Source organism: Autumnicola edwardsiae (assembly GCF_031846505.1).
Taxonomy (GTDB): domain Bacteria; phylum Bacteroidota; class Bacteroidia; order Flavobacteriales; family Flavobacteriaceae; genus Autumnicola; species Autumnicola edwardsiae.
Map to the genome: position 1 here is coordinate 1 of NZ_JAVRHP010000012.1, position 54,344 is coordinate 54,344.

The window sequence follows — 54,344 nt, forward strand, 5'->3', positions numbered from 1 at the left end:
AATCCGTTCGGGAGCGATAGACATAATAGTAATTGACTCTGTTGCAGCCTTAACTCCAAAAAGTGAAATTGAAGGGGAAATGGGAGATTCCAAAATGGGACTTCATGCCCGATTAATGTCCCAGGCACTTAGAAAACTTACTGCTTCCATTAGCAAAACCAACTGTACAGTGATGTTTATTAATCAGTTACGGGAGAAAATTGGGGTAATGTTCGGGAATCCTGAAACTACCACCGGTGGAAATGCGCTTAAATTTTATGCTTCGGTAAGGCTGGATATTAGAAGGTCGACACAAATAAAAGACAGTAACAGCAATGTGATGGGTAATAAAACCCGCGTAAAAGTGGTGAAAAACAAAGTTGCCCCGCCTTTTAAAACTGCAGAATTTGATATCATGTACGGCGAAGGTGTTTCCAAGATTGGTGAAATCATTGATATTGGCGTAGATTACGAAATTATCAAGAAAAGTGGCTCCTGGTTTAGTTACGAAGATACTAAACTTGGCCAGGGAAGGGATGCCGTAAAAACCATTCTAAAGGACAATCCGGATCTTATGGACGAGCTGGAAACCAAAATAAAACAAGCGATAAAAGTCGCTAACGAATAATCAAATTTAAAAATCCCTTTCCGAAGGGATTTTTTTTGATCTCAACGCAACCTTTTCAGCATTTCTGCATCTAAGGAGTATAAACTTTAAATGAAAAATAGAAATGAAAAAATTAACTTTATTATTAGTTTGTGCTGTTACTTTATGGAGTTGTGATACTGATGATGATGGGCCAAATATTCTTTTTGAGCATGCTCAAATTACGGATTACGACTTTCCTGAATTCTTTGAGGCGGGTGAGACTTACGATATTGAACTCACTTACGAACTTCCTTCCGCATGCCATTCCTATTACACAGTAAATGTCAGCGAGGAGCAGGTATCAGATGGTTTAAACATATATCTTGGGGTGTACACCTCTTTTGATCCTGATCTGGCAGTATGTGACGAAGAAGATGAGGATCTTACCAGGGATAGGACTATTGAAGACCTTCGTATCCCCACTACGGCAGATGAAGGTGATATCTACACATTCTTCCTTTTAAGCGGTATAGATGAAGACGGCGAGGCAGAATATATTGAGGTGGAAATCCCTGTTGGTGCTCCTGAAGATGAAGACGATGACACCGAGGATGATACCGATGGCGAAGACTCAAGCGACGAAAGCAGCAACTAAACCTTATTTTGGTGAGTCTAAAGAAGCTCATAAAAAACTGTAAGAAACAGGATATTAAGGCACAGGAGGAGCTTTACAGGCTATATGCCGGTAAGCTCTTTGGCCTGTGCCTTAAATATTCTTCCGGTTATCAAGAAGCTGAAGATAACCTTCAGGACGGCTTCCTTACCATTTTTGACAAAATCTCCCAATACAAAGATCAGGGTTCCTTTGAAGGCTGGATGAAGCGTATAATGATTAATACCGCCCTTCAAAAGCACAGGAAACACAGGTTCTTCGAAATTATAAACGAAGACCGTATGGAAGAACCCGAAGTTGAAGTAGAAGAAAACGAGATCCAAGCAGATTTTTTGCTGAAAACCGTACAGGAATTACCGGACAGGTATCGGCAGGTTTTTAACCTCTATGCGCTGGACGGACATTCTCACCAGGAAATTTCCGAATTGTTGGGAATTTCTGTAGGAACTTCAAAATCAAACCTGGCGCGGGCCAGGAATATTCTAAAGGATAAAATTGTAAGCCATCAAAATGGCAGTCAGGCGCAGTCATTATAGCTGAAGTTGATTAGCCTCTAAATTGATGAAGATGAAAGAAAGAAAAAACATAGACCGGCTTTACCAGGAGAAATTCAAAGATTTTGAAGCCTCTCCAAAGGAAGAAGTCTGGAAAAATATAGCAGCCAGGCTGGAAGAGAAGCAGCGCAAAAGGCCGCTTGTTATTCCGTTATGGTATAAGGTAGGCGGAATTGCTGCCGCTTTTGCCGTTATCCTGGGACTAGCCTGTTTTCTGAATTTTGCACCGGGAACAGTACCGGAAACACAGTTTATTCTTGAAGACGAAGGATTTTATCGTCCCGAAATTAAAATTGAAATCTCTGAGAACAATGCAACTTTTGAAAACGCTTCAGAATTGCTGAATAATCTTATTTCGGGAAGTACCGGCCGTTCTTCAAATTCCGGATTGGTTGATAATTCCGGCAATGCTGAAGGGAACAGCACAAATCCTTCCGAAAATAAAGAGAAAGCGCCGACTGAAGAATATAAGGCCGATAATTGGCAAAATAAGGCACTCGCTCAAAATACTTCAGATAAAGAAGAAGCTTCTTCTGAAGAAAATAGAAATTCAGAAGCAATAAGTAATCAAAATGAAGCTTCTGAGGTTGCAGAAAGCCAAATTGCAACAAAAAATGATAAAAATTCCGAAGAAAATGAGTTTCAGAAGGAAAATTCCGAAGAAATTGCTAAAAATGAGCCTGAAGAAGCCATAATTGAAGAAAAAAACGCCCTTACCGAGCTTGCCGAAGAAAAAAGAAATCCAACAACCGAAATAGCAGAGACCGAAAAAAGCAAAATCAGGTTAAGCACCTATGCGGCACCCATTTTTTATGACAATATGGGCAGCGGCAATGCAATTTCCCCAAATTTTAGCAACAATAACACCAATTCTCAGGTCACATTAGCCTATGGGGTGAATGTTGCCTACACCTTATCTGATAAACTGAAAATTAGAACAGGCGTGAGCAAGGTAAATCTGAGTTATGATATTGAGCAAATTTCCTATACCACCACGACCTTTGCCCAAAATATAGCGAGCATAGATTACCGCAACAATTCTAACGTGGTGGAAATTAGTGACGCCCCAACTATAGCTATGCCCAATTCTGATTTATCCTATAACGAATTTAGTTCCATTAATTCCGGTTCTGCACCCGGCGAAATTAATCAGCAATACGGTTTTATAGAAGTCCCGGTGGAGATAGAATATGCTTTAATCGATAAAAAATTCGATTTGAACCTTATTGGAGGTGGTAGTAGTTTTTTTCTGGATAACAACAGCGTGAGTCTTATTTCCAACAACCAGCGTACAGAGCTGGGGGAAGCCAATAATATTAACAATGTTAGTTTTAGTGCTAATATTGGTATGGGAATGGGCTATGAGATTGTTCCTGATTTTGAAATAAACCTTGAACCGATTTTTAAATACCAGCTCAATACTTTTAAGGATACCCAAAACGTACAGCCGTTCTTCTTCGGAATTTATTCCGGGTTCAGCTTTAAATTTTAGTTGAAAGAAGGGTTTTTAAGTTCTTGTAGAATTACCTCATGCGTTTTCTCTTTGAGGGCTCTCTTATCTGCCACGACCATACCTTTAGTCGGAATAAAGCGGTGCACTTTTGCCCGAAGTTTTCCGGGCCCACCGGAAAAGAAGTCGTAAGAAAAGCGCTTTTTAGTATCATAAAAAGTGAAAGGTACAACAGGAATCTGATGTTCTACTGCCAGGCGAAAAGCACCATCTTTAAACTCGTCCAACAACAATTTTTGATGCCCGGGAACGCCGCCTTCAGGAAAAATGCAGATGCTGTTTCCTTGTTTAAGCCTTCGCTGTGCCTCATTAAAAGCTTCCTGCCTGCTACGTTGGCTCTTCCTGTCTACAAGAATGCACGTTTGCCGGTAAAAATATCCAAAAAGCGGAATTTTTGCCAGCTCCATCTTTCCAACAAAAATAAACGGATGCTTATTTACAGCCAGCATCAGCATAATATCCACCATAGAAGTATGATTGGCCACGAGCATATAGCTCTTGTCCTTTTCCATGTGTTGCTCGTGCCTCACTTTTGGAAATAAACCCATTCCGTATAAAATACACTTGGCCCAGATCCTGGCACAAATAAAGTATTGGGGATAAAATTTTTCTGAAGAGGCTACCACCAGCAAAACGGGCAACATTATTATAATGGGAAGTCCCAGCAATATATAAAACCAGAGACGCCATATAGCTAATGCGAACTTCTTGAGTACCCCCATAGAAACCAAAAGTACTAAAATGAGACGACTGATTTCGCTAAAAAAGATAACTTTGTAAAAAATTGAAAAAGAACAATGTCTAGAATACTTACAGGAGTACAAAGTACCGGAACACCGCATTTGGGAAATCTACTGGGCGCGATTATGCCGGCAATAAATATGGCAAATCAGCCGGGAAATGAGTCCTTTATTTTTATTGCAGACATGCATTCTTTAACCCAGATTAAAGATGCGGAAACTCTAAGGAACAACACCTATTCTGTAGCGGCCACCTGGCTCGCCTGCGGCCTGGACATTGAAAAAAGCGTTTTTTACAGGCAAAGCGACATCCCGCAGGTAACGGAACTTTCCTGGTACCTTAGCTGTTTTTTTCCATTTCAACGTTTAACGCTGGCCCACTCGTTTAAAGATAAATCTGACAGGCTGGAAGATGTAAATGCGGGACTATTTAATTACCCAATGCTTATGGCGGCAGATATCCTTCTTTATGATGCCGAAGTGGTGCCGGTGGGAAAAGACCAGTTACAGCACCTGGAAATTACACGTGATGTCGCCTCCAGGTTCCATACCAAAGTAGGAGAGGCTTTTGTTATTCCTGAAGCAAAAGTTAAGAGAAACACCATGTATGTGCCGGGCACAGATGGTGAGAAAATGAGTAAATCCAAAGGCAACACCATCAACCTTTTTCAGACAGATAAGAAACTGAGAAAACAGGTTATGGGCATCCAAACAGATAGTACTCCGCTAGAAGAACCTAAAAACCCTGATACCTGCCACGTTTTTGCCTTATATCAACTTGTTGCAACAGAGGCACAAATTGCGGAAATGAGAGGAAATTACGAAGGCGGAAATTATGGCTATGGCCATGCAAAACAAGCACTTTTTGAAGTGTTGAAAGAAAAATTTAAAGAGCCAAGGGAGAAATATGATTACTACATGAACAACCTGCCGGAGTTAGATAAGGCGCTAAAATTAGGAGCCGAAAAAGCTACAGCAGTAGCCAACGACGTTTTACAACGGGTGAGGGAGAAAGTTGGATATTGAAATGTTTAAGGTTTAAAGTTTAAGGTTGACCAAAGTAGAATACTTTCTTGCAGAACAATATGAAACTTCAAATTGAATATAAATCTGTAAATGTTGATTTTTCTACAGCTCAGGCTGATAAGGGTCAAACCGGACAGAAATACCACTGGACAAAATCTTTGGAAATTGAAGATGTAGAGGAAGTACAGTTGTTAGAAGACGGAACTTTTTTGCTGAATGCAGAATTGGAAGATGGAACCGAGCTTCAGAAAAAAATAAAGGATGTATTTATTCTAAGGGTCATAACTACTCATAATCAGAAGGATTATGTAGTTTCCAAAGCAGTACTTTATGACATTGATGAAATTCCTGGGAAAAAAGGCGGACTTGAAAAATTCTGTTTCTATTTAAATGAAGTGACTCAAACTGTAGAAATTTTAGAAGGAGTCTTTTTAACTGAAGAAGAAGCCTACGGAGATGGCTTTGAAGTTGTGTAATTCAATTTTTTAAATTGCTTCAAATAATTTGCCGGGAAGGGGCCTTATAATTCCCTTTAATTCCAGGTTAAGCAGAAGTGACGCAGCTTTATATGTAGGGAAGTTACAGTTTAAAGCAATGGTATCCAGCTGTGACTTGCCATGATTCCGCAGAAATTCAAAGATGTTTTCTTCATCTGGCTCCAACTCTACAAATAATTGCTTTTGAACGGCTTCATTTTTCTTCTTGATTTCCCAATTTAAAATATAAACCAAATCTGCAGCAGAAGTCAGCACATGGGCATTTTGGGATTTTATAAGATTATTGCAGCCTTTGCTGTAAGTATCACCGGGGCGGCCAGGCACGGCAAAAACTTCCCGGTTATACGAATTTGCAATATCTGCCGTAACTAAAGAACCTCCTTTTTCAGCACTTTCAATAACTATTGTGGCTTCGCTTAATCCGGCAATAATCCTGTTTCTTTTCAGGAAATTATTCCGGTCAAAATTGTCAGTACTCCAAAAATCAGTAAAAAACCCACCGTTTTCTTCAACCTGAGGCATATACCTTTTATGGACCTTTGGGTAAATCTGGTTGAGTCCGTGCGCAAGGCAGCCAATTGTCTGCAGTCCATGCTTAACTGCAGCCTTTTGTGCTGTAATATCTACCCCATAAGCAAAACCGGAAACAATCACAGGATCAAGTGGGCTAAGCTCTTCGATTAACTCTTCACAAAAAGCCATGCCGTGACTGCTAATCCTTCTCGTGCCAACAATACTTATGATCTTCTTTTGTTGCAGATCCATATTTCCTCTCTTAAAAAGCAGGATTGGACCATCAAAGCAATGTTTCAGTTTTTCGGGATAATCTTTATCCTGAAAGTAAGAGTAGCCAATGTTGTTCTTTTCAATAAACTTCAGTTCATTTTCTGCAGCTTTAAAATTATCAGCTTTATACAAATCCTGGATACGGGCTTCTCCAATTCCGTTTATCTTCAGTAAATTATGTTTCTTCTCTTTAAAAATTGCTTCCGCAGAACCAAAATGCCTGATTAGCTTTTTTGCGGTATTATCCCCAAGATTGGGGATATGCTGTAAAGCAAGGATATTAATAAGTTCAGAGGAATCCATTGAGGTAATTTGGCTAAAAATACAGAAAAAAACATTTGTTAATAAAATTTCTTTAGGTAACTTTATCCTACTGCTGGAACTCTTATTTTTGTACCGATGAACATAGCTAAGCACATTCAGGATTTACTCTATCGTTACGAATGCGTGATACTTCCGGGTTTTGGAGCTTTCCTTTCTCAGAAGCAGTCCGCTTATATAGATGAAGAAACAGAATCTTTCTATCCTCCAAAAAAGACCGTTTCCTTTAACAGGCAATTGCAGAAGAACGATGGTCTTCTTGCCAATTATACTGCGGAGGCTGAAAAGGTTTCTTACAGCAATGCGGTTTATGCAATTAGTGAATTTGCAGCTTCGCTTGAAAAGTCTCTCGAGGAAGATAAGCAGGCAGATTTGCCAAATATCGGCAAGTTTGTGTTTTCTTCAGAAAATATTATAGCATTTGAACCGTACAACAGCATAAATTATTTTACAGATTCCTTTGGACTGGATTCTTTCCAGGCAGGAGTGGTAAATAGAGAAGTTTATAAGGAACAAGTTGAAGAAATTGAAGAGAAAGCGCCTTTCCTTTTTACTCCGGAAAGACGTAAATCCTCATATTTAAAGTATGCAGCAGTAGGAATACTGGCACTGGGACTCTCCGGTCTTGCAGGTTTAAATATTTACAGCGACCAGGTTTCCAAACATAACATTGCAGAACAACAGGAAGCCGAAGGTCAGCTTCAGCAACAAATCCAGCAGGCAACCTTTATAATTGACAATCCTTTACCGGCAGTAACTTTTAATGTTGAAAAGCAATCTGGAAACTACCATATCGTGGCCGGAGCTTTTAGGGTTGAAGAAAACGCCGGAAAAAAAGTGGATGAGCTTCGTGCTGAAGGTTATAAAGCACGCCTAATTGGCGCCAATAAATACGGACTTCACCAGGTTGTGTATGCGAGCCACCAAACCAGGAGGGATGCAATAAATATGCTTCGTGAGGTTAAAAAGACTAACGAATCTGCCTGGTTGCTCGTTCAGGAACTTTAATACTTCTTTAGGGCATAAATCGCCTTATGCGCCTTATTTTTGCCGAAAATTCCAATGAATATAATGGACGCAAAAACGCCTGCAGAATCACGTACAACATTAACAGATCTGGTACTTCCCAGTGAAACGAATCCGCTAAACAATTTATTTGGTGGAGAATTGCTGGCGCGTATGGACCGCGCTGCAAGTATTGCCGCCCGCAGGCACAGCCGCAGGATTGTGGTAACGGCTTCAGTAAACCACGTGGCATTTAATAAAGCTGTTCCTTTAGGAAGCGTTGTTACAGTGGAAGCTGCTGTTTCCCGCGCTTTTAAATCTTCTATGGAAATTTTTATAGACGTCTGGGTTGAGGATCGTGAAAGCGGACAGCGATCTAAGGCCAATGAAGCTATTTATACGTTTGTGGCAGTAGATGAAACCGGCGCCCCAATAAAAGTTCCGCCTCTTCAACCTGAAACAGATCTTGAAAAAGAACGTTTTGCTGCTGCCCTTAGGCGTAAACAATTGAGTTTGGTTCTCGCCGGGAAATTAAAACCCAATGAAGCTACAGAGCTTAAGGCTCTGTTTGAATAAAAGATCAATTAGTTGTGACTCTTACGCCAAAGGATAAAGTAAGGATGGTAGATTGTTCAAAATAATCTTCCAGTTCGGGGGAAGTATCTATATTCATAAAATCCTTCCGCAGCCTGCCTGCTGCAAAAATTCCCAGGTTATTGGTAATGCGGTAGCCTACTTTTGGCTGAAACCACAGCACCAAGGCACTGTCATGAAATTTAGTGTGAAAAAAGGATTCATGCTTATAGGAAGCACGCCCAATGGCCGCAAGAAGACTAATGTCTATTTGGGGAAGTACCTCATAAACATATCCTCCATTAAGAGCAATAGTTCTTATCCTGGTGGATTCAAGATTTCCCAGCTTTTCCGGTTTTTCCACATTGCTACCAATGTGGTCAAAACGAATGCCAACCAGCCAATTTGGACTTACAAAAACATCCATGCCATATTCCCCGCCCAATTTGAGCCTGTAGGCATCACCCAGGAAATTTTCTCCCAACGCAAAATTGTGGTGTATCCCCAGATCAATTTGAAGCCTGCCCGCATAATGTGGCGTATAAATCGAATCCCGTTCCTGTGCGCTGGAATTAAAAACTCCAAAAATCAGGAGAAGTGCTAAAATTTTAAGGCGTAAATTCATAAGGGCTTTCTTCTTCACCAGAGATGAGAATTGTAGATTCAGTAGTTATGCCATCGACTCCGTAAGTGAGGATAATTTCAGAATTTTCCAGGGTTTCCAGCCTTAACCTGTATAATCCATCGTCATCTGCCTCTACCAACGTATACATATCCCGAAAACGGGAATATTCCAGTTCTTCGGGAAGTTCTTCTAATTCGTTCCAGTTATTAATTGTAATTACTGGATAAGGATTGGGATAAAGCAGTTGCACTCCAAAAGGTTCTTCTATGTTAAAGACCACTGTAATATTAACCCTCCGCTTCAATACAATAGTTCCCAGATCCAGTAAGGTTTCTTCCCGGCCAGACCTGTTATCGAGGAAAGTAAGGCTTTGAAAATTATCCTGAAGACTATCAGAATTTGGATTTATCTGAACGATAAGCTCGTCTGAATCAACATCGAGTGAAGTGAACGAGAATTTCCCGTCAGCATTTGTTGTGGTTCCATTTATCTTTTTAAGGTCGGGAGACCCAAGAAAAAAGCCTGTGCCCACATAAGTTCTGGTCTCCACATCAAAACCATCCAGCGCCTGCCCTTCAGAGTTAACTATAGTGCCGGTCACCTGAAGCCTCTTATTATCTACAATAGAAACAGGAGTACAACTATAGACGAAAAGGTATGCTGCAACCAGAAAGAAGATTTTTTTCATCAAAAAAACAGGTTATATATTTAATAGATGCTGATTTCCTGAAAAGGTTGCGTAGTACCAGTCTACATTTGATAAACCCAATCTGCCGGATTCATTTTTTGTGTATTTTTAAAAATTAAGAAGTGTAGCGTGGTCTTTCCTGTAGTACGGTTAGTGGCAACTTCACCTATCTCCTGCTCTGTACTCACCACGTCACCTTTTTTAACGTAAACCTTGTCCAGGTTATCGTAGATCGTGATATAGTCCCCATGCCTTACCATTACAGCCTTATTCGCTCCTTTTAGAAGCTGCACCTCACTTACGGTTCCACTAAATACTGCTCTTGCTTTTCCTCCGGGATCGGTATCTATATTAACGCCATTATTATTAATTCTGGCTGTTTTCACAACAGGATGTGCATGTTCGCCAAATTGCATGGTCACCACTCCAGATTTTACCGGCCATGGCAGTTGGCCCTTGTTTTTCGCAAAATCTGCAGCCAGGGCTCTTGCGGCAGGAGTAAGTTCGTAGACATCACGGGATGTGGAACCGGTTCCCTCATTGGCTTTTGCAATAGATGCCCGTATCATCTCTTCAATTTGCTGGTCAATTTTGTTAATTTCCTGCTGCCGCTGTCTTATTTGAGATGCAAATTGTCCTTCTTTTTTGTTGATAGTGGCCATTAAAGCCTGTTGCGACTTTCTGTTTTCTTCCAATTGCTGCCGTGTTTTCCTGTTTTCGACAATTAACTTTTCCTTTTCATCTTTCTGATTTGCCAGACTGGAATTTAGACGCTGTAAATCTTGAGAGCGACCCTTTATTTGCTCTCCCTGCTGTTGCCTGTAGTTTGTGTACTGCTTCATATATTGAAGTCGCTTATAAGCCTGTAAAAAGCTTTCAGAAGATAAAAGAAACATTACCCTGCTTTGTTGGGATTTACTTTTATAAGACTTCTCAATCATTCTCGCGTAATCCTCTTTCAATTTTTCCAGCTCTTTACGCAGTGCACCAATTTTTCGTGTATTTGAATTGATTTCCTGCGTGAGCAGATTAGCTTGTTGATTTGTAACTTTTATAAGATTTTCTGTACTCCTTATTTGCTGGTTAAGATCTTCAACCTGTGTTAAAACAGATTTTTCCTTTTGTTTGTTTGTAGATCTGAGTTCATTAATCCGCCGGATTTCATTCCTTAGTTCCAGCCGCTTTTTCTCCAGTTCTTCCCGGTTCGTCTGTGAATAACTACTAAAGCCTACGCCCACCACGATTAGAAACAAAGCGATATTTACAATCTTCTTCAGTCTCATTTTACGCTAATTTCATCATATCCTGAAGGAATATCAAACGGAAAGCTCACTTCTTCATCAAATTCTACCGAGCGATAGGTAATTTCAATGTTTGTTGGCCGGCCGCCTTCATTGGCAATTATCTTTATATTCTCCGGAAATAAATTTCCATCTATTGTCTGATAATCCGAATAAGTTATAGTAACGCTCCTACTCTCGGCTTCCTGTGCAAGCTGCTGTGCAGATGCTTTTAAATGAGAAGGATCCAGTAAAAACATTCTTTTTATGCTCCCTGTTTCTTCAGGTAAGAATTGGTAGCCACGTGGGCTCTGCTCCATTTCGTAAGCTTCTTCCCGAAGATCATAAATAGCCTGCCCAATCAACAGGTTTTGGAGTTTATTGAAATCCAAAGGAGTTCCCAGCCATTCACTAATCAAGCTGAAATCACCATCAAAATAGCTTTTACTGATTTTTTCATAATAACTTACCGAGTTGGGCGTGATATAAACTTTCGCCACGGGAAATCCCAAAACCGTCGCACTCATCCAGATGGCTTTATCTTTTTCCATCCTGAAGCTTAGATTTACCGATTGCGTTCTATCTTCGTCCTGATAAACGGCCCTCAGTTTTCCCGATACGGTGTTATACTGAATTTCGTTATCGTAGTGCCTGGCTATAATATTGGCTGCTTCGGCATTTTTAGTTGCTATTCTTTTAGCCCCACGTCCACCTCCACAGGAAACCATTGTCACGGTTAATACTAGTAATACTATTATTCTGCTGTACATTTAATTTATTTCTTTCATTAACATTTCAGCTTTCCTGCTGAATTCTTCTGCCTTTTCTACCTTGTTTAATCCGGCGTTTGCTATTGCAAGCTGGCCATACAGGTCGGCCTCCATTCGCCTGTCGTCTATAACATAATCCAGGCCAAAAGTAAGAATTTCTTCGGCTTGCTGATAGTTCTCCAAAGCATTTAAGGTTAACCCGCGTAGCAAATAAAACACAGGCTGTGCCGGAAAAATTTCAAGCGCAGTTGCACTCAGTTTATTTGCTGATTCCATTTCCCGAAACTCCAACTGAAGCAAAAGCGTATTTTTAGTAAGCTCAAAATTGTTTGGATCCTGACTCAAGCCTTTCTGAAAATATTCAAGTGCTTCTTTCTTCCTGTTATTCCGAAGAAAATATTGTCCAAGTTCCTGGTAGAGTTCAGGTTTTTCTTCAAGTTCTGAAAGTAATTCTGCCACTTCCATTAATTCTTCTCCGTAGTCTGGATTTTGACGGGAAAAAAGTAAAAAATCATTGAGCACCTTGTACTTAGAATCCGCGTCAATTTCTTCACTTCTAAAAACAATTTTCATGGAATTAACAGCCTCTTTAGGCTTTTCCCTGTCCAGATAAAATTTGTATAACGCCAAATGTACCAACGTGGAACCGGGATTTGTTTCCAGGAGTTCCTGAGCTATTTTATAAGCCTCCTCCTCATTACCTTCTTGGCTATGGACGTAAATAAGGTTAAGGTAATTTTGCTCATTTTCGGGATCGGCAGCGATTCCTTCTTCCAAATTGCCAATTTGTGCCACGGTATTATTAGTAAGTGCATAAATCTGCCTCCGGATCCGTTCGCGATAGCTACTGTTTCCAAAAGTTGAATCAAGCTCGTCAAGAACAGCTAAAGCCTCATCATACTGCTGGTTAAGCATATAGACATTGGCAAGATCTTCAGTATAAGAATTGTCAATTTTCACGAGCTTCTTAATTGCTGAAGCGGCGGCAGCATAATCCTGTACTTCCATGAATGTGCTATAGAGCTCTGCAAGGATTGCTTCTCTTCCCGGTTCAAGCTCATGTGCAATACTGAAGTTTTCCACCGCCTTTTCGTACTGCTCCATCGCTCTGTAATTCTTCCCGATCTCGAAAAAGACCACAGCGTTGTCCGGTTGCAGCTTTTTGCAGGTTTCCAGGGCACTTATCGCTTTTTCGTAGTTCTCAATGCCCTTTTGCTTAAGTGCCTCAAAGAAATTCTCCTGAAACTGGTCTGAAACATTCCCAAGATCGTCCCTGTTCACCTCCTGAAGCATTTGCTCCTCCTCCTGGGCCTGTACCTCCTGAAAGAGTGCAGTCCCTAAAATGGCAAATATCAGGATGGTTCTTCTCATTTTTAACACCTTTGAGGCCCCTGAAGACCGTGTTCTTTAAAAACCTCACAGGTTTTGAAAACCTGGAGGTTTACTTCTTAGTTACTCCAAAACCGAATAATCCCCAATACTTATTTCAGAAAAATCGCCGTCGAACCTGGCGAAGTTCCCAATCATGGCATTATCCAGCTTTGCGTTCTTTACTTCAGCAAAAGTCTGTATCAAACTATTTTTGATTGTGGAATCAGTAATTTTTGTACCGTTTCCAATAGAAACATTAGGACCTATTTTTGCATTGATCAATTCTACATTTTCACCAATGTAACAAGGTTCTGTAATTTCGGAATCTTTAATTTTCACCGAATCGGATATTAGCTTTTCGCCGTCCTGATGCAAAAAGTTGAGCATTCTGCCGTTAGTTTCTACAGTAACGTTTTTATTTCCGCAGTCCATCCATTCGTCAACTTTCCCAGGTACAAATCTCAGTCCGTTTTGCTTCATGGCTTCAATACCATCATTAATTTGGTACTCTCCGCCCCTGATGATGTTTTTATCAAGAACTCCCTGCAACTCTTTCTTTAATAAAGCGACATCTTTAAAATAGTATATGCCGATAATTGCCAAATCTGAGACATAATCTTCCGGCTTTTCCACAAGATCTGTAATCTCCCGTTTATCATTAAGTTGAACTACACCATAAGCACTTGGATTATCCACCTGTTTCACCCAAATCACACTATCGGCATCTTTATCTAACGTAAAGTCGGCCTTAAAAAGTGTGTCGGCATAGGCGATAACCGCCGGGCCGCTAAGAGAATCCTTCGCACACATAATTGCATGGCCGGTTCCCAAAGGTTTGTCCTGATAATAAATACTACATGCCGCACCTAAACTTTCAGCAATTTTCTTAAGATCGGTCTCCACTTTTTCGCCAAAATCTTCCCCAATTATAAAGGCCACTTCATCGATCTTTTCATCCAGAACTTTCGCTATATCTTCCACCAAACGATGTACTATAGGTTTTCCTGCAATAGGAATTAATGGTTTTGGAACAGTTAAAGTATGAGGACGTAATCTTGATCCACGTCCTGCCATTGGTACTATAATCTTCATTCTATAATTCTTTATTAATTATTTTTATTTTAAAAATCCTTTACTTCTAAGATCTTTTTGAATTGCTACAATATCCTCTGGAATTTCAGCTCCCAGTAACCAGTTCACATCCAGGCCATTATTAATCGCTGCTTTCATCATGTATTTATTGCTCCCCAATAATTGTCCCAGTTTTTTAAAGTCATCTTCAAAATCCAGTAATACATCCGGATGCATTTTATTAATGAGCAGCATAATTTTAAAAACCCTTGCAACTACCGCCACACAAAATTTTCTCGCTTTTCCAGGTGTGGCTGCCAGGATATTGTCATTGTTTTGTTTTAAAACTTCAATAAGCATTAACAAATTAAGGCTTGCTTCCCCAAATTTATCTTTAGTGACTTTAACGTATTCTGTAATCTCTCCACTGAGAAACCGAACATCCATATTCAGATAACCAACCGAATAAAATGTATTGGTGATATGCCTAACCTGCTTTACAATCCTGCTTTCCATTTCTGTGCGCTGCTCATCTACAGAGTTTGGGTTTACCAATTGAAAGTGCAACCGGTTGGCCAGGGTAACGTCCTTTTTTAAGAGTCGTAAAATCAGCTTATCTTTCTCTTTGTCGGGAAGATGGCTAATTGCTTCTTTAAATTCGTTGTCGAATTTCATTCTATGGTAATATTTATTAGTCTCTTAGTTACTTCCCGTACTTCCAAAACCTCCGACACCACGGGAAGTTTCTCCCAGGATGTCCACTTCTTCCCAAGCAATATGTTCATGTTTTGAAATCACCATCTGTGCAATTCTCTCCCCATTTTCTACAGTAAAATCTTCATTAGAAAGGTTTACAAGAATCACACCTATCTCTCCGCGATAATCGGCGTCTATAGTCCCGGGAGCATTGAGAACGGTTATTCCCTTTTTTGCAGCAAGACCACTTCTTGGCCGTACCTGGGCTTCATAACCTTCCGGAAGTTCTATAAAAAGTCCGGTTTTAATTATAGCCCTCTCCAAGGGTTTTAAAAGAACTTTTTCTGAAATACTGGCCCGCAAATCCATTCCTGCCGAAGCTTCGGTTTCATAATTTGGTAAATTATGTGCGGACTTGTTTATTATTTTAATTTTCATTGATTCAATATTTGTTTAAAACCCTTACGTTCATTAAAAAAAGTTATGAGCAGGAACAAAATTACAAAAGACGATCCTGCCAGATAATTTTCCCTGAAGAATTTAAAGGAAATTACACAAAGCCCAATAGAAATAAGTAAATACATCCCTATCTTTTTTAAATTATAGGGAACAGGATAATACCTGCGGCCCAGGAAAAAGGAAATGAGCATCATACTCCCATATGCCGCCAACGTTGCCCATGCTGCAGCCATAAAACCTATAACCGGGATTAAAAGCACATTAAAAAGAACAGTAACTACAGCACCAAAAAGTGATATGTACATGCCCATTCTTGTTTTATCTGTTAATTTATACCATACCGCCAGATTATGGTAAATCCCCATAAACAAATTTGCAAGGAGGATAACGGGAACAATGGCGATCGTGAACCAATATTCCTCATCCCTTATAACAAGCTGTTTAAAGAAGTCTATGTACACCACCAGCACCACCAGGATCAGGCTACCGGCAATGACAAAATATTCCAGGATGGTGGCGTAGGTTTCTTTTGCATTGTCCTGCTTTGAGTGATTGAAGAAAAAAGGCTCTGCCCCCATTCTAAAAGCCTGAATAAAGATCATCATAAAAACAGCCAATTTATAGCAGCCTGCATAGGCTCCCATAACTTCGTCTGAGATCATTTCCTTTAGCAACAGCTTGTCCAGGTTTTCATTAATTACAAAAGCAAGGCCTGCGACCATAACCGGCCAGCCATATTTCCACATTTGTTTTAAAATGGTCATGCTGAAGTCCACTCTGGTTCTAAAGAAGTAGGGAACCAAAATCAAAAATGTTACTGCACTGGCAGCGAGGTTTGCTATGAATATATATCCTACTTTATCTACCTCAGAATAGTTTGACAGTATTAAATCGGGAGCAAGTTGAGGAAACTCTGATACAAACCAGAAAAAATAAAAATTCAGAATAACCACCACAAGAATATTCAGAACTTTTACCAAAGCAAACTTTAGAGGACGATTGGTAGCACGCAAATAAGCAAAAGGAATTACAACTAAAGTATCCAGTGCCAATATTCCCAGCAGATAATTGAAATATACGGGCTGTAAATCTACCAATGTAGTAATCGAACCCCTAAAAATAAAGACCAGAACAAAGAAAATGACCGTGGTACAACTTAGCGTAAGAAATGAAGTCGAAAAGACTTTCCCTTTTTCTTCGGAATGGCTAAAAAACCGGAAAAAGGCGGTCTCCATACCATAGGTAAGAATCACATTAAAAAATGTGGCCCAAACATAAAATGTGGTATTAACAGAATATCCTGCCGGTCCCAGATATTCTGTATGCAGCGGGACAAGAATAAAATTCATGAGCCGTGGTAAAACCGTAGCAAAACCGTAAATAATAGTGTCTTGAAAAAAGCGTTTTAACGTACTCAAGCGGTGGGTTAGTTTTTACAAATATCTTAATAAATAAGAAACTAAACGCCTAATTCCAGTCGGTTATGTCTGATAGTTTATAATATTTTTTTTGATTATTCTGACTAAACACCAGGATCGCTTCATCACTTTCAATATCAAACGGACTTTTCTCCGGTTTCTGAGGCGCTTTGTTGCCGTACTCTTCTCTTGGATCACTACTCATTACCATTTCTGAATCCTTAATGTTGAATTCTGCAACATACTTATTTGGAAGTTCCTCATTTTGTACAAGTGCAGATTTCATTCCGCGGAAATAAACACTGTCCAGAGAAATACGGCTATCCTGAATGACAGTAACAGGGATGTGCAAATTAAGCCTGGAATTTTCCGTAGTGGTATAAACAGCCTGAAACTTTGCCGGTGCACGGTCCTGCAAACCTTTATTGCCGCCACAATTTGTAAAAAAACTGAAAATTAAAATACTGCTGAAAATAAGGTATATATGTTTCATACTAGATGTTTATTAAAGATAACGAAACAAAATAGATGCCAAAGAAAAAACCCGTAACGTTCTGCTACGGGTTTATATAAACTGTTTTGCTCTTCTTTAGTTGTTAATTGGGACTAAGTATTGCTCAGAGCCTCCGCTCCTGAAGCATTTGCTCCTTTCCAGTCGCTAATTGCTCAGAGCCTCCGCTCCTGTAAGAATTTGCTCCTTTCCAGTCGCTAATTGCTCAGAGCCTCCGCTCCTGTAAGAATTTGCTCCTTTCAGTCGCTAATTGCTCAGAGCCTCCGCTCCACCGACAATTTCTAAAATCTCGTTGGTAATGGAAGCCTGACGTGCTTTGTTATAAGATAATTTAAGATCATCCCTAAGCTCTGTCGCATTTTCAGTTGCTTTGTGCATTGCCGTCATACGTGCCCCATGTTCTGAAGCAAAAGAATCACGCAGCGCTTTGTAAAGCTGCATTTTAAGAGATTTAGGAATGAGTTCTTTTACAATTTCTATCTTCGAAGGTTCAAAAATATAATCCAGTTGCTTGTTTTCTTCGGTATCAAATTTCTCAATAGGAAGAAACTGCTCTTCTGTTACTATTTGCGTAGCGGCATTCTTAAACTGGTTATAAACGATTTTAATCTTGTCGTAACGTTCCTCCAGGAATAACTGCATTAGATCTTCGGCAATTTCAGCGACTTTATCGTATGTCAGTTCATCATAAATTTCATTATTGTTCTTGTAGATAGTGAAATTTCTTGATAAGATATCATCAGCTTTTTTTCCGATGGTATAAATTTCGACGTTCTTTCCGGGATAATCAGTATTCGCTTTATTCCTTACTGCTTTTATAATATTTGTGTTAAAAGCACCTGCCAAACCTCTGTTGGAAGAAATAGCAACAATCAAAATGTTTTCCACTTCCCGTTCTTCTGCAAATTTGCTACTAGCATCATCATCCAGGGTCGCACTTAAATCCTGCAATAATTGGGTTAACTTTTCAGAATAAGGACGCATAGCGGTTATGGCGTCCTGCGCCTTACTCAACTTTGCAGCAGAAACCATTTTCATGGCACTGGTAATCTGCATCGTTGATGATACCGAAGTTATCCTGTTACGTAAATCTTTTAAGTTTGCCATTCTTGTTAATTATGAATTCTGAGTTTTAAGTTATGAGTTCTTAATAATAGCTACTAAAATTTTTATTAACTCCTCACATTTCATTCTTAAACCATCTGGAATAGGCTTTATAGTTACTTCAATTAGCTCCAACCAATATTGAGTTTCTTCAGCTTCCTTTAATGCTATTCCAAATTTATTTTTAAAATCTTTAAGACTAACGCCTCTTTGCGCCTCCCTTACATTAGCTCCATACTCGTTCCGGAGCGTAAGAGTTGAGATGCCAATTCATATTCTTTATCAGCTTTAAGAGTTTTAGTAAAGTTGACAATATCTACAGCAAAAGAAAAACTTTTAACTCGAATTGGACTCTCACTCATCTTTGACATTAGACATCATTTCTTCAAGAACTCTTAACTCCTAACTTATGACTCTTAACTATTCTTATATTTCGAAGAAAGCTCTTTTGCTACAGAAGTCAAAGTATCTGTAACCTCATCTGTTAGTTTACCTGCTTTTAATGTATCTAAAATGTCTCTGTGTTTAGCATCCAGGTACTCAAGATAATCTTTTTCGAACTCTCTGATCTTATCTACAGGAACGTCCCTAAGAAGGTTCTTGGAACCTGCGAAGATGATCGCTATCTGGTTCTCTACGGGGTAAGGATCGTTTTGCCCTTGTTTAAGGATTTCCACGTTCCTCTTACCTTTCTCAATAACACTTAGCGTAGCAGGGTCAAGATCTGATCCAAACTTGGCAAAAGCTTCCAGTTCACGGAACTGGGCCTGGTCAAGTTTTAAGGTACCGGCAACCTTTTTCATGGATTTAATCTGTGCGTTACCACCAACACGCGATACCGAGATACCTACGTTAATTGCGGGACGTACACCAGAGTTAAATAAATCTGAAGTCAGGAATATCTGTCCATCAGTAATCGAAATTACGTTAGTTGGAATATATGCTGAAACGTCTCCTGCCTGTGTTTCAATTAAAGGAAGTGCAGTTAAAGATCCGCCACCTTTTACTTTATCTTTTAAAACATCCGGAAGGTCATTCATTTCCCCGGCAATTTTATCATTGCCTATAATTTTCGCAGCACGTTCAAGTAATCTTGAATGCAGGAAGAATACATCCCCTGGATATGCTTCACGCCCCGGTGGACGACGGAGTAAAAGTGATACTTCACGGTAAGCAACCGCCTGCTTGGATAAATCATCAAATACAATTAATGCAGGACGACCTGTATCTCTAAAGAACTCACCTATTGCAGCACCGGCAAATGGTGCATAAACCTGCATTGGAGCAGGATCTGAAGCGTTTGCTGCAACAATAGTGGTATAAGCCAAAGCACCTTTATCTTCCAACACCTTCGCAATACCAGCAACTGTAGAAGCTTTTTGTCCAATAGCAACATATATACAATAAACCGGCTCACCGGCATCGTAAAATTCCTTCTGATTCAAAATGGTATCAATACAAACAGTTGTTTTACCGGTCTGGCGGTCACCAATTACAAGCTCACGCTGCCCTCTACCCACAGGAACCATCGCATCAATAGATTTAATACCTGTTTGTAGTGGTTCGGTTACCGGCTCACGGTAAATAACACCGGGAGCTTTTCGCTCCAGTGGCATCTCAAAAGTTTCACCTTCTATAGCTCCTTTCCCGTCTATAGGATTTCCTAAAGTATCCACAACACGGCCAACAATACCTTCACCAACCTTTATAGATGCAATACGTTGCGTCCTCTTTACTACAGAACCCTCTTTAACCTGCCTGTATGATCCAAGGAGCACAACCCCAACATTATCTTCTTCCAGATTTAGTACAATTCCTTCAACACCACCTTCAAACTGGACCAATTCCCCATATTGTACATTAGCCAGACCGTAGACGTTGGCGATACCATCACCAATGGTGAGGACAGTTCCAACTTCGTCTAAAGAAGCCTCTGCTTCAAAACCTGATAATTGCCTTTTTAATATTGCTGATACTTCAGCAGGATTTACTTCTGCCATAATTATTTGTTATATAATAACACGCCTAATTGCGCAAATTTCTAAATTTTTGAAACGTATGTATTGTCCTTAAATTCTCTTTTCAGGTTATTAAGGTTTCTGGCGATACTTGCATCGTATTGCAAATCGCCAACTCTTAAAATAAAACCACCAATCACGCTCTCATCTATAACATTTTTAATGATCGCACCGTTACCTGTTAAGTCCTTTATTTTATTCTGAATTTTCTCCTCAAGTTCTGCATTTAGAGGTACTGCACTAGTAACAATTGCCTCCTGCATACCACTTGTGCCATGGTATAATTTAAGATATTGCTTTGCCACAGCATCAAGGCTATTGATCCTTCCATTCTCAATCAAGATATCAAAAGCACCCAGTGTAACTCCGTTGGAATTTTTAAATATTTCTTTTAGAGCACTTTTTTTGATACGATCTTTAACCACCGGACTGCTTAGCAAATTTTTTAAATCGTCACTTCCGGCAATGGTTTTCACTATGGAGTCCATATCCTCCTTAACCTCTTTGGTGGCATTGTTATCACCTGCCAAAGAAATGATTGCCTTCGCATAACGTTGTGCTGCCCTTGTTCCCTTCATAGCAAACTAGTTTAAAGTAACATCACCCAGCATATCGTCAATCATCTGGTGCTGTTTTTCTTTACTTGAAAGTTCTTTACGAACTACTTTTTCGGCAATTTGTATAGAAAGACTTGCAACCTGATTTTTGATATCAGCCATTGCTGCACGTTTTTCCATTTCTATACTTGTTTTAGCCTGAGCCACAATACTGTCAGCTTTTTCCTGAGCTTCTTCAGTAGCATCTGCGACTATTTTTTCTTTTAGCTCCCGCGCTTCCCTTAGAACTGCATCTCTTTCTGCCCGGGCTTCCTGCATCAGTTTTTCATTATCGGCCTTAAGGTTTTGCATTTCCTTTCTTGCATTCTCTGCAGAGGCCAGCGAGTCGTTAATAGTTTCTTCTCTTTGCCTAAGGCCATTTAAAACGGGTTTCCAGGCAAACCTGGCCATTAAAAATATCAATATCAAAAAAACAATGGTTTGCCAGAAAAACAAGCCAAATTCAGGAGTAATTAAATCCATAGTTTATTTAGAAAATAGTTAAAACATCATTTAAAAAAAGCCACTTCGCAACCAACCGTTGCGAAGGGACCTTAGTACTTCAATTATCTTAGCACACCTAGTAAAGCGGCAACCACTCCAAAAAGAGCAACACCTTCTACAAGTGCAGCAGCAATAATCATAGCCGTCTGGATTTTACCAGAAGCTTCTGGCTGACGAGCGATAGCATCCATGGCTGAGCCACCAATTCTACCAACTCCAATAGCTGCTCCCACAACTGCCAAACCAGCACCTAAAGCTGCAAGACCTACATACAATAATTCCATAGTTGAAAAATTTAAAAATTAAAAATTAATGATGTTCATGTTCCTCAACCGCCATCCCGATAAATAAGGCCGACAGAATCGTAAAAATAAACGCTTGAAGGAATGCTACCAGCAATTCCAGTACTGTTATAAATAAAGCAAAAGGAACAGATATTCCCGCAACCCCCGCATTTTCTAATAAAAATATTAACCCGATTAAACTCAGGATGATGATATGTCCTGCAGTAATATTGGCAAACAAACGAATCATAAGAGCGAGTGGCTTAATAATAACTCCCATCACCTCTACTACAGCTAAAATTGGCTTTACAAAGGTAGGGATACCCGGCATCCAAAATACGTGCTTCCAGTAATCTTTACTTCCATTCATAATAATTAGAGCCAAAGTAAACAATCCCAAAGAAACCGTTACTGCAATATTTCCGGTTACGTTGGCCGCTCCGGGCAATAAACCTAAAAGGTTCGTGATCCAGATAAAGAAAAATACCGTTAATAAAAAAGGCATAAACTTCATATATTTCTTTTCCCCAATTTGAGGTCTTGCAATCTCATCCCTTACAAAAAGGACAAGTGCCTCAAGTGCATTGTTAAATCCTTTTGGAGCGTGTTTGTTTTTTTTATGGTGGCCGGCCAGGCTCCGGAAGAAGATTAGCATTAAAATCACCGTAATAAACATTGCCGCCACATTCTTGGTTATAGAAAGATCCAGGGGTTTACTGGCGTTTACAGGGTGGTGTTCCTCATCTAACGCAAGGGTTTGCTCACCGTCTTCAAGCCGGTAAATCTTCTCATGGTAGTTCACAAAACGCATCCCATCTTCCTCAACAACGTACTGACCCTCGATGTCATGATGAAATTCACTCGACATAAAAGTTACAAGCCCATTATCTGTATATAGAATAATAGGAAGCGGAATGGTAAAAGCATCCTCACCCTCTCCAAAAAAATGCCACCCGTGGGAATCCCCAATATGATGCATAATCATATCTGTGGGATTAAAAGTCTCCTCTGCTTCTTCAACAGTTTCGTGCTCCTGTGCAAAAGAAAATAACGGAAGTACGGCAAAAGCTAGTGTTAAGTACACTTTTATCATAAAAGACTTATATGCTGTCATGTTACCTGTTCTACTTAAAAAATTATGGGCTCTCTAAATTTCCGTGCAAAGGTATACTTTTAATTTTTATCTGAAAGTCCGCTCTTTAATTTTTTAACCTAAATCAACTTTTAACTGATATTATTGATTGTCAGGTAATTATTTAGCGTTGATTAGTTTCACAACAGAGACCGTTTCGTAAATCAAAAAGAAGAAATAAGGAACAAAAAATGAAACTAAACTGCCAAATGGCCTCTCAACGCCAGCCAACATCATGGGCAGTAAAAAAACAATGGCTGCAAGCATTTTAAAAAGGCTTAGCCCCATAAAGGCAAAACCTGTTTTTTCTTCAAAATTCTGATGTATAAAAACCAAAACAAAATAGATTAGAAACGTAACAATAATATGAAAAGCGTATATAGATAAAATGCTATAGTACAACTGTACCTTAACCAGATAAGTAATAACTAGATACTGAATAAACCCCAGGATAAAAGCAAAAGGAATTAAAATCTTTAAAAATTTAAGTAATTTTTGCTTCATTATTCCTCGTCCTTATTCATATCACTAATCCCGCGGTAGACCTGATATAAAGCAACAAAAACCCCCAGCAGGGAAACCCCTATCGTAAAACCTGAATATTTATTCGGAAATTTTCCATCCAGCCAGATGCCAAGAAAAACCCCTGCAGCAATGATAATTCCCATTTGAAACGCAATATTTATGAGGTGCAGGTATTTTCGCTGATCGTCTTTCATTATTATCACCGCTTTATCAAAAGCTTTTAATCAAATTTATTGAGGTAAGACTGAAGGTTTTTCTGAATCTGGATTATCCTGTAATTTTCCTGCGAGATTGTGATTGGTTCCCGAAGCACCTGGTAATCTTTATTTATCTGAAGCAATTCTGCAAAACCAAGAGAAACTTCTCTGCTTCTAAGCCCATGAACTGCAACAAAGCTGATATCAGGGTTATAAATATCTGTTGAAGTTGAAAGATCGTAGTCCAAATCTGTCAGTGCCTGGTCTATTTTTTCTTTCAGTTTAGCCATTTCCTCTTCTTCATTCGCACCAAAAGCATATAAAAGCTTAAACCTGCTTTGCTTATTTTCATCAGCAAAAGTAAGACTTTCCAACTGCGGAATGGCCCTGTTATAGATATCCTGCGCTTTTTTCCCTTCTTCGGTCTGTGGATAAGTTAATGCAAGTTGATTAAGCGCTTTTTTGTAGTCTGCCAAACCATGCAGCCTTCCAATTGCCATAGCTTTTAGCAGTTCCAGTTTTGGTACGATTTCATCACCTGTGAACTGAGTTGCTAAAGCAGTAGTTTTGTCAATCACTTCAGCATATTCTTCAGCTTCAAACATTTTATAAACCTCATCATAAACAGCATCGGGAGAATTGCCATTTTCGACACTGCTCTCCAGATTTTGAAGATAAGCAGCGTAACGGGATTCAGGATAATTCTGAAGGATATCCTGCTTTATAATTTCCATTTCCTGAGACCTGTTAGATGCCTGGTAAGCTTTGTATAGATTATATTTTGCCGGAAGTATGAGCCGCTCTTCAGGTGTGTTCTCCAAAAGTGCCTCCAGCCTTGCGGAAGCCAGATCGTATTCCCCATATTTCTCATTGTAGATAATCCCCAGTTGATAATAGGCAAAATCCCTATCCCTTGTTAAACTATCCAGCGTATATGGGTCACTGGGAATCTGACTCACATAAGACATCGCATCAAACCGCGGATCTGTTGCTATGTCTATTTCCAGAAATTGATTTTGTACCTGCTCTGCACCGGTAGAAATAGTATTATCGCCCCAGCGCCAGTTATCTGAAAGTTCCCTTCTTCCCCAGTTTCTTAAAAACTCACGTGCACCATTGGCCACTCTGGATTCATTATAAAAATAGAAATTACTAACGGGACCTGCAGTATTTACTGCCATTGGAACTGAAGGACCAAAATTATTTCGGGATAATGCCAGGTCATTTCTTCCGGCAAGTACTTCTTCTGTATACGCGGCTTTGAGATCATTGGTGTAAGTGGTAAAATAGGCGATTTGATCTTCTTCAGAAAGATTGGCAATTCTAAGAATACTATCATTTTCTTCCGCAATTTCTTCATACTGAATAATGTCCTCCAGGTTATCCCTTTTCTTCTTTATGCTCCTGAATTCCCTGAGCTGTGGAGACATTGTCGCCAAAGTACTGTCAAAGTAAAGGCTGGCCTCGCGGTATTCCCCGTTGTCAAAGTTGATATTTGCCAAAATTTCGTAGTTGATGGATTTTAGGTAAATATCACTACGGGGGGAGCTTAGGGATTTATTATAATATTCTACCGCAAGATCTGTAGAGTCCAGACGACTGTAATATTCCCCAATCTGGAAGTAGATTTTATCCAGGAAAGGCCGGTTTTCCCGATCTTCCTCAAGCTCTGTAAGCAATTCCCGTAACGCCGCACTATTTTCTGAATCATAGTCGAAGTTCCGTGCCTTCTGTACATAGGAATTGATCATGTAAATCCTTGGGGACTTCCTGTTAAGTGCAATTACTTCGTCAAAAGCAGCATTTGCCCTACCCGTTTGATCCAGAAAGTTATGAAGCTGTCCTAAAATAAAATAATACCTCCCTTTTTCTTCATTTTTCTTAGTGTATTCTGCAGCAGTCTGCAAAGGAGCAATTGCACTGTCCTGATGCTCCAATTTTATATAGGCTTGCGCAAGCGTGGCATTCGCATCTGCCAGGTCCTGCTCTTCAAGGTTATAATTCTCAATTATTCGCTTTAAATTCTTTATGGCTAACCGATTATTGTCTAACCGCATGTTGGTCTTTTCCCTCCATATTTGCGCGTAATTGATATTATCGCTTGCAGGATATTTATGAAGAATATAATTGAAGGCTTCCAGCGCAGGAACAAAACGCTGATCGAAATAACGCGCTTTGCCCAACAACAGGTAAGCTTCATCTACTTGCGGATTATGCTCCTTACCTTCAATTAACATCGAGTGACGCTGTATAGCCTTTACCGCCTTCTCCTCTGCCCTTCCAAAATTCTGATTTCTAATACTGTCTGGCAGGATAATATTTTGATCGATTTGCATTCTTTCAACAGGAAGAATATCCCAGTAATTATCGGCGTAATTCTGGTTTAATTCCTGGCGGCCCTGGTCCAACGCAAGATCTCCATTGTAAAGCGTATTATATTCTGTAGTTACCGCGTGCCAGTTGCGGCTAAGGAAAGTATCCTTTTTTCGGGAACAGCTAAAAATGATGCTCACGATTATAATAAGAAAAGGAATTCGGATAAATCTGTTCAAATCAGCGATTTCTTAGTACCATGAATAACTCAAAAACAGGTACTTTAGTGTGCAAAAATACGCTTCTTTTTACAAAAACAAAGTTCAGTAACTTAGATTTCCTCCTTTGGCTCCTCCTCTACTTCAACCTGCTCTCCTGCAAAATAAGCTTCCAGTTCTTTTCTTGTAGCTTCTGAAGTTTTAATATCCTTCACAATTGTTCCTTTATCCAAAACCACAATCCGCTCGCACACTTCGGTGACATGAATAAGATCGTGGCTGGAAATCAAGACAGTTGTTCCTGAAACTTCAGATAAATCCTTCAGGATTTTCTTTAAACGGAATTGCGTCGTGGGATCTAGGTTTGCAAAAGGTTCATCCAGGATGACCACTTCAGGATTACCTATAAGCGCGGCAATTATCCCTACTTTCTTCTGATTCCCCTTGGAAAGATCCCGCAGGTATTTTTTTCTTCCAATAATTTCACCATTGAAAAAATCTTCAAACTGCGCCACAAAAGTATCGATGTCTGCCCGATTTTGATTCCGCAGCTCTCCCACAAAATAGAAATACTCTTCTGGAGTAAGATATCCTATAAGGAAACTTTCATCTATAAAAGAAGAAGTAAAAGGTTTCCACTCTTCGCTCTGGCTTACCGTAATATCATTATTAAAAATATTTCCCGAACTGGGCTGGATCAAATCAAGAAGAAGGCTGAAAAAGGTGGTTTTCCCGGCTCCGTTATTTCCTACAAGTCCAAAGTTTTGTCCTGAGGGGATATCAAGATGTTCAATGTCCAGAACCTTTGTTCCGCCGTAAACCTTGGAAAGATTTGTTGCTGTTATCATAATCAAAATTTTTTATTCGCCGCTTTGTTTGAAACCCTGTATCATTACGTATTTTCTCTTCTTGTAAACCCCTGCAAGAAAATTCAGCAGCTTTGGCCTTAGAAATAAACCAATAATTCCAAGTAAAGCCAATAAGCCTATAGCCGCATTAAAATTTAAAAATTTATTGGTAATCCAGAAGATAAGAGATGGTAATACCATTAGAGGAAGGGCTACCAGCCATTGGGCGGCGCCCGTGCCCTGGTAATTCATAAACGGACTTTTGTCCAGGTCGATTCGCTTTTTGTTAAAGGAACCGGCATAAAGTAAAACCGGCACGTTAACACCAATATTGTAAACCGCACATACCATATTCAGCAATAAAATATTCCAGCCAAAATAAATATATGGAGTAGATAAAATCGCCATTACCACCACGCTAAACGTAATTAACCCTGCCTTTGATGCTAAATATTGCCGTAATGGGATATTTTGTGCCATGATCATTGGATAGTACGAAGAATCCCATCCCGGAATAAACTGCCCAAAATTCATCATAAACATTCCGGTAATTAAGATTCCAATAAGAACAAGGAATGCCGACATTTCCTGATAAGAATCATTTGTATAGAAAATAAGCCCGTAAAACACAAAGAAAAGTGAGAGGTAGATGGTTGTTTTTGGCCTCTTATTTCGCCAGATCAATTTTAAATCCTGCTGAAGAAAAGGGGCTATGCTTCCAAATTTCCTGGTCCATACAAAATCGCTGGTATCTGCAGCTTTGGACTTGGCCTTCAGGTTTGCATCCAGGTAAAATTTCTTCTCCAGATTTAACTGGTTCCATTTATAGAGTAAAACAAGAAGAATCGCAGGAACAATAGCCAGGTAAGGCTGGGCCACCATAAAATCTATAGCTTCTCCAAATAGGGCTGTAATCTGAAAAATTCCGAAGTAATCCAGTGCAGCAAGAACCGCCAAAACAACTATAAAAGGAACAAGCGCCTTCAGGTTATCTGTAAAACGCTTCTTAATAATGAAATTGGTAAAATTTACGCACAGGCTTAACGAAAACACAGCAAGCATCCACGCAAGGATTTGAACCGTAGCATAATCGCTTTTAACTATACAAAAGATCCCAAACGGGATAATAATAAACAGCGGAAGAATATTATAAAATGAATACAGAGATTTTGCAAGAACAAAATTCACTACTTTCCGTTTTGGTATGGGCTGGTTAAGCAACGGTTTTATATCCATCACCGGCAAAGTCTGTAACAAAAACCTAAAAAGCAATTCGCATACCAACCACAGCAGTACATAACTGTTTACCACTTCTAAAGTATCCTGATCTGGATAAAACTTCTGGAGCATTGGATAAAGGCCAATTCCTACTACCAGGAACATACCGGCAAAATAGAGTGCCATAAAAATAAGGAAAATTTTTAGCCCTATACTTTTTCCAAAACTGGCAGATCTAAAAAACGCCTTCCATTCCAGCGAGAAAAACAGTTTAAACATATTTTAAAGGTCTTTATATTACTAGTACAGAATTTTAGCTGTTTGTTACACTTTAAAAACAGGTATACTTTGTATTTTTGCAAATAAATTTTTTTTGATGAGTCAATTTTATCCGTTAAAAATAAAAGAAATTATTCGGGAAACCCCTCAGGCGGTAAGTATATCTTTTGAAATTCCGCAGGATTTAAAAGGAGAATTTTACTTTAAATCTGGCCAATATATTACCATTAAAACTGCTGTGGGGCAAGAGGAAGTGAGAAGAGCATATTCTATTTGTTCAGCTCCCGGTAGCGAAGATTTTAAAGTCACTGTAAAGGAAGTTGAAGGAGGAAAATTTTCGGTTATTGCCAACAATAAACTTCAGGCAGGAGATGTTTTGGAAGTACATCCTCCCGAAGGAAAATTTGTGTTGACTCCCGGTGATGATGTTAATACTTATGCTGCCTTTGCCGCCGGCAGTGGTATTACTCCCGTACTTTCTATGATCAAAACCGTTCTATTTGAAGAACCAAAGAGCAGGTTTATCCTTACCTACGGAAATAAATCTCCCGGCGAAACTATATTTTTCAAGGAACTTCTGGAACTCCAGGCTAAATATCCCGACCGGCTTTTTATTGAATTTGTCTACAGCCGGACACGTGAAGAAAATGCCCATTTTGGCCGTATAGAAAAAAGCACCGTCAATTTTATCGTGAAGAACAGGTTTAAAGATCAGCCAATTAAAACCTTCTTCTTGTGCGGACCAGAAGAAATGATCAACCAGGTAAGCGAAATTCTGCTTGAAAACAGCGTTTCTAAAGAAAAAATTCTGTTTGAATTGTTCTCCAGTAAAGATACCGGAGAAGTAAAAGCAGATGTTGAAGGCCAGACCGAACTAACGATCCTTGTAGACGACGAAGAAACAACCCTTACCATGGATATGAAGGGAACCGTGCTGGATGCAGCGCTGGAAAACGATCTTGATGTCCCCTACTCCTGCCAGGGCGGTATTTGCAGCAGCTGTATTGCCAGGATTACTGAAGGAAAAGCAGAAATGAGAAAAAATCAGATCCTGACTGATGAGGAATTGGAAGAAGGACTAATTTTAACCTGCCAGGCGCAGCCTACCACGCCTACTTTAAAGGTGGATTATGACGATGTCTAAAGCTGAAGTTCACTGTAGGTCGAAAATTGCCAATTTTCGACCTACAGTTTGAATGTGCATAAAAACTTCAGAATTACTTCAGAATAATAAGCACTTTTTCCACAATAGCTTGCGGCGGAATGCTTCGCATTGCGTTTTCATAGCCTTCGGGCACCTTTTTTCCGTAAATAGAAGTGGGAATTAAAGGAAATTTTTCCAAATCGGGTAAGATTGAATGATCAGGCGGCTGATTAAAAGGTACAAAGCCCGCATAAGGATGGGTTAACCCCCAAATTGTAATTACCGGCACATTATCCATTGCCGCTAAATGCCCATTGCCGCTATCCATAGAAAGCATAGCGTCTAAGTTGGCAATTAAAGCCAGTTCCTCTTCAAAAGAAAAATTTCCCGCTATACATTTTACTTCTGAAAATTGCTCTTCCCACTCTTTAAGCTTCGGAAGTTCTGCAGCGCCACCACCAAACAGGAAAATCTTCACATTTTCGACCTGCTGAAGTTCACTCAGCACTTTTTCCATTAAATCTGAAGGATAGGATTTGGAAGCATGTTGTGCAAAAGGGGCAATTCCCAGCCATTTTTTACTGTGATCGCCGGTAATCGCTTTTACTTCTTCAGAAAGGGCAAATTTTGTTTTAAACTGGTGGTCCTTCAGTGAAATTGGATAACCCAATTCTTCAAAAACATCGGCATAACGTTGATGCGCGGATTTTAGCTGTTTAAAAACTTTATCTTCAGCACGGGTAAGGGCTTTTTTATCACTTCGGCCTTTATCTATTTGCTTCACCGGAATTCCGAAGAGATAAAAAACTGAATTGAGCACATTACTCCGCAGCACATCGTGAAGATCGGCGACCATATCGATCTCTTCATCCCGCAGCTCTTTCGCCAGGCGGCCCAGTCCAATCACGCCGCTGTGCACGCCATTTACATCTGCTTCATAAACAGAAACATTGGGAATATCCTTAAACATTGGAGCAAAAAATCCGCGGGTCAAAACGGTTATTTTTAACTGCGGATAAGTATTAATCAACGTGCGGATCACCGGCACCGTCATCGCCACATCGCCCATGGCAGATAACCGAATTACCAGAATATGAACCTTCTTTTTTACAGCACGGGCGCCGCCGGAGGAATTCCTGGAAGGTTCTTTCTTCATCATCAATTACTTTTTGCCGCGAAGAACAGGGTTAAGTTCTTCGTCGTTGTACATCTTCATTTGCTTGTAAACCTTCATATATTTGTCCCCGTTAGCGATATCTTCCAGCAATTGATTAATTGCCGTAGAAAGGTCCACACGCTGTTCCAGCAAAATATCGAGCTTTGCCTTACAAGCCATCAAATGCCCCTGGGAAGCATCTTTTCGGTTCGCTTCTTCGCCCATGTGGTAGATTTTAAGAGCCAAAATGGACAAACGATCTATTGCCCAGGCAGGGCTTTCAGAATTGATCGTTGCATCTTCCTTAGGGCTCACTTCTTTAAAATTCTCCAGGAAATAACTGTCGATATATTCGACTGTATCGGTACGATCCTGGTTAGAAGCATCTATTTTCCTCTTTAGCTCTAAAGCAGCTACAGGATCTATGTTCTTATCCCTAATAATGTCCTCATAATGCCACTGCACCGTGTCTATCCAGCACTTCCTGTAAAGGAGGTGCCCTATTAAATCTTCTTTTTGATCGTATGGATTCTTAAAAGATTGATCTACAGTATCCTTTTCGTGGTAATTCTCGATTACTTCCTGAAAAATATGATTGGCTTTATCTGAAAACATGGTATTTCTTTTTCCTGTGGTTTAACTTCAGCGTATTGCAAATGTATTATAATTTACAATAGTTTTTGAGCGTAACAAAGCTGAAAACAGGTTTTCTGAAATGCTTATTTCCACGGAAAAATTTCTTCAACCTAAAAAATAAACGGAATGCACAGCGGCATAAGGATTAGCAGAAACAGCAGTATTTCTTTGAAAATTTTATCTTTTTTACTTCCGAAGTAATTGGAAGCGATAATGCTTAACGGCACAAAGAAAAAGATGAATTCACTGCCGTTTTTGTTGTGGGAAAGAACAGCCACGCAAATTGCAGTTGCAAGGCTTAACATTACCAGATTTAGTACCGGCCGCCGGGTAATGCTCGCCTTCTGAATAACTGAAAGGTAAAAAAACATCGTCCACAGCAACAAAGCAAGAATAATACTTAACGGAACTAACAGCGCCAGATCCTGGTAGTTTTCAAAATGGAAATTCATCGGCTGAAACCAGTCTGAAAAGCTGTATAAACTGTCGTAAATAAGCAGATAGCCCGCTTCTGTAATTAGCGCGACCGCTAAAAAGGCAATTATTGGTATTAGAAAGTTTTTTATATAGGATGCATAGGAAAGGATACCTGCAAAGACCACCAAAAGGAACAAAATAGACCAGAAATAGTATAAAGAGGCGATGCAAATCCAGAAAGTAGCATCAAAAATCTTCTTTTGTACAACTTTTCGGGATTTTAAACTTATAATCCTTCTAAAGGAAAGCAGGATGAAGAAATTGGCAATTATCGCCTGATCATTCTGAAGCAGCGCTGAAAAAGAAGTCGCAAACACCGCAAAAAGCAGGATTTTATAGGCACTTATTTTAGTAAGTTCATTCTTCTTTGCTATAAAATTAAGCACCAGCACACTTAAAAGAAAAACGACTAAAACTGCAAACTTTTCTAAAAAAGGGAGCAGCGCAAAATCGGCAATCAAGGGATTGAAGTTGGCGAAAACAAAGAAAGCAGCCATAAAAATCACCACTGCAATAATATTTACAGGAGTTGATTTGCCAAAAAAGCTTGTTAGCATTTCCGTTTTTTATATTTTTGTAACAATTAATGTAACAAAGTTATACGATGAAAGATTTATTTGAAGGAATTGAGGATCTTTTTATAAACGTCCTGTTCGCTCCGCTGGATTGGCTGCGCGAACTTGAACTTGAATCCTGGTTTTTGGCCAATATCCTGAATTTCTTTTTTGTAATTGTTGGTTTTCTGGCTTTCCTTTACTGGATGAAGCAGCTAAAAACTTATAACGACAATAACGAAGAAAACAGGGATCCTAAAGCACATTCCTTCTTAGGATAGGTCAAAGCCTAAATCCTTTCTAAAATACATCTTATCGAAATGTAGTTTTTCTGCATTTTGGTAAGATTTTTTTAGTGCTTTTTTGTAATCATTATCAAGTGATGTAATCGCAATAACGCGACCACCACTCGTCACCACTTTTCCATCTTCAGTTTTTGTTCCTGCATGGAAAAGAATTGAACCTTCCACCTCATCCAGACCTGAAATTTCCTTGCCTTTCTCATAAGCTTCGGGATACCCCCCGGAAACCATCATTACCGTAGTCGCGGCACGATCGTCTATTTCCAGATTAACCTCATCTAATTTTGAGTCGAAAGTTTTTTCCAGAACCTCAACCAAATCAGATTTTATTCGGGGTAAAACAACTTCAGTTTCCGGGTCGCCCATTCTCACATTATATTCGATAACGTAAGGATCGTTATTAACTTTTATAAGTCCTATAAAAATAAAGCCCTTATAACTTATATCCTCTTCATTTAAACCATTAACCGTAGGTTTTACAATGCGCTCCTCGATTTTTTGCATAAATTGCTTATCTGCAAAAGGAACCGGGGAAATTGCCCCCATTCCGCCGGTGTTAAGTCCGGTATCGCCCTCGCCTATTCGCTTGTAATCTTTGGCTGTTGGCAGGATTTTGTAATTCTTACCGTCGGTTAACACAAAAACACTCAGTTCTATTCCATCCAAAAATTCTTCGATGACGACTTTGGTACTGGCGGCACCAAACTTTTTGCCGGCCAACATGTGCTCAAGTTCCTTTTTCGCTTCCTCCAGGTCGTCAAGAATTAGCACTCCTTTTCCCGCCGCAAGGCCATCGGCCTTAAGTACGTAAGGAGCATCCAGCGTTTCCATGAACAATTTTCCTGCTTCCAGACTTTCTTCAGTAAAACTCTCGTAGGCTGCGGTTGGAATTTTATGCATCAGCATAAATTCTTTTGCGCGCTCCTTACTTCCTTCCAGCAAAGCCCCTCTTTTGGACGGACCAATTAATTTAATATTCTTTAGCTGCTCATTTTGAGCAAAGAAATCGGCAATTCCTTCTACCAACGGATCTTCAGGCCCTACAATGAGCATTTCAATTTTTTTGTCCAGCACAAAATCTTTAATTGCTTCAAAATCTGTGACTTTAAGGTCTACGTTTTCAGCAATTTTTGAAGTTCCCGCATTGCCCGGAGCCACAAAAAGTTCACTACATTTCCCGCTATGAGAGATCATATGTGCAAAGGTATGTTCACGGCCACCGGCGCCAAGGATTAATATTTTCATCTGGAACTGTTTTAGTTGTTGTGCCAAAAATAATTGTTTGTAAATTGAAGCACCAATTATTTTATACAAAAAACGAAATTAAAGCATTTGAAGTGGTTCAGGCTTTCTTTACAGCTCAACAATTTCCCGATTAACAGGGCCGAAGAACTGTTGCATCAAATCCAGGAAATTCCGGAGCATAAATACCGGGAATATCTTGAGGGGCAACGTGAATCTATTTTAAAGTTCCACATTGAAAATAATGAATTTTACAGGCAGTTTTGCCCTACACAGAATTGTAAAAACTGGGCAGATGTACCTGTTATGAAAAAGGCAGACCTTCAGCAACCTCTGCAAAATAGGATAAGTAAAGGTTTCAGTAGCCGGAAAACAACCTATGTTGGAAAAACTTCCGGAAGCAGCGGCCAACCTTTTATTTTTGCCAAAGATCGTTTTGCCCATGCACTAAGCTGGGCGGGATTTAACAACCGTTATCGCTGGCACGGGATAGACCTCAACAAGTCTTTACAGGCGCGATTTTATGGTATTCCGCTCGATTTCTACGGAAATGTTCAGGAGCGTGTAAAGGACAGGATTAGCCTGCGCCGAAGGTTTAATATCTTCAATTTAAGTGATGAGAAAATGCAGAATTTTCTGCAGCGCTTCAAAAACACCAAATTTGAATATATAAACGGGTACACCAGTGCAATTCTATTATTTTCAAAATTTCTCAAAAACAAAAGTATCATTCTGAAGGAAATCTGCCCCAGTCTTAAAGTTTGCATTGTTACTTCTGAACGTCTTTTTGAAAATGATAAAATTTTGATGGAGGAAACGCTGGGTGTTCCGGTTTTAAACGAATATGGCGCCAGTGAAGTTGGACTGATAGCTTTTGAGAATCGGGAAAAAGAGTGGATCGTTAATTCTGAAGATCTTTATGTGGAGATCCTCGATGAACACAACAATATTTTGCCTTTTGGGAAAGAAGGACGGGTGGTGATCACTTCGCTTTACAACAAAGCACATCCCATGATTCGCTATGACATTGGCGACACCGGAATTTTATCTGAAGAAAGCAGTTTTAAACATCCAAAACTGCAAAAACTGATTGGCCGCACCAATGATATAGCACATTTGGCCAATGGTAAAATTGTGCCGGGCCTCACATTTTACTATGTTACAAAAACGATAATTACCGATGCCGGAGATATTAAGGAATTTGTCATTACCCAGACGGCAATGGATTCTTTTAAGATTGAATATGTAAGTGAAACTGATTTTGATAAAAACCAGGTTCAGAAAATTACAGCTGCCATTCAAAAATATGTTGGAAAGGATTTAAAAGTTAATTTTGAAAGAAAACATACTCTCCAAAGAAGCAAAAGTGGAAAACTGAAGCAATTCACGTCCCTTATTTAATCCTTTTTAATTGCCGCTGCTTTACCAGTAACTGCTCTTTCAAAAATACTCCCATACATTTGAGGCTTTTAAAAAAACTAAAGCCGAGCACATGGTGATAAATTTGAAAATTGTGGACAAGCATTTCCAGTTTATTTCCTGAAACCGAATTCCTCCTCATACGGTATAGTGCCAGCGGCTCCTTTATACCTTTTGCTGTTCCTCCTTTTTTTACTGCTGCCAGCCATAAAGCCCAGTCCTGTCTTTTTCTCACCTCGGGAGCGTAAATTTTTCCAAGTTGCGTCACATCGTAAATACCGGTAAGGCTCCCGATATAATTTGCCTTCAGCAGTTTTGGATACGTTAAGTAGGGAAGCGCTTCTACAATCTCATTGCGTTTTTGGCCATTTTCGGTAATACGTTCGTAGCTGGTATAGGAAACCGAGAGGTCATTACGCTTCATGAAATCAAGCTGTGTTTTCAGCTTATCAGGCTTCCAGAGGTCGTCTGCATCCAGAAAAGCAATAAAATCGCCCTGAGCAGCCTTAATTCCCTTATTCCGACTAAAACCCGTGCCTTTGTTCTTCTTGTTTCTGAAAATTTTAATGCGGGGTTCCTCTTTTGCAAAATTCCGGACTTTCGAAAGCGTAAAATCTTTGGAAGCGTCGTCTATTACCAGAAGTTCCCAGTGTGAATAGGTCTGTTTTTGAACAGAAAGCATGGCTTCAGTAATAAATTCGGCACAATTATAGGCAGGCATTATTACAGAAACCAAACCGTATTTTCCAGTATTCGTGCCTTCTGAAATTCCCAAACCCGAAGCAGACATTACGAACTTTTGTTTAGAACTGTAGACTTATGAAGGTTTTCCAGACTATTACGCCAATGGATCAAGTCGATTTTGAAATTTTGCTGCAGCTCCTTTTTACTTAATACACTGTATTGCGGTCGCTTGGCCACAGTTTTATAAGAATCATCTTTATTAAGTACTACAGCTTCAGCATTTCCGGAAATTTCCAGAATGGCTTTAGCAAAGTCATACCAGGTCGCTTCCCCATCGTTGCTAAAATGATAGACCCCATAATTGGCATTTTCAGTAGAAATAATGTCCATTACAAGTTTTGCAAGGTCATTTGCGTTGGTGGGAGTTCCTTTTTGAGCAGTTGTGATGTTTAAAGTTGCTTTTTCTTCAGCTTTTCTTAGAATCGTGTTGAAGAAGTTATGTCCAAATTCTGAATAGAGCCAGGAAGTTCTGAAAATAAAGTATTTATCGGTGGATTTCCGGATATTTTCCTCGCCCTTGAGCTTGGAAGCCCCATAAACATTGAGAGGATCGGTTTTATCATCTTCAGAATAAGGGAAATTAGATTGGCCGTTAAAAACATAATCTGTAGAAAAATGGAAAAGGGTGGTATTCGAAAAATGGCAAATTTCGGCAAGTATTTTAGCCGCTTCTGCATTAACTTTAAAAGCTCTTTCCTTTTCAGATTCTGCTTTTTCAACATTGGTATATGCTGCACAGTTTATACAGTAATCAAAATCTTTTGCACCAAATAATTGGGTTATATTACATTTATTGGTCACATCCAATTCTGAAGAATCCATAAATACGAATTCAAAGTGACCGTATTCCCGGGCCAACTTCTGGAAACATTGGGCCAGTTGTCCCGAAGCGCCTGTAACTAAAATTGACTTCATTTAAACAGTATTTTAAAAGTTGGCTGCTGCATATCTTTATCTGAAATGATCATTTTTTCCTCGGGGAAATCCCACTGGATATTAAGATCTGGATCATTATAAATAATTCCCGATTCTGCACCCGGAGTATAATATTTATCGCACTTGTAAGCAAAAACTGAAGTCTCGGACAGGGTTAGAAAGCCATGACCAAAGCCTTTGGGAATATATAACTGGTGCAGGTTTTGATCATCCAGCACAACCTTGTACGTCTTCTGAAATGTTTCTGAACCGGGCCGCAGATCTACCACAACATCCAGGACTTTCCCATGAATAACGCGCACTAATTTTGCCTGTGCAAACTGGCCGGTTTGAAAGTGTATGCCCCTTAAAACCCCAAATTTCGATACCGATTGGTTATCCTGAACAAACTCATCTTCTATCCCGGTGATTTCTGCAAATCTCTTGCGATGATAACTTTCCAGGAATATTCCCCGCTTGTCCTTAAAAACAGAAGGCTTAATTAAAAAACAGTCTTTTAAGGGCGTTTGTTCTACCTGCATAAATGGGTTTTAAGAATTGAATATTTGCTCCAGGATTTTTTCAGTAATAAGATAAGTCGGCTTTACACCGGTAGTTCCCAGACCTCCTGAAGCCAGTGTGCTCCCGGTTTCCAAAGGATTATCTGATGCGTAGTAAGCATAACGTACTTTTACATCGCCATCTATATTACCTCTCAATTTTGCAGCCGCCTGTATGGCTTTTTGATAATGTGCTCCTTCCATTTCGAGCCCGCTTACGTTCCATGTGGAGTCGTGAAAAAAGCGTAAAATATCTTTATTTTGAAGAGAAGTTCCCAAAACGGTAATCATACTACCGTCCAGGATATTAATACCATTACCCTCCAGATCTTCTTTGGAAAGTTCGTTTTTGAACGGATAATTATCTGCAGTTCCCTCAAATAAATGCGCCGTGGGAACCATAATATCCCCTTTTGCACCTTCCAGGATTCCCGCTTTTCCCATAATGGAAATAGATTTCACATTCATATGGATTTCGTTATCTTCAAAAGAGTACGGCTTTAAAAGTTCATCCATAGTCTCGTAAGCCTGCTCTCCAAATGCATAATCCATCACAATAATTACCGGCTTCTCTTCTTCAGGTTTTTCTGAAAAACCTTGTACTTTAAAGCCTTCTTCAAGCTTTGCGGTGTCAAAAACCTGAACATCTATATTGGTGCCGCTTTCATCTTCAATAAACTTCATGCCTTTGCTTAGCGCAGCCTTGGCAACTTTATTCCGCAAAGGACCATTACCGCTATCACTTAAATCCTCATAAATACCCAGTGGTGGCTTTTTCTTTAATTCAGCTTTAAGAGCAACCGGTGTAAACAGGGTATTCATCACGCTGTGCATATTGGCACTTATAATATGGATTGGACGGTGGGTAAGATTTTCGGCAAGTAAATATTCTTTTATCTTATCTGCCCAAATTTCGCCATGAATATGTTGTCCCAGGCGCTCGCGCAGTACCTGACTAAAGGTAATAAGCCGCTTGTTGTTCTCTACAATTTCTGAAATTGCCAGTTTTCCCAGCCAGTAAATGATATTAAGGAAACGCTCCTGATTCTCTGGAAGAGAGAATTTAGGATAAATTGTAGTGACTTCATGAAATGTTCTTCCAAGAATATTGGCGGTATGAGTTAACGCTACTTCCCGCTCTGCCTGGGTAAGATCTTCGGTTTGTAAAACAGCTTTTTCAAGTTTCTGCCAGTCCCGCGTTACACTTCCCTCCTCATCGATTACCACGCGGCGCATAATTTTATGGGATTCTATAAACAGAAACGTGAGGTGGGTGAGAATATCATAAATTTCTGAACGGCCACGGGTAATTTCAATATTCATCTGTTCTTCGTCTATGCGATAACAGTTTCGGCGTCTTTTTGGCGGAATTATAGCTTTAAAATGAGAATTCGCATAACCTTCATTACTTGTAAGGTTAATGTACCTGCATTCTTCAATGCCCTTTGGAAGCCGGTCTATAACATATAACAACCCGTTTAATTCTGCCTTATCTCCGGCAACAGATCCATAAATTTCAGGCCGTAATGTTAACAGGGCTTCCCTAAGGGTTTCTCCTGAAACGCCCATTGGTTTATAAAACCCCCTGTTAAAAAGGTGGCGCATTGTAATATACATTCGCTCTATTGCACTGGAGCTTTCCTGAGCGCGGGTACGACCCTGAATCTTTAAATTCGACATAAAATTCTTTTCGTTCTCTAAATTAATTACAGTTTATCAGCAATATTTCTATCGTTGGAAAGGCGCGGAAGCTTATTTTGTCCGCCCAGTTTTCCAATTGATTTCATGTATTTCTGAAATCCGTCACGAGGGATTTTAGTTATTTTCAAAGGTTGTAGAATTTTCCCTTCAATCAAATCAAAATAATAAGAATTTTGCTTTTGCATGGATTTATCCAGAATATCACTGAATTTCTTAAAATCTTCCGGCTCCTTTTCAAACTCTATAAACCACTCGTGATAAGGCAACTCTTCCCCTGCCGGGGTAATTTGCGGTGCAACCGTAAATTCACTTATCCTGGCATCTGTTTCAGAAATTGCTGTTTGCATAGCTTCCTCTACTTCCTTAGCAATTACATGTTCCCCAAAAGCCGAAATAAAGTGCTTGATCCTGCCCGAGACTATCACCCTGTAAGGTTTTGTTGAGGTAAACTGAACCGTGTCGCCTATATTATAAGCCCATAACCCTGCTGTAGTGGACACGATCATCACGTAATTTTGCCCAATTTCGACCTCTCCAATGCTAAGCCGCTGCGGGTTTTCGCTATAGAATTCTTCAGCTTTTATAAATTCATAGAACATTCCGGAATTTAGCTGCAATAGCATTCCTTTCTCGTTCTGTCTATCCTGAAAAGCAAAAAAACCTTCAGAAGCGGGATATAACTCAATACTATCTACCTTTCTGCCTATAAGGTTTTCAAATTTTGAGCGATAAGGTTCAAAATTGACTCCGCCGTAAATAAATAAGTTGAAGTTTTTAAAAAGGTCGCCTACTTTTTTGCCCGATTTCTTTTCCAGGCGTTCAAAATACATTTGTACCCACGATGGAATTCCGCTAATAACGGTCATATTCTCCTTTCGTGTCTCTTCTACAATAGCATCTACTTTTGTCTCCCAATCGTCAATAGAATTGGTCTCCCAGCTGGGGAGCCTGTTCTTTTGAAGATATGCCGGGACGTAATGTGCAACGATTCCTGAAAGCCTGCCAAGTTTTACTCCGTTTTTCTCCTGCATTTCGGGACTGCCCTGCAAAAAGATCATTTTGCCATCTACAAAAGAAGAATTCCCAGTTTCAGCGATATAGCATAGAATTGCGTTTCTGGCCGCATTAATGTGTGTAGGCATAGAATCTTTTGTGAGCGGAATATATTTTGCGCCACTTGTAGTTCCCGAAGTTTTAGCATAATAAAGCGGCTTTCCCGGCCAAAGTACACTTTCTTCCCCAGCTACCATACGTTCTACATAAGGTTTTAGTTCCTCATAATCCCTCACCGGAACATTTTCAGCAAAGTCCTTATAGGTCTTAATTTTGCTGAAATTATGGTCCTTACCGAAGGCTGTATATTTCCCCTTCGCGATGATCTGCTGAAAAACCTTCATTTGGGTATCTTCAGGTTGAGAAGCCCATTTTTTGATGTTATTCCTTACTTGTTTGGCAAAAATTTTTGCCCCGAAAGATTTTAAAGACATAGTTAGTTGAAATCTATATATTCTGTAGGATCCACAGGAGTTCCTTCATTCCATAATTCGAAGTGTAAATGCGGCCCTGTGGTAAATTCTCCTGTAGAACCCGCCGTAGCAATTACTTCTCCCGCTCTTACTGCATCCCCCTGCTCTTTTGTAAGGGAAGCGTTATGTTTATATACCGAAAGCAAGTCGTATCCATGCTTTACGATAATTACATAACCTGTTTCTGTAGTCCATTCCGAAAAAATCACACGTCCGTCTGCAACAGATTTTATGGGAGAGTTCCTGGCCACGACAATGTCTACGGCAAAATGCTTTTCATCTGCATCAAATTCCGCAGAAATTGAGCCTTTTACCGGAGTAATAAGGGAGAAATTAATATTTTCTGTTGCACCTGGTAGTATATTGTACTTATCCTCCTGTGCCACTTGCTCCCTAAGCAGGGAATCTGCCCGCGAAGGAGTTACCTCTTCCATATCGGCATCATATTCAGAATCTTCTAAAATTGAATCCCTGTTTAAAGCGTAAGCTTCCAGATCTCCGGTAAGTACGCTCTTTATAGAACTTAGATACTGGTTATTCATTTTTATCACGTCTTGCAGGGAATCTGTAGTGTATGCGAGGTTCACGGCCCTCTCCTTAACTTTGGCCGATGAATAACCGGGGATATATTCCTTTAGCGGAGTAAAAGCAATAATATACGTAGTTGCTGCAACCAATAAAATTGCGCTTAGCGTAACGGTCACAAAAACATTTAATTTTGTAAGCTTAAAAGAAAGCCGCTCCTCAAAAGTATCGTCATTAAGTATAACGAGCCGATATTTATGAAGAAGTTTCTTCGCGAATTTTCTTTTATTTTGTGGTTTATTTCCCATATATCAAACAGAGTACAAAGATATAGTAAAAAAAGAAGGCTCGACAGGAGCAATTTTCAAGTTAAAATTAGACCTGTCCCGCGCTTTTTGCAGTGCAAATAAGCTTTTGCTTCCCAAAAAGCACCAAAACCAAAGTTAAATTTATACAATTTTGTCCCTTCTTAACGCTGATATTAATGAATTCTTGCTAAGTTTGTAGTATTAAACTTTATAAATTATGAACGCATTAGTATTACCATTAGTAATAGGAGCGCCGCAGATTATCTTAATTGTAGTTGTAATACTTCTTCTTTTTGGAGGACGTAAGATACCGGAATTGATGAGAGGCTTAGGTAGCGGTATAAAAGAATTTAAAGATGCTTCTAAAGATGACGAGGATCCAAATGCACCACAGGATGCCAAACATGTTCCCGAGGACAGAAAATAAATAGTAAATCATATCTAAAAAAACCCAACCTAGCCGGTTGGGTTTTTTTCGTTTAGTCTATTTTTGCAGATCTTAATATAGCATCCAATTCGAACATGTTATCCCTCTTTGCCATAGATGGGGAGAAAACAAAACCTTCCAGTATTACATACCTGTTGTTTTCTTCGTCCCTTATAGCATAGTTTACAAACGGACCGGCCATAAAAGCGTTTTTTACGTCCCAGGTTCCTCTTGTTTCATAGGCGAAATGTCCGTCAATACTAGATTCAAAGAGATAGGGCGCATAAGCTTCTTCAGTTTGCATATAGGTTCCTTCTACGGGTCCCGGTATATATTTTTCCCCTATAGAGTCCCGCATCTTAATAATACTACCTATTACGTTGGTATCATTCTCTATGGTTCCAAGTGGTACTTCATAAACGAGAATTTCCATAAGCCCTTTTGGAATTTCCTTTCTAATCCATAAGAAATCCTCTTCATTCATTGCATAGCGATATGCTGTTGGAAGTTTTAAAGAGACACCTAGCTTTTCCTCAAGTATTTCATCATTTTTAAGGGATTTACTAATCCTGCGTTGTTTTTCTTTTAATTCGGTCTTCTTCAGGATATCCACAATGCTGTCGGAATTTTCACTTATAATATTAATTAATTCCTCATTGGTTTGCCCTTTCACCACAACGCCGGTCTGGGGTTTTGCGTATTCTTCACGTATTACTCCAAAAGCACGCTCTGCACCTTTCTCAACATGTAAAAACAAGCGATTTTTTCTTACAAAACCAGAAAATGCCTGGGGCGGTATCTGGCTTAGAGAAAACATTGGTTCTTCCTGAGGTAACCCGTCTACCGGTGCTGCAAGATGATTTCTTACCACCTCACCTACTTCTCCTTCCCACAGGTTATTTTCCATTACTACGGTAAGCTGATTTATATTTCCGGAAGAGTCTGCGAGAATCCGTTCATTTTCTCCGGACTCATTTTTACAGGAAACCAGTAGAACTAAACTGAATAGAAGAAGGAAGCTTTTTTTCATTTTGATGGTTTTGGATTAAAATCAGCCTTTCGAAATTTTTAACTTCATACCGGGCCTGAGCGTGTTACTGTTCATATCATTCCAACTCCTCAAATTCTGTACCGTAACTCCAGGAAACTTCTTTGATATGCTCCAAAGTGAATCTCCGTTCCTCACTGTATAAGTTTTTGGATTACTACCACTGCTGTTATTAGCCTTTTGAGAATTCTCTGCAACAGCAGGTTTCCTTGGAAATACCGTAAGGTATTGTCCTATTCTTAAATTATTGCTTCTCAAATTGTTCCACTTCTTAATTTCACTTACACCAACTCCATATTTTTCGGCGATTCTCCCAAGATAATCTCCACTTCTAACGCGATATCTAATGCGGTCTTCTGTCTTTACATACTGCGGAAGAGTCTCCTTCTTCTTCGCCAGGTCACTTCCCACGTATTCATATATTGCCGCCTCATTCGATACAAAAACACCGGTTGCAGGTCTTGGAAGCCTTAGGGTGTAATTTTCATCTTTTACAAAAGGAATAATATCCAATTTATAACTGGGATTAAGAAACTCTAGCATTTTCTGGTCAACTCCTGTAATTTTAGAAATATGGTCAAATCTCAGCATTTCCTTTACCCTGATGGTATCGGTTTCAAAATAGGCTATGTCTGGCCGGTTTGGCTGAAAATTATGTTCCTCGGCATATTCAAAAATATACAAGGTTGCCAGGAATGCCGGGACGTAGCCCGCTGTTTCACGTGGTAAATATCTTCGCAGGTCCCAGTAATCTACAGATCCCCCACTCCTGCGTATAGCTTTTGATACGTTTCCCGGTCCCGAATTGTAAGAAGCAAGAACAAGATCCCAATCCCCGAAAGTCTTATACAAACTGGCCAGGTATTTGGCTGCCGCCTCTGTAGATTTTACAGGATCCATACGCTCATCTACATAAGAACTTACATCAAGTCCATGCATTTTTCCCGTAGGGAACATAAACTGCCACAAACCGGTTGCACCTACTCTGGAGCGCGCCCGGGGGTTAAGTGCAGATTCTACGATAGCGAGGTATTTTATCTCCAGCGGAATGTTATAACGATCCAGTTCCTGTTCAAAAAGCGGAAAATAGTAATCACTTAAAGCCATTAAGCGCTCCATAGCATGCTTGTTGCGCTTTAGGTAAGATTTTATTACACTCTCCAGGCTCGGATTGTATTCTATATTAAATGGTGTTCTTGCATTAAGGTCCCGTAACCTGGCTTTTAGTGTATCTGTAGGAAGCTCTTTTAATACAACTTCAGAATAATCCTGCTCAAGAACACTTTTGTGCATCTTCTCAAAAAGATCTGAATTGGTGAGCTCCAGCTTCCAGATAGAATCTATTGTACGCGCACGGGGCAGATCTTCTAATGCCACAGTTGAAGAATCCCGAACTACAGCAGAGATCGGGATTCTATTTTTAAATTCGGGGTCAGGCTCGGCCAGTTCAATTTCAGTATCACTGGATTTTTGAAAAATCTGTACTCTGAAATTGGTCTTCTCCACCTGTTTTTTCTTCTCTTTCTGCGCATAAGAATTAAGCGCTATAAGAGAGAAAATCACTAACATTCCCCTTCTTATCATCATCTTTAGTTATTCCGTATGGACCTTGGTCTACACATATTATTTACTTATTGCCTCTATTCCCGGTAAGGATTTTCCTTCCAACATTTCCAGCATGGCACCACCTCCGGTAGAGACATAGCTCACGCGGTCTTCCAAACCGAATTTTTTTACTGCTGCTACAGAATCTCCACCACCTACAAGAGAAAAAGCACCCTTTTCAGTAGCTTCTGCTATGGCGTTACCAAGTTCTATGGTTCCTTTGGCAAAGGTGTCCATCTCAAAAACGCCAAGAGGTCCGTTCCAAAGGATAATTTTAGAATCAGAAATTACTTTAGAGAAATTCCTCAAAGTTTCTGGTCCCACATCAAGTCCCATCCAGCCATCAGGAATCTCGTCTACACGTTCTGTCTGGGTGCTGGCCTGTTCAGAAAAACTATCGGCAATAATTGAGTCTACAGGCAAATGCACCTGAACTCCCTTTTCTTTAGCTTTACGCAAGATTTCCAGTGCTAAATCCTGCTTATCATCCTCTACAAGAGATGTGCCGATTTTACCTCCCTGGGCTTTTATGAAGGTATAAGTCATCCCTCCACCAATAATAAGGTGATCAATTTTATCAAGGATATTTTCAATAACTGTAATTTTTGAAGAGACTTTTGCGCCACCTAAAACAGCAGTCACTGGTTTCTCTTTACTGTTAAGGACTTTATCCAGACTTTTTATTTCCTTGGCCAACAGATATCCAAAACATTTTTTATCAAAAAACTGGGCCACAATGGTTGTAGAAGCATGGGCACGGTGTGCTGTACCAAAGGCATCATTTACATATATATCACCAAGCTCTGAAAGTTTTTTCGCAAATGACTTATCGCCTGCTGTCTCTTCCTCGTGAAAACGCAGGTTCTCGAGAAGTAAAATTTCTCCCGGCTTCAGTTCAGAGGCCGCTTTTTTCACATCCTCTCCAATACAATCTTCAACAAATTTTGGCTTTACACCAACGACCTTTGCCACTTCATCTACCACATTGCTTAACGAAAATTTTTCTTCCCTTCCTTTAGGCCTTCCCAGGTGAGACATAAGAACCACGCTGCCTCCATCCTCAAGTATTTTCAAAATTGTAGGTTTTGCAGCCTCAATTCTGTTGTTATCTGTAACCTCCAGGTCCTCATTTAAAGGGACATTAAAGTCTACCCTTATTAATGCCTGTTTATCTTTAAAGTTGTAATCGTCCAGTGTTTTCATCTAATTTTGTTTTTTGCATTCGCAAGGCTAATCTTTTAGCAGTGATGAATGTCTTTGTTGATAATTGCCCTTTTCAGGCGGTCTTATTACAAATATAATTTTTTCCGAAGATATAAAAGAGCATATAAATTATATATTTGCTTATGCTTTTTTCCCATATAATAGGTTTACCGCACATAAAGAAACATCTGACAACTACGGCCGATAGGGGCAGGATTCCCCATGCCCAGTTGTTTGTAGGAAAGAGTGGCAGCGGTACACTTCCCATGGCTATTGCTTACGCTCAATACATCCTCTGTCAAAATTCTGAAGGGGAAAATAATTCCGGAATTTCATCCTGCAATTTAAAGTTCAATAACCTTTCACATCCTGATCTCCACTTTGCTTTTCCGGTTGCGACTAATGATAAAATTAAGAGCCATCCCGTTTCTTCCAATTTTCTTACGGAATGGAGAAGTTTTGTATCTTCTAATCCTTATGCGAGTTTGCAGGATTGGTACCAGGAAATAGGTATTGAGAAAAAACAAGGGCAGATTGGGGTAGACGAAGCGCAGGATATTGTAAAATCCCTCTCTTTAAAATCTTACGAAGGTGGTTTTAAAGTGATGCTGATATGGATGGCAGAAAAAATAAATACTGCGGCGGCGAATAAACTTCTGAAACTTATTGAAGAACCGCCCAGCAAGACGCTGTTTATCCTCATTACCGAAGATGAAGAACAAATTATACAAACTATACGTTCCCGCTGCCAAACCCTCCACTTTCCCCCTTTAGCTGAAGCTGACATAGCAGAAGCCTTAATGGCTAAGTACAATTGTGATAAAAGTGAAGCACTGAAAACAGCGCATCAGGCCAACGGAAGTTACACCAATGCCATTCACATTTATGAAAAAAAATCTGGCGATGAGCAGTTTGAAAAATGGTTTATCCAATGGGTGCGATCTGCATTTAAAGCGAAAGGAAATAAAGCCACCGTGCTGGAATTAATTAGCTGGAGTGAAGAAATTGCAGCGTTGGGGAGGGAAACTCAAAAAAGTTTTATCGAATACTGCATAGACTTCTTCCGACAGGCTTTAATGATGAATTATAAGGCTAAAGATCTTGTATACCTTGTACCACAAACAGAAGGTTTTAAACTTAAGAATTTCGCACCTTTTATACATGGCGGTAATATATTACAAATTACCCAGGCTTTGGAAGAAGCCGCTTACCACATCGAAAGAAACGGAAACGGAAAAATAATTTTCACAGATCTTTCTATTAAACTAACCAGATTTCTGCACAAAAAGGCGGCATAGCAAAAATGGCAATTATCGATCTGCTATATAAAAAACCTCCTGTCTCTTATAAAGCAAAAAAGCCCCAGTTAAACTGAGGCTTTAAAACTTAAACATTTTCACTACTTAATTTGCGTCATAATCGGCATTAAGTTTCTCAAGAATTTCCTGAGTTAGATCTTTACCATCCTTGGCGAACATAATACTGTTTGCCGAGTCGTTAGATCCAAAGATGTATGTGTAGCCATTATCTTCACCGTAATCCTGAACATAATCTTTAACTTTAGTTACGATAGAATCTACGGCAGCATCGCTTTGAGCTCGCAGCTGGCCACCCTGAGCCTGTTGCTGTTGTTGAAGCATTTGTTGCTTTCTCATTAATTCCTGTTCCTTTTCCTGACGCTCACTCTGGCTCATCGTGTTCATGCTGGACTGGTACTCCTGAACTTCCTGTTGAAACTGGCTTGCAGCTTCATCCAGTTGTTGTCTAACAGAATCTGACTTTGTAGTGAATTCTGCCTCTACTTCTTTCATCTCCTTATACTCCTGGATTAGCTTGGAAGTATCAACATATGCTGTTTTTTCCTGATTACAGGATGTCATAAAAATTCCTAAAACCAGAATCGCTAAAATTTTCTTCATGTTTATTTTCTTAAATTTAATTTGAAGCAAATGTAAGAAAGTAAATAAATAATTCCACCGAAGTTTTAAAGAAGAAACCGATGCCTGTCCCATAAGATATTATTATAATATACGAATTAGAAATAAGTCGAACCTATGAAAAATGACTGCTTTAGAAGCGTTTTAAAGCTATTTCTCTATTGAAAAAGGTTATTGACTGTTTTCTGAAATAAAATGTCGAAATAAAGAGCTTATAAGCCTTTTTCTCTTTTTTTAAAGAAATAAACAAGGGAAGAGTACTCAGACGAGGAGCGCGCTTTAAAATTGGACATCCATCCCCTATAAAAAGCTTTAAGATATTTCCAGGAAGCCGCCTTATGTTTTTCAGAAAGCAGGCTTACATAATAGGAATCAAAAATAAGCGGACGCTTTTCCACTAACTCAAAATTAAATTTTGAAAAAATTTCTGCAATTCCGTTTTGGGAAAAATGATAAAGATGCCGCGGAACATCATAGGCTGCCCAATATTCTTTGTAATAATCTGCGTCGTAACTTCTAAAGTTGGGAACAGCTACAACAAGAACACCATCTTCTTCCAATAAATTATACAATGAAGTAATTTCTTTTTCCTGGTCTGCAACATGCTCCAAAACGTGCCACATAGAAATAACGTCAAATTTTAAATCTTTCAGCTCCTCAAAACTTTTTTCTAAAACTACATCTTTATGCAATGCTACTCCCCTTGCCGTCTCATTTGGTTCAACTCCATAAATATCAAAAGCATGTTTTTTCGCCTCAATTAAAAAGTCTCCGGTACCGGCACCAACATCTAACAATTTTCCCGACGTTTTATAATTTTTTATCCATCCCAGTTTTTTGCTTAGCATAAAAGTCTTTACGCGCTGGTACAGTTTCTCTGTGAAGTCAGATTTGGAATCTGTATGGGAAATATAATTATCACTGGAGTAGTAAAACGGTAAATTTCGGGGTACTGGTTTTGTCTCCAAAATTTCGTATTCAGTGCTCCAGAAAAGATCAAATTCTTCTCCTGAAACCAAATAATCTTTACAGGAAATAAAATATTTTTGCTTCGCCATTAAGGAAAGAAGTTCTTTTTTAATATTTCAGCCATAGTTCCACGTGGAACAATTTAATTTTATCTTCCCATGTACACTAATAAAACGGAAACATCATTTGGACTTACCCCGCTTATTCTCGAAGCCTGAGAAACCGAAGTTGGCTGCACCTTATTTAATTTTTCCCGAGCTTCAAAAGACATGGACTTGATTTTGGAGTAATCAAAATCCTGCGGAATTTTCATATCCTCTAATCGGTTCAATTTATCGGCATTATTCTTCTCCTTTTCAATATAACCTGAATACTTCACCTGGATTTCACTTTGCTCCAGTTCCTCTTCATTAAGTTCGTGCTCCACAATATAATCCTCTACTCCCGGAAATTTTCTAATATCTTCCATCGCAATATTTGGCCTGGAGAAAATCTTGAAGATCTTATCACTTTGCTTCATTAATGAAGAACTATTATTTTCCAAGACTGGATTTGAATATTCCGGTGTTACGCTTTTATCCTTTAAAAACTGAACAAAATCTAAAGAGTTCTTCTTCTTTTCTTCCATCCTTCGCATACGCTTTTCAGATGCCAGGCCAAGATTATAAGACTGTTCCGTTAAACGAAAATCTGCATTATCCTGTCTTAATAAAGTCCTATATTCTGCCCTTGAGGTAAACATTCTATAAGGCTCTTCTGTTCCTTTAGTAATTAGATCATCTATTAAAACTCCAATATAAGCCTCATTTCTCTTCAGAATAAATTCATCCCTTTCCTGAACTTTTAGAGCAGCATTAATTCCCGCCATTAGTCCCTGGCAAGCGGCTTCCTCATACCCCGTTGTACCATTAATTTGTCCGGCAAAGTATAAACCCTCCACCAACTTTGTTTCAAGGGTGTGTTTTAATTGCGTAGGTGGAAAATAATCATATTCGATCGCGTAACCGGGACGAAAGAATTTTACATTCTCAAATCCTGCTACAGATCTTAAAGCCTTAAATTGCACATCTTCCGGCAAAGAAGTGGAAAAACCGTTTACATAAACTTCTACAGTACTCCAACCTTCAGGTTCTACAAAAAGCTGATGACGATCTTTATCTGCAAACCTATTAATTTTATCCTCTATAGAAGGACAATATCGCGGGCCAATACTTTTTATTCTACCATTAAACATTGGGGATCTGCCAAAACCTTCTTTTAAAATCTCATGTACCTCGTTAGAAGTGTATGTCATATAACAAGAACGCTGATTTTCCAGAGGTTTTGTTTCATCAGAAAAAGAAAATTTTCCGGGAATTTCATCCCCCGGCTGCTCCACCATCTTAGAATAATCCAAAGACCGTCCATCCACCCGGGGAGGTGTTCCGGTCTTCATCCTTCCGGCTTCAAAACCGGCTTCAATAAGATCTTTTGTTATCCCGGTAGCTGCTCTCTCCCCTGCTCTTCCCCCACCAAAATTCTTATCACCGATGTGAATGAGTCCGTTTAAAAAAGTTCCATTGGTACAAACAACAGATTTAGATCTGATTTCGAGTCCGAGTGAAGTTTTTACTCCGGTAACTCTTCCATTCTTTATTATTAACCCGGCCACCATTTCCTGATAAAAATCAAGATTCGGGGTTTGCTCCAATCTTATACGCCAGTCTTCAGCAAAACGCATTCTATCGCTCTGCACCCTCGGGCTCCACATTGCCGGGCCTTTGGATTTGTTAAGCATCTTAAACTGAATTGCGCTCGTATCACTTACTAATCCACTATAACCACCAAGGGCATCAATTTCACGCAAAATTTGACCCTTTGCGATTCCACCCATAGCAGGATTACAACTCATTTGCGCAATATTCTGCAAATTCATTGTTACAAGAAGAGTTCTACAACCCATATTAGCTGCAGAAGCGGCGGCCTCACTTCCTGCGTGACCGGCACCAACAACTATAACATCATATTCCTTTTCAAACATTAAATTTCCTCTTTTTGCTGTTATTGTTCCACGTGGAACAATTTAATTTTTTCGTTTTCCTTTTGTCGCATCAAACTGCTTTCGCTTTCAGTTTTATCTTTATAACCACAAAAATGCAACACCCCGTGAATGATGACCCTTTTTAATTCTTGCTCAAAATCAACATTATATTCTTTAGCATTCTCAGCTATCCGCTCGGTACTTATAAATATATCTCCCTGCAACAAATTACCCATTGTATTGTCAAAGCTAATAATATCTGTGTAGGTGTCGTGATCCAGATATTGTAGGTTTATTTTATGCAAATATTCATCATCGCAAAAGATGTAACTAATTTCTCCCGGCTTTTTTCCTTCAGATTGAATTACTTCTTCAATCCACTTTAAAAAAAGGCCTTCATTTTCTAATTCAAAATCATTTTCTGAATAAAAATTAATCACTCCCGTCATCAAAATACTCCTTTACTTTCAGTTTATAAATTTGCCGCAAAGGTAATATTTGTCTATTTAAAATTTCTGTAGAATTAAAATATTCTTTAGCCTTAAGATTTTGATCCTTAGGAGCATTATCATACTCGGTTTTATTACTTTCTGAAGTTCTTATATTATCCTCTCCCTGTTCAAGCTTTGCATCCTGAAACTTCATTAATTCATGTTGTAAATCCAGCATTTTCTGAAGATTTTCCGGATCAAATTTCTTATTCAAAAGCTCATCCTCCAGTTCTTCCATATCCTTCTTAAGCTTTTCTCCACTTCCATTTGCACCGTCTTCTTCCAATAACCTTTCCAGGTTTTCCCGCAACTGCATTTGCTGCTTATAGATTTCAAAAAGCTCACCATTCATATCTTCACCTCCTTCTCTATTTCGCTTCTCCCCTTCTCCCTTCTGCTCACCTTTTTGTTCTCCCTTTTTCATTCCTTCCTTCATCTTACCAGACAATTGCTCCTGCTTTTTAATGATATCCATTAACTGGATTTCCTCGCCGCCTTTACCCTTTCCCATCTGCGGATTCGCCATTTGCTGCATCCCGGAAAGAATCTGACTAAGCAAATAAGCCAGGTCATTGGATCGTGTTACCACATACTGCTGACTTGCCCTTCCCTGCGGAATCTGATTATCAGACAATCGTTCCAGGGCTTTCTCTATGTCGTACTCTATGTCTGTTAAATTTGAAGTAATCTCTTCGTTAATCATGGGGTTCCGCAGCGCCAGTGCATAAAGGCTGTCATCTACATGTTCAAAATGCTCCCTGAGGACACTTTGCTTCTTCAACTTTGAAGCATAGACAGGATTATCCTGATTAATCTCTTTAAAACTATTAAGAAGATTTTCCTGTTCAAAAGAAAAAATTACAAGGTTGTCGAGTATCTGCCGTAAAGTTTTAATATCAGCATCTAATTGTTCACCTTCCTGTTGCACACTTTGCATCTGCATTTTTTGGCTCATCTGCTGCATTTTTTTTGCCGCATTCTTCTGCTTTTCCTTCGCTTTTTGTTTATTTCCCTGTCTTAACTCTTCAGAAGCTTCCCTCTGTTCCTTTTGAATACTTTCTTCATCCACTTCTTCCCTACCCAATTCGTTAGGAGATTTCAAAGCTTCATTATCATTTTCCAATTGATCCATTTCTTCCCTAAATTCTTCAAACTCTTTGGAAATTTCCTCCTGCGCCTCTGCACTGTTCTCCTCACTCTCCGCTAAACTTTCCTGTTCTTCGGCGAGTTTTTCTAAATCTCTGCTCAACTTCTGCTTCTTTTCCTCTACATAATATTGTTTGGTAAGTTCAAGCAACTGTTCCAAATTCCGCTTTTGATTCTGGTTTTGCTTTGACAATTCTTCCAGTTTTTGTCCCAGTTCTTCCCTGTTAATCTTATCTGCAATTTCCTCCAACTCTTTTAAAAGTTCTTCATTTTTCTGAAGCCGTTCTTCATTCTTATCTGCTCTTCGCTCCAGTTCCTGCCGAAAATTATCATTTTCATCATCCGTCTTTTCCAGGCTCTTTTTTAATTTTTCGGAATAATTCTGCATTAACTTCGATTGCCTTTTTTGCCTGTTGATGAAATCTTCAATTTTCTTACGCTGATTATAATCCAGATTTTCATTCTCTTTCTGAAGCCTGGAGATATCTTTCAGCTCCTTCTCCGAATTTTCCATTCTATCAAGGCCTTCAGACAAATTATTAATAGATTTACCCTGATTTAGAAGTTTTTCGGACTCAATTTCTTCCAAAGAACGTTCTCTGTAGGAAAAAACTCCACTTTTGGTGCTTTTTGCACCGTTTACACCATCATTATCATATACTCTGAAGTAATAATGATAGTTATTACCGCTCTCAAGCCTTAGCTCACCAGGAAATGTAAGCAGGAATTCATCAAAATTTTCAGTAGAGGTCGAAATTTGCCAATTTTCGGCCTCCTCTTCTTTTCCCTCTTTGTAATAAACAATCTCCAATTTAGAAAGTCCGTAATCATCAGAAATCCTTCCGCGTAAATATCGGGTGGTATTGTCCAGGCTGTCAATTTTCTGTTCCACCTCAATCTCCGGATATTCATCTTTAATAACTTCAATTTTATACTGAAGTTTTTCGTAATCGTTTATCTGTTCATTAGATGTACTCAATTCGTACGGAAAATTAGAAAAAACCTGCTGTTTATAATCAAAAACTGACTTTGATGAAGATACATTCACCAGCGTATCTGCGTATTCCAGGTTAACCTGCTTTGTGTTTCTCGTATTAAATTTCCAACTGATTTTAGTCCCTTCAGGAATACTCGCATTCCCGGTTCCAGAAATAATTCCATCCTGTTTTCCTGTGTAAGCAGGATAATCCATCGCCATATCGAAATTCAGCAGCTTTGGAACTTCAATTACTTCAACTTCATAATCATGGGATCTAACATCATTGCTGGAAATATGAAAATTGACATTTTCATTCAGTCTCTTAAAAGTAAATTCGAAAACACCTGGCGCTTCTGATTTCAGAAAATAGGTTTGATCATTAAAATGAATGGAAACATTTTCCGGCACCACTTCCCCAGAAGTTTCCACCAGCAGGCGGAGATCCTTATCTTCTTCCACCTTCAGGTTTTCATTCTGAATATGGAATAGAAATGGTGCCGGCGGTTCGTAGGCGGTATTGTAATTACTTACCCGCGCATAGCTTTCAGAAAAAAATGAAGAATTACCGGTAAAGATTAATGCCAGTATAATTACAACCGGAAAAATGGCAAATTTCGTATACCTTAAACTGCTCTTATAATTTACTGCTGAAGTAAACGGAACAGGCTGAAGATCTTTGGCCTTTTGATCTATACTTGCCAAAAGAAGATCGGACTGGCTGGAATTTTCTTTAAGCTGAAGTATATTCAAAAGTTTATCATTCACTTCAGGAAAGTGCCGGCCTATAAGCCTGGATGCTTCAACTTTGTTTAAACCTTCAGAAAGTTTAAGTAATCTAAGAAGCGGAATGAAGATAAACTTCAACAGCAACAATACTTCAACAGCAATAAACAACCAGAATAAAATTGCTCTTCCGAAGCTATTGAGCCAGA

54 protein-coding genes and 1 pseudogene are annotated in these 54,344 nt (G+C 39.3%); 13 read left to right on the top strand and 42 right to left on the bottom strand.

All coding sequences use genetic code 11. The features are described from left to right. From recA to RM529_RS03840, 4 genes are all read left to right on the top strand, one after another. Positions 1–607, top strand: a 607-nt coding sequence (gene recA / locus RM529_RS03825; RefSeq protein ID WP_311483421.1) for a recombinase RecA, incomplete at its 5' end; no start/stop codon positions are given. A 103-nt stretch (positions 608–710) separates the two neighbouring features. After that, positions 711–1,223, top strand: coding sequence for a hypothetical protein (locus RM529_RS03830; protein ID WP_311483422.1), 513 nt, complete (start codon positions 711–713; stop codon positions 1,221–1,223). A gap of 11 nt (positions 1,224–1,234) precedes the next feature. After that, a complete protein-coding gene (locus tag RM529_RS03835) occupies positions 1,235–1,777 on the top strand; it encodes an RNA polymerase sigma factor (RefSeq protein WP_311483423.1) in 543 nt (180 codons plus the stop codon). Between the two features lie 31 nt (positions 1,778–1,808). Further along, positions 1,809–3,287 carry a hypothetical protein gene (locus RM529_RS03840; protein WP_311483424.1) on the top strand — a complete coding sequence of 493 codons (1,479 nt, stop codon included), beginning with the start codon at positions 1,809–1,811 and terminating at the stop codon, positions 3,285–3,287. Here the strand turns inward: RM529_RS03840 and RM529_RS03845 are convergent. Then, positions 3,284–4,027 carry a lysophospholipid acyltransferase family protein gene (locus RM529_RS03845; protein ID WP_311483425.1) on the bottom strand — a complete coding sequence of 248 codons (744 nt, stop codon included), beginning with the start codon at positions 4,025–4,027 and terminating at the stop codon, positions 3,284–3,286. The two genes, RM529_RS03840 and RM529_RS03845, sit on opposite strands and share 4 nt — an antisense overlap. Positions 4,028–4,102: 75 nt before the next feature. Between RM529_RS03845 and trpS the strand changes: the two genes are divergently transcribed. Both trpS and RM529_RS03855 read left to right on the top strand, forming a co-directional pair. Continuing rightward, complete coding sequence (gene trpS / locus RM529_RS03850) at positions 4,103–5,071, top strand: tryptophan--tRNA ligase (protein ID WP_311483426.1); 969 nt, start codon at positions 4,103–4,105, stop codon at positions 5,069–5,071. A 59-nt stretch (positions 5,072–5,130) separates the two neighbouring features. Beyond that, complete coding sequence (locus RM529_RS03855) at positions 5,131–5,547, top strand: hypothetical protein (protein ID WP_311483427.1); 417 nt, start codon at positions 5,131–5,133, stop codon at positions 5,545–5,547. A gap of 9 nt (positions 5,548–5,556) precedes the next feature. Here RM529_RS03855 and dprA read toward each other — a convergent pair whose 3' ends face one another. Then, a complete protein-coding gene (dprA, locus tag RM529_RS03860) occupies positions 5,557–6,657 on the bottom strand; it encodes a DNA-processing protein DprA (RefSeq protein ID WP_311483428.1) in 1,101 nt (366 codons plus the stop codon). A 96-nt stretch (positions 6,658–6,753) separates the two neighbouring features. Here dprA and RM529_RS03865 point away from each other — a divergent pair, with 96 nt between their 5' ends. Then, entirely contained in the window at positions 6,754–7,683 is a 930-nt protein-coding gene (locus RM529_RS03865) for an HU domain-containing protein (protein WP_311483429.1), read from the top strand. Between the two features lie 63 nt (positions 7,684–7,746). Further along, positions 7,747–8,256 (top strand): acyl-CoA thioesterase, encoded by a 510-nt coding sequence (locus tag RM529_RS03870; RefSeq protein ID WP_311483472.1) that lies wholly within the window; start codon positions 7,747–7,749, stop codon positions 8,254–8,256. 4 nt (positions 8,257–8,260) lie between these two features. Here RM529_RS03870 and RM529_RS03875 read toward each other — a convergent pair whose 3' ends face one another. From RM529_RS03875 to RM529_RS03980, 22 genes and pseudogenes are all read right to left on the bottom strand, one after another. Beyond that, complete coding sequence (locus RM529_RS03875; protein WP_311483430.1) at positions 8,261–8,878, bottom strand: hypothetical protein; 618 nt, start codon at positions 8,876–8,878, stop codon at positions 8,261–8,263. Continuing rightward, positions 8,862–9,566: a carboxypeptidase-like regulatory domain-containing protein gene (locus tag RM529_RS03880; protein WP_311483431.1), complete on the bottom strand. Its 705-nt coding sequence runs from the start codon at positions 9,564–9,566 to the stop codon at positions 8,862–8,864. The genes RM529_RS03875 and RM529_RS03880 overlap by 17 nt, the downstream gene beginning before the upstream one ends. Before the next feature lie 62 nt (positions 9,567–9,628). Beyond that, positions 9,629–10,849 (bottom strand): murein hydrolase activator EnvC family protein, encoded by a 1,221-nt coding sequence (locus RM529_RS03885; protein ID WP_311483432.1) that lies wholly within the window; start codon positions 10,847–10,849, stop codon positions 9,629–9,631. Next, on the bottom strand, positions 10,846–11,616 hold the full coding sequence (lolB1, locus tag RM529_RS03890) for a lipoprotein insertase outer membrane protein LolB1 (RefSeq protein ID WP_311483433.1): 771 nt from the start codon (positions 11,614–11,616) through the stop codon (positions 10,846–10,848). Before lolB1 ends, RM529_RS03885 begins: the two co-directional genes overlap by 4 nt. Further along, entirely contained in the window at positions 11,617–12,987 is a 1,371-nt protein-coding gene (locus RM529_RS03895; RefSeq protein WP_311483434.1) for a tetratricopeptide repeat protein, read from the bottom strand. It lies immediately after the preceding gene. An 81-nt stretch (positions 12,988–13,068) separates the two neighbouring features. Next, positions 13,069–14,079 carry a sugar phosphate nucleotidyltransferase gene (locus RM529_RS03900; protein ID WP_311483435.1) on the bottom strand — a complete coding sequence of 337 codons (1,011 nt, stop codon included), beginning with the start codon at positions 14,077–14,079 and terminating at the stop codon, positions 13,069–13,071. A gap of 24 nt (positions 14,080–14,103) precedes the next feature. Further along, entirely contained in the window at positions 14,104–14,733 is a 630-nt protein-coding gene (locus RM529_RS03905; RefSeq protein WP_311483436.1) for a hypothetical protein, read from the bottom strand. Positions 14,734–14,757: 24 nt separating this feature from the next. After that, positions 14,758–15,192, bottom strand: a complete 435-nt coding sequence (gene dut, locus RM529_RS03910) for a dUTP diphosphatase (protein WP_311483437.1) — start codon at positions 15,190–15,192, stop codon at positions 14,758–14,760. Next, positions 15,189–16,631 carry an oligosaccharide flippase family protein gene (locus RM529_RS03915; RefSeq protein ID WP_311483438.1) on the bottom strand — a complete coding sequence of 481 codons (1,443 nt, stop codon included), beginning with the start codon at positions 16,629–16,631 and terminating at the stop codon, positions 15,189–15,191. The genes dut and RM529_RS03915 overlap by 4 nt, the downstream gene beginning before the upstream one ends. A gap of 49 nt (positions 16,632–16,680) precedes the next feature. Beyond that, the gene (locus tag RM529_RS03920) at positions 16,681–17,124 is read right to left on the bottom strand and encodes a hypothetical protein (protein ID WP_311483439.1); all 444 of its coding nucleotides are present in this window, start codon (positions 17,122–17,124) and stop codon (positions 16,681–16,683) included. Between the two features lie 264 nt (positions 17,125–17,388). Then, on the bottom strand, positions 17,389–18,249 hold the full coding sequence (atpG, locus tag RM529_RS03925) for an ATP synthase F1 subunit gamma (protein ID WP_311483440.1): 861 nt from the start codon (positions 18,247–18,249) through the stop codon (positions 17,389–17,391). Between the two features lie 30 nt (positions 18,250–18,279). Then, positions 18,280–18,617 (bottom strand): annotated as a pseudogene (locus RM529_RS18115) (four helix bundle protein). A gap of 45 nt (positions 18,618–18,662) precedes the next feature. After that, positions 18,663–20,246 carry a F0F1 ATP synthase subunit alpha gene (atpA, locus tag RM529_RS03935; protein WP_311483441.1) on the bottom strand — a complete coding sequence of 528 codons (1,584 nt, stop codon included), beginning with the start codon at positions 20,244–20,246 and terminating at the stop codon, positions 18,663–18,665. 41 nt (positions 20,247–20,287) lie between these two features. Continuing rightward, entirely contained in the window at positions 20,288–20,842 is a 555-nt protein-coding gene (gene atpH, locus RM529_RS03940) for an ATP synthase F1 subunit delta (RefSeq protein ID WP_311483442.1), read from the bottom strand. 6 nt (positions 20,843–20,848) lie between these two features. Beyond that, positions 20,849–21,343, bottom strand: a complete 495-nt coding sequence (locus RM529_RS03945; RefSeq protein WP_311483443.1) for a F0F1 ATP synthase subunit B — start codon at positions 21,341–21,343, stop codon at positions 20,849–20,851. Between the two features lie 83 nt (positions 21,344–21,426). Further along, positions 21,427–21,648 (bottom strand): ATP synthase F0 subunit C, encoded by a 222-nt coding sequence (gene atpE / locus RM529_RS03950; RefSeq protein ID WP_311483444.1) that lies wholly within the window; start codon positions 21,646–21,648, stop codon positions 21,427–21,429. 25 nt (positions 21,649–21,673) lie between these two features. Next, the gene (gene atpB / locus RM529_RS03955) at positions 21,674–22,762 is read right to left on the bottom strand and encodes a F0F1 ATP synthase subunit A (protein ID WP_311483445.1); all 1,089 of its coding nucleotides are present in this window, start codon (positions 22,760–22,762) and stop codon (positions 21,674–21,676) included. Positions 22,763–22,900: 138 nt separating this feature from the next. Continuing rightward, on the bottom strand, positions 22,901–23,284 hold the full coding sequence (locus tag RM529_RS03960; protein ID WP_311483446.1) for a hypothetical protein: 384 nt from the start codon (positions 23,282–23,284) through the stop codon (positions 22,901–22,903). Further along, complete coding sequence (locus RM529_RS03965) at positions 23,284–23,499, bottom strand: AtpZ/AtpI family protein (protein WP_311483447.1); 216 nt, start codon at positions 23,497–23,499, stop codon at positions 23,284–23,286. The genes RM529_RS03960 and RM529_RS03965 overlap by 1 nt, the downstream gene beginning before the upstream one ends. 26 nt (positions 23,500–23,525) lie before the next feature. Next, positions 23,526–26,054, bottom strand: a complete 2,529-nt coding sequence (gene porW, locus RM529_RS03970) for a type IX secretion system periplasmic lipoprotein PorW/SprE (protein ID WP_311483448.1) — start codon at positions 26,052–26,054, stop codon at positions 23,526–23,528. A gap of 92 nt (positions 26,055–26,146) precedes the next feature. Beyond that, positions 26,147–26,881: an ABC transporter ATP-binding protein gene (locus RM529_RS03975; RefSeq protein WP_311483449.1), complete on the bottom strand. Its 735-nt coding sequence runs from the start codon at positions 26,879–26,881 to the stop codon at positions 26,147–26,149. 12 nt (positions 26,882–26,893) lie between these two features. Next, entirely contained in the window at positions 26,894–28,378 is a 1,485-nt protein-coding gene (locus tag RM529_RS03980) for a DUF5687 family protein (protein WP_311483450.1), read from the bottom strand. 97 nt (positions 28,379–28,475) lie between these two features. Here RM529_RS03980 and RM529_RS03985 point away from each other — a divergent pair, with 97 nt between their 5' ends. Further along, positions 28,476–29,522: a 2Fe-2S iron-sulfur cluster-binding protein gene (locus RM529_RS03985; protein ID WP_311483451.1), complete on the top strand. Its 1,047-nt coding sequence runs from the start codon at positions 28,476–28,478 to the stop codon at positions 29,520–29,522. A 73-nt stretch (positions 29,523–29,595) separates the two neighbouring features. Here RM529_RS03985 and RM529_RS03990 read toward each other — a convergent pair whose 3' ends face one another. From RM529_RS03990 to RM529_RS04000, 3 genes are all read right to left on the bottom strand, one after another. Next, on the bottom strand, positions 29,596–30,681 hold the full coding sequence (locus RM529_RS03990; RefSeq protein ID WP_311483452.1) for a glycosyltransferase family 9 protein: 1,086 nt from the start codon (positions 30,679–30,681) through the stop codon (positions 29,596–29,598). Between the two features lie 3 nt (positions 30,682–30,684). Beyond that, positions 30,685–31,293 carry a DUF4254 domain-containing protein gene (locus tag RM529_RS03995; protein WP_311483453.1) on the bottom strand — a complete coding sequence of 203 codons (609 nt, stop codon included), beginning with the start codon at positions 31,291–31,293 and terminating at the stop codon, positions 30,685–30,687. 131 nt (positions 31,294–31,424) lie between these two features. After that, positions 31,425–32,348: a DUF6427 family protein gene (locus tag RM529_RS04000; protein WP_311483454.1), complete on the bottom strand. Its 924-nt coding sequence runs from the start codon at positions 32,346–32,348 to the stop codon at positions 31,425–31,427. A gap of 47 nt (positions 32,349–32,395) precedes the next feature. Here RM529_RS04000 and RM529_RS04005 point away from each other — a divergent pair, with 47 nt between their 5' ends. Beyond that, positions 32,396–32,626 (top strand): DUF6341 family protein, encoded by a 231-nt coding sequence (locus RM529_RS04005; RefSeq protein WP_311483455.1) that lies wholly within the window; start codon positions 32,396–32,398, stop codon positions 32,624–32,626. Here the strand turns inward: RM529_RS04005 and purD are convergent. Then, positions 32,618–33,892 carry a phosphoribosylamine--glycine ligase gene (gene purD, locus RM529_RS04010; RefSeq protein WP_311483456.1) on the bottom strand — a complete coding sequence of 425 codons (1,275 nt, stop codon included), beginning with the start codon at positions 33,890–33,892 and terminating at the stop codon, positions 32,618–32,620. The genes RM529_RS04005 and purD overlap by 9 nt on opposite strands. Before the next feature lie 87 nt (positions 33,893–33,979). Between purD and RM529_RS04015 the strand changes: the two genes are divergently transcribed. Continuing rightward, positions 33,980–35,290, top strand: a complete 1,311-nt coding sequence (locus tag RM529_RS04015) for a phenylacetate--CoA ligase family protein (protein ID WP_311483457.1) — start codon at positions 33,980–33,982, stop codon at positions 35,288–35,290. Here the strand turns inward: RM529_RS04015 and RM529_RS04020 are convergent. The 6 genes from RM529_RS04020 to RM529_RS04045 are packed head-to-tail and all read right to left on the bottom strand — an operon-like array spanning position 35,283 to position 41,587. Further along, entirely contained in the window at positions 35,283–36,098 is an 816-nt protein-coding gene (locus RM529_RS04020; protein ID WP_311483458.1) for a glycosyltransferase family 2 protein, read from the bottom strand. The genes RM529_RS04015 and RM529_RS04020 overlap by 8 nt on opposite strands. Continuing rightward, a complete protein-coding gene (gene rfbD, locus RM529_RS04025; protein WP_311483459.1) occupies positions 36,098–36,967 on the bottom strand; it encodes a dTDP-4-dehydrorhamnose reductase in 870 nt (289 codons plus the stop codon). The genes RM529_RS04020 and rfbD overlap by 1 nt, the downstream gene beginning before the upstream one ends. Beyond that, positions 36,964–37,509 (bottom strand): dTDP-4-dehydrorhamnose 3,5-epimerase, encoded by a 546-nt coding sequence (rfbC, locus tag RM529_RS04030; RefSeq protein ID WP_311483460.1) that lies wholly within the window; start codon positions 37,507–37,509, stop codon positions 36,964–36,966. The genes rfbD and rfbC overlap by 4 nt, the downstream gene beginning before the upstream one ends. A gap of 9 nt (positions 37,510–37,518) precedes the next feature. Beyond that, complete coding sequence (locus RM529_RS04035; protein WP_311483461.1) at positions 37,519–39,207, bottom strand: DUF6909 family protein; 1,689 nt, start codon at positions 39,205–39,207, stop codon at positions 37,519–37,521. Between the two features lie 26 nt (positions 39,208–39,233). Further along, positions 39,234–40,715: a GH3 auxin-responsive promoter family protein gene (locus tag RM529_RS04040; protein WP_311483462.1), complete on the bottom strand. Its 1,482-nt coding sequence runs from the start codon at positions 40,713–40,715 to the stop codon at positions 39,234–39,236. A gap of 2 nt (positions 40,716–40,717) precedes the next feature. Continuing rightward, positions 40,718–41,587 (bottom strand): M23 family metallopeptidase, encoded by an 870-nt coding sequence (locus tag RM529_RS04045; RefSeq protein ID WP_311483463.1) that lies wholly within the window; start codon positions 41,585–41,587, stop codon positions 40,718–40,720. A gap of 217 nt (positions 41,588–41,804) precedes the next feature. Here RM529_RS04045 and RM529_RS04050 point away from each other — a divergent pair, with 217 nt between their 5' ends. Continuing rightward, positions 41,805–42,014 (top strand): twin-arginine translocase TatA/TatE family subunit, encoded by a 210-nt coding sequence (locus tag RM529_RS04050; RefSeq protein WP_311483464.1) that lies wholly within the window; start codon positions 41,805–41,807, stop codon positions 42,012–42,014. A gap of 52 nt (positions 42,015–42,066) precedes the next feature. On the opposite strand, the gene RM529_RS04055 is transcribed toward RM529_RS04050, so the two are convergent. Genes RM529_RS04055 through RM529_RS04065 form a run of 3 tightly spaced genes read right to left on the bottom strand, consistent with a single transcriptional unit; the run spans position 42,067 to position 45,870 of the window. Further along, on the bottom strand, positions 42,067–43,044 hold the full coding sequence (locus RM529_RS04055) for a DUF4837 family protein (RefSeq protein WP_311483465.1): 978 nt from the start codon (positions 43,042–43,044) through the stop codon (positions 42,067–42,069). 21 nt (positions 43,045–43,065) lie between these two features. After that, positions 43,066–44,646: a lytic transglycosylase domain-containing protein gene (locus RM529_RS04060; protein ID WP_311483473.1), complete on the bottom strand. Its 1,581-nt coding sequence runs from the start codon at positions 44,644–44,646 to the stop codon at positions 43,066–43,068. Positions 44,647–44,685: 39 nt separating this feature from the next. Next, positions 44,686–45,870 (bottom strand): phosphoglycerate kinase, encoded by a 1,185-nt coding sequence (locus tag RM529_RS04065; protein WP_311483466.1) that lies wholly within the window; start codon positions 45,868–45,870, stop codon positions 44,686–44,688. A gap of 143 nt (positions 45,871–46,013) precedes the next feature. Here RM529_RS04065 and RM529_RS04070 point away from each other — a divergent pair, with 143 nt between their 5' ends. After that, entirely contained in the window at positions 46,014–47,168 is a 1,155-nt protein-coding gene (locus tag RM529_RS04070; RefSeq protein ID WP_311483467.1) for a DNA polymerase III subunit, read from the top strand. A 105-nt stretch (positions 47,169–47,273) separates the two neighbouring features. Here RM529_RS04070 and RM529_RS04075 read toward each other — a convergent pair whose 3' ends face one another. The 5 genes from RM529_RS04075 to RM529_RS04095 form a co-directional block, all read right to left on the bottom strand. Continuing rightward, positions 47,274–47,789, bottom strand: a complete 516-nt coding sequence (locus RM529_RS04075) for an OmpH/Skp family outer membrane protein (protein ID WP_311483468.1) — start codon at positions 47,787–47,789, stop codon at positions 47,274–47,276. Between the two features lie 230 nt (positions 47,790–48,019). After that, positions 48,020–48,865 (bottom strand): class I SAM-dependent methyltransferase, encoded by an 846-nt coding sequence (locus RM529_RS04080; RefSeq protein WP_311483469.1) that lies wholly within the window; start codon positions 48,863–48,865, stop codon positions 48,020–48,022. Positions 48,866–48,924: 59 nt separating this feature from the next. Then, a complete protein-coding gene (mnmG, locus tag RM529_RS04085; protein ID WP_311483470.1) occupies positions 48,925–50,796 on the bottom strand; it encodes a tRNA uridine-5-carboxymethylaminomethyl(34) synthesis enzyme MnmG in 1,872 nt (623 codons plus the stop codon). A gap of 20 nt (positions 50,797–50,816) precedes the next feature. Further along, positions 50,817–51,236 carry an rRNA maturation RNase YbeY gene (gene ybeY, locus RM529_RS04090; RefSeq protein WP_311483474.1) on the bottom strand — a complete coding sequence of 140 codons (420 nt, stop codon included), beginning with the start codon at positions 51,234–51,236 and terminating at the stop codon, positions 50,817–50,819. Further along, the coding region (locus RM529_RS04095) for a DUF4175 family protein (protein ID WP_311483471.1) at positions 51,229–54,344 on the bottom strand (3,116 nt) is incomplete at its 5' end. The genes RM529_RS04095 and ybeY, both read right to left, overlap by 8 nt.

Excerpts from the sequence above, each read along its gene's own strand:
- RM529_RS03980 (WP_311483450.1), bottom strand. The coding sequence starts at position 28,378 with ATGTTTAAACTGTTTTTCTCGCTGGAATGGAAGGCGTTTTTTAGATCT.
- RM529_RS03875 (WP_311483430.1), bottom strand. The coding sequence starts at position 8,878 with ATGAATTTACGCCTTAAAATTTTAGCACTTCTCCTGATTTTTGGAGTT.
- purD (WP_311483456.1), bottom strand. The coding sequence starts at position 33,892 with ATGAAAATATTAATCCTTGGCGCCGGTGGCCGTGAACATACCTTTGCA.
- RM529_RS03990 (WP_311483452.1), bottom strand. The coding sequence starts at position 30,681 with ATGATGAAGAAAGAACCTTCCAGGAATTCCTCCGGCGGCGCCCGTGCT.
- RM529_RS03830 (WP_311483422.1), top strand. The coding sequence starts at position 711 with ATGAAAAAATTAACTTTATTATTAGTTTGTGCTGTTACTTTATGGAGT.
- RM529_RS03885 (WP_311483432.1), bottom strand. The coding sequence starts at position 10,849 with ATGAGACTGAAGAAGATTGTAAATATCGCTTTGTTTCTAATCGTGGTG.
- RM529_RS03880 (WP_311483431.1), bottom strand. The coding sequence starts at position 9,566 with ATGAAAAAAATCTTCTTTCTGGTTGCAGCATACCTTTTCGTCTATAGT.
- RM529_RS03985 (WP_311483451.1), top strand. The coding sequence starts at position 28,476 with ATGAGTCAATTTTATCCGTTAAAAATAAAAGAAATTATTCGGGAAACC.
- RM529_RS03965 (WP_311483447.1), bottom strand. The coding sequence starts at position 23,499 with ATGAAAGACGATCAGCGAAAATACCTGCACCTCATAAATATTGCGTTT.
- dprA (WP_311483428.1), bottom strand. The coding sequence starts at position 6,657 with ATGGATTCCTCTGAACTTATTAATATCCTTGCTTTACAGCATATCCCC.
- RM529_RS03895 (WP_311483434.1), bottom strand. The coding sequence starts at position 12,987 with ATGAGAAGAACCATCCTGATATTTGCCATTTTAGGGACTGCACTCTTT.
- RM529_RS04005 (WP_311483455.1), top strand. The coding sequence starts at position 32,396 with ATGAAAGATTTATTTGAAGGAATTGAGGATCTTTTTATAAACGTCCTG.
- RM529_RS04050 (WP_311483464.1), top strand. The coding sequence starts at position 41,805 with ATGAACGCATTAGTATTACCATTAGTAATAGGAGCGCCGCAGATTATC.
- RM529_RS03870 (WP_311483472.1), top strand. The coding sequence starts at position 7,747 with ATGGACGCAAAAACGCCTGCAGAATCACGTACAACATTAACAGATCTG.
- atpE (WP_311483444.1), bottom strand. The coding sequence starts at position 21,648 with ATGGAATTATTGTATGTAGGTCTTGCAGCTTTAGGTGCTGGTTTGGCA.
- RM529_RS03900 (WP_311483435.1), bottom strand. The coding sequence starts at position 14,079 with ATGAAGATTATAGTACCAATGGCAGGACGTGGATCAAGATTACGTCCT.
- RM529_RS03840 (WP_311483424.1), top strand. The coding sequence starts at position 1,809 with ATGAAAGAAAGAAAAAACATAGACCGGCTTTACCAGGAGAAATTCAAA.
- RM529_RS03945 (WP_311483443.1), bottom strand. The coding sequence starts at position 21,343 with ATGGATTTAATTACTCCTGAATTTGGCTTGTTTTTCTGGCAAACCATT.
- RM529_RS03995 (WP_311483453.1), bottom strand. The coding sequence starts at position 31,293 with ATGTTTTCAGATAAAGCCAATCATATTTTTCAGGAAGTAATCGAGAAT.
- RM529_RS04035 (WP_311483461.1), bottom strand. The coding sequence starts at position 39,207 with ATGTCGAATTTAAAGATTCAGGGTCGTACCCGCGCTCAGGAAAGCTCC.
- RM529_RS04045 (WP_311483463.1), bottom strand. The coding sequence starts at position 41,587 with ATGGGAAATAAACCACAAAATAAAAGAAAATTCGCGAAGAAACTTCTT.
- RM529_RS03920 (WP_311483439.1), bottom strand. The coding sequence starts at position 17,124 with ATGAAACATATATACCTTATTTTCAGCAGTATTTTAATTTTCAGTTTT.
- RM529_RS03855 (WP_311483427.1), top strand. The coding sequence starts at position 5,131 with ATGAAACTTCAAATTGAATATAAATCTGTAAATGTTGATTTTTCTACA.
- atpB (WP_311483445.1), bottom strand. The coding sequence starts at position 22,762 with ATGACAGCATATAAGTCTTTTATGATAAAAGTGTACTTAACACTAGCT.
- RM529_RS03960 (WP_311483446.1), bottom strand. The coding sequence starts at position 23,284 with ATGAAGCAAAAATTACTTAAATTTTTAAAGATTTTAATTCCTTTTGCT.
- RM529_RS03865 (WP_311483429.1), top strand. The coding sequence starts at position 6,754 with ATGAACATAGCTAAGCACATTCAGGATTTACTCTATCGTTACGAATGC.
- RM529_RS04020 (WP_311483458.1), bottom strand. The coding sequence starts at position 36,098 with ATGTCTGCTTCGGGTTTGGGAATTTCAGAAGGCACGAATACTGGAAAA.
- trpS (WP_311483426.1), top strand. The coding sequence starts at position 4,103 with ATGTCTAGAATACTTACAGGAGTACAAAGTACCGGAACACCGCATTTG.
- RM529_RS03905 (WP_311483436.1), bottom strand. The coding sequence starts at position 14,733 with ATGAAATTCGACAACGAATTTAAAGAAGCAATTAGCCATCTTCCCGAC.
- rfbD (WP_311483459.1), bottom strand. The coding sequence starts at position 36,967 with ATGAAGTCAATTTTAGTTACAGGCGCTTCGGGACAACTGGCCCAATGT.
- RM529_RS04080 (WP_311483469.1), bottom strand. The coding sequence starts at position 48,865 with ATGGCGAAGCAAAAATATTTTATTTCCTGTAAAGATTATTTGGTTTCA.
- RM529_RS04075 (WP_311483468.1), bottom strand. The coding sequence starts at position 47,789 with ATGAAGAAAATTTTAGCGATTCTGGTTTTAGGAATTTTTATGACATCC.
- mnmG (WP_311483470.1), bottom strand. The coding sequence starts at position 50,796 with ATGTTTGAAAAGGAATATGATGTTATAGTTGTTGGTGCCGGTCACGCA.
- RM529_RS04065 (WP_311483466.1), bottom strand. The coding sequence starts at position 45,870 with ATGAAAACACTGGACGATTACAACTTTAAAGATAAACAGGCATTAATA.
- RM529_RS04060 (WP_311483473.1), bottom strand. The coding sequence starts at position 44,646 with ATGATAAGAAGGGGAATGTTAGTGATTTTCTCTCTTATAGCGCTTAAT.
- RM529_RS03975 (WP_311483449.1), bottom strand. The coding sequence starts at position 26,881 with ATGATAACAGCAACAAATCTTTCCAAGGTTTACGGCGGAACAAAGGTT.
- RM529_RS03845 (WP_311483425.1), bottom strand. The coding sequence starts at position 4,027 with ATGGGGGTACTCAAGAAGTTCGCATTAGCTATATGGCGTCTCTGGTTT.
- atpG (WP_311483440.1), bottom strand. The coding sequence starts at position 18,249 with ATGGCAAACTTAAAAGATTTACGTAACAGGATAACTTCGGTATCATCA.
- RM529_RS04055 (WP_311483465.1), bottom strand. The coding sequence starts at position 43,044 with ATGAAAAAAAGCTTCCTTCTTCTATTCAGTTTAGTTCTACTGGTTTCC.
- RM529_RS04040 (WP_311483462.1), bottom strand. The coding sequence starts at position 40,715 with ATGTCTTTAAAATCTTTCGGGGCAAAAATTTTTGCCAAACAAGTAAGG.
- atpH (WP_311483442.1), bottom strand. The coding sequence starts at position 20,842 with ATGAAGGGAACAAGGGCAGCACAACGTTATGCGAAGGCAATCATTTCT.
- lolB1 (WP_311483433.1), bottom strand. The coding sequence starts at position 11,616 with ATGTACAGCAGAATAATAGTATTACTAGTATTAACCGTGACAATGGTT.
- rfbC (WP_311483460.1), bottom strand. The coding sequence starts at position 37,509 with ATGCAGGTAGAACAAACGCCCTTAAAAGACTGTTTTTTAATTAAGCCT.
- dut (WP_311483437.1), bottom strand. The coding sequence starts at position 15,192 with ATGAAAATTAAAATAATAAACAAGTCCGCACATAATTTACCAAATTAT.
- RM529_RS04070 (WP_311483467.1), top strand. The coding sequence starts at position 46,014 with ATGCTTTTTTCCCATATAATAGGTTTACCGCACATAAAGAAACATCTG.
- atpA (WP_311483441.1), bottom strand. The coding sequence starts at position 20,246 with ATGGCAGAAGTAAATCCTGCTGAAGTATCAGCAATATTAAAAAGGCAA.
- RM529_RS04000 (WP_311483454.1), bottom strand. The coding sequence starts at position 32,348 with ATGCTAACAAGCTTTTTTGGCAAATCAACTCCTGTAAATATTATTGCA.